Below are 57,671 nucleotides of genomic sequence, written 5' to 3'. Positions count from 1 at the left end.
TGACAGGGCGCTTTCTTCCCACAGGCGCGCATCGGCTTGCCGCAGCAGCAGCTGGTTGAGCATTTTGTAGTTAGTCAGCAGGATGTCCGGCGGATTGCCGCGGATGGCTTCGCGGACGTTGATGAGTCCGTCTGCTGTTACTGCCGACCGTTCAGAGTCTCCGGTTTCGCCCGTGTAGATGGCTGCGCGGATGCCCTGGAACTGAGGGTCGGTGGTGATCATCTGTGCCAAACGCTGCGCCTGGTCGGTAGCCAGGGCGTTCATGGGGTACAGGATGAGCGCGCTGATTCCTGCCCCGCCCGCGCGTTTGTGGCGCACCACGTGGTCGAGGATCGGGTAGAGGAAGGACTCCGTCTTACCCGAGCCCGTGCCGGTGGTCACGAGTGTGGGCTGAGGGCGTTCGTGGGGTTCGAGGCCCCGGGTGGACAGGCGGGCGAAGGCTTCTGCCTGGTGGCCGTAGGGCGTGTGTTTGCCGGGGGTGATGTCGAGCGGATTGTCAGTGTGCGCGCTCGGTTTGAACGGGGTTCGGGTGCGAATATACGGCCCCCGGAAAATACCCGATTGTTCGTGCGTGAGGAACTCTTCCAGGGCGTGCTGTGCTGCTGAATCCGCCAGCCCGAAGGTGGTCGTCAGATAGTCGCGCAGAGAATCCTGAATGGTCTGCGCTTGGAGAGTGGGCAGCAGCTGGCTCACAGTTCGTCCCCAAAGCGACGCTCGAATTCTGCATAAGCCGTGCGCATATCCTCTTCCCTGTCCAGAGTGATGAAGGGCGGCACGTACTCGTATGTGTAGCCCTGAGCATTCGTTGCCGTGAGATCTTCGGGGCTTGCAGTGTCGCCCAGTTTCTCCCACGCCTTGAGCACATCCCCGGGGACCAGCCGCCCATTGGCGTCGTACCAGCGTGCACCCTGGCCGCGCCCCTGGTCATAGCCGTACAGCACGGGGAACTGCGTGCGGTAAACAGTGCACAGCTCATCAGCCGTAATACCAAGGCTCAGAGCAACGAGCGCATCAATTTCGACCTGCGCCTGATAGCGGTCAGCGGCAAGACGGAGAGGTGATGCGGGAACCCACGTGGACGACACATCTGCAAGAGGAACAGACTCTGCAAAGCGCTTGGCACAGGTCCACTCGTCGTCGAAGGAGATGAGTGACGTTGCTTCATTCCACAGCACTGCGTATTCGTCCGTCAGGCAGTTGAGGCGCAGAACTCGCAACGCAACCGCGCTGGCAACCGCCGAAACAAAGCTCGGTACTGGAATACGGCTGACCTGAGGTAGTCGAATTGTCGACTTAGGTGATAGCCGAATGACAAAGTCGGCCAACAGCGAGCTCATGCTAGCCAGAGCAGAAAGAAAAACTTGCCAATCTTGCCTCGGGAGAGCAATCGAATGTACCCCGTCAACGTGTGCGGTGCCCGGCGGAACAACCGCCGGGATGAGTGTCCGCTCCCCCGTATTGGCAGCCATTGCCCTCCACGCAATGCGGTAGTAGTCGCGCGCAGAGACACGCTCACCCGCAACGTCCCAGTGGGTGTAGGACGAGTCGTACAAGCCATCGTGGACAGGCTTGTACGCCGTGGCAGGAATCGCATCAGGCGCTAGCTGCTGCAGATCGACGTCCGACCAGTCGAGGTTGTTGCTCATTGACTGGTTTGGCTGTTTATAGAACGGGTCAGCAACATGCAGATGCGGCCCCTGCAGGATAACGTCCTTCCAGGAGGCAGGCCCACCCCACTCAAGGACAAAACGACCATCACGCCGGTGCTTACCTTCATCCCAGCCAAAGCTGATTCGCGGCGAAAGATCTTTGACACGTACCGTCTGGGCGAGTTTATCCAATACTGACTCCGCTGACCGGTTAACGGAGTACACCATCGCTGGAGAATTAGTGCTCTGGTCATCGTCGCCGTGGAATTTCTCCCACTGCGCCAGAGTACTGCGGTCAACATGGACTATGCGGTTTGCGTGAGGGCGCACATCCCAGTAGCCGTCCGGGTTCTTTAAACCAGGTTCTTCGCCACTGCCATCGTGCACGAGCGAGCGTTCAACGGTGTCCGGGTGGTAGAGGCTTACTGCTTGTTCAAAGTGTGGGATCTGTTCCTGGCCGTAAATGTGAACGCCATACTGCACGTGATGGTCGATCTCAAACAGCATGAGCTCATTGACAAAGTGCCAGTGGCGGCGCAAGCGCTGATACGCGCCACCGCGAAGATTCACAGCCTTTTGGTCTGTCAGATGAGTTTCAGGATGAATCAGGCCGACAACGCCATCGTCGCTGACGTGTTTCCACGTCTGTTCCATAAAGCAACGATAGAGATCGGGCCGAGTACCAGCGATCAGCGGATAAGTTGTCACGTTCCGGACAAACTCTGCCATGCAGACCACGTCGGTTGAACCATCGGTCACGAACTCGTGAGCACCTGGTGCTTCCAGCGTCCGCGTTCTACGTTCGTTCTTGGCGGTTTGGGGTGGTTTGTGGGCAAGTGTCCACCACACATCGAACTCAGCCAACAGGGCTGCGATATCGACGTCGGGCCGCACCCACGGCGGGTTGCCCACCTGTAGATCAAAGCCACCTCGGCTGAACACAGTGGCGAAGTCGAGTTCCCAGTGGAAGAAGCCGTGCTGCTGGGCAATCTGCTCTGCTTTCTGCAGCCACGGAGTCTGCTCAACAAAAGAAGCGACGTCAGCGACGGCACCCGCGTAAACCCTGTCGTTGTATTCGGCATCGCCCAGAGCGTCCCAGTTGATGTCCTCATCGAGCATAGTCTGCCCGCCCCTGCGCGCAGCAGCTGCGCGCCCGCGGTGTTCAAAGGGCATGCCCAGCAGCTGTTCCAGTGCCTCGAGCCATTCATCGACCGCGGGCGGCTGGGCCGTGGTTTCTGTCAGCGGCCAGAACCACAGAGCACACCAAGCATCCATCACGCGGCGCAGCCGCTGATAGGAGCCATTCGCATCCTGCAGGGCCTCTTCGATTTGCGCGCGAGTAACAGTCGATCCGGGCAGCGTTTCTTCCCGACCCCACAGAGGTACCGTGCGCCGCATTTCTTCTTCGGCAATGAGCAGCCTGTGCAGCGCGAATTCCCACAGCGTGTCGACCCGCTCCGACAGCGCCTGCAACCGCTGCACGTGCGCTTTTGTCAGCTTCTTTCGGGTGGAGTTCCGCCACGCGCGCAGGGCTTTCGCCGCTTCCGGTGCAAGCTTCTTGCCTTCTGTGGAACCGGCGGCAGCGCCCCAGCCGGCACCGGGCAGCAGGAACTGGTAGACGGTTCCCGGCGTGCGGGTGTCATTCATCGGCACGCCGGTGGGTGACTGCTTCAGCCAATCCTTCGCATCGATCTGCGCCTTGGTGTACGTGGATCGGCGAGCGCCGATAAGCGAATTGCCACGGCGCAGGCGCAGCCCGAACCATGGGGCTGCCAGGCCTTTGACCATGGTGCCCAGCCACAGTGTGATTTCGGCCAGTTCGACTGCGGTCGAATTGAGGTCAACACCATAGACGTTGTGCAGAGCAATGTACGCCTTCGTCCTCTGCAGCTGCGCCGGATAGTCGCCGGGGTCGATTTTCTGGCCCAGTTCTTCCTGACGGCGCTTGAGGTAGGCCTGAGCCAGCTGATCAACGGCCTCAAGGGCGAAGGCTCCGGAGCCCAGGGCGGGTTCGCACACCGTGAGCTGCAGAATGTCCTCCGCACTCATGTCATCGGTGATGAGTTCTTCGAGTGCCTGTGACACGGTGAAGCGCGTCAGCACTTCCGGTGTGTAGTAGGAGGCTGACTGTTGGCGTTCCCGGCCTGACAGGCGGAACACAAAACTGCCCTGCGGGTGCAGGACCTTGCGCCGTTCACCCGTCACCGAATCTTCGTAGGTGACAAAGTGCTTCTGTTCAATCTCTTCGGCTTCACTGACGGGAACAACCCATGAACCCTTGTCCGCTTTGCCATCGGGCGCGACTTCGTAGAGGTCGGTTTCGGCAAAGAAGCCCGTATAGGACATGAGTCCTTCATATACCCTGCCCAGCTGGTTGATGCCGAGTTCCGCATAGCTGATGAAGCCGCGGTCGCGCTTTCCCGTTTCTTTCGTCATGAGCAGACGCGACAGCACATTCTGCAGCTGTTCGTTGCTCAGGCCCACCTGGTCGATGTACTTGGTGGCCTCGCGGCTGAAGAGGTCAGCTTCGAGGGAATGGAACACGAGGCCTTCGGAATCAGCCTCCGCGGGGTCTTCTGTGCGCAGTTCATTGTGTCCGTCCTGAATCAAGCGGAACAGAACCGACAGGGAATCGTACAGGTGTGTGCCGCTTCCGGAATTGGTGATGGGCACCAAGGTGAGGTCGCGCAGACGATCCAGACTGTAGCCGGCCTGGTATTCGGCAGTGCCGGCGGGCACCACCTCGAGTTCCGGGGAGGCTTCCGAATACAGCAGGAACAAGATGCGGTAAAGGAAGCGCAGGGCTTCTTTTGCCAGTTCCTGCGCTTCGGTCTGTGGCAGGGGTTCGAGTCCCTGATCCCGGCGCCTGCGCACAACGTCGTTGGCAATGATTTCAATGGATTCGCGGACGGCTTCGCGCAGATCGTCCGACACGGATTCCGTGAATTTCACGGACTCTTCCAGCACACCGCTGAACCAGATAGATTCATCGGCATTCGGCGCAAGAGCCGCGGCGGATGCCAGTGCGAAGAAGCGGTCAACCGCACCGTTCTTCTTGGTGTCATTGCGCTCAAACAGCAGGCTTAAGTCAATGGCCACATAGCGACCTTCTTGCCACCTCTGCTGTTCTGTCAGCAGGGCGTACTTACCGGCCAACACCAGAGAAAAAGCAGGGGCGTTGTCCTCAGCAAAACGCTGGGACAGGAACGCTCCGGCTGAATCGAAGCCTTCGGTTCTTTCGGAGTCCTCGACCGGCAGGTGCATGGGCTCAAGCAAGGTGGCGGCGTGCTTGTCGAGAAGCGCTTCAACGTCGTCCTGCGGAGTGGCAAACACAATGAGCGTGTGGAGCGATTCGACCGAACCGCCCCGAACCTTCAGGAAAGGAGCTTCTGAACCGTCCGCGTTCTGCGGGGTTTCAATGGTGAACTGTCCGGTGAAGTAGCCCAGCAGGTCAAGCAGATCCCGGTAGAAGTCAATGACAGCGTCCGGGCCCGCACCCTCCAGGCGCATGAGCTTGCCCAGAAGCTGCCCGCGTTCGCCCGACCAGCGCGACAGCGGTGTGGGGGTGACTTCTGCGTCGAACTGTTCGCGCAGTTCCTTCACGAACTTCTGAAAGGACTGTTTGGAAGCGCCGGACGTGAAGAAGTCATCGCTCATGAAGTCCTGGACGACGGTGATTTCTTCCATCAGGCGTTCCTTCCTGAACGGTCAGCGGCTGATTCTGGAACAACGAGTACCAGTGGGCGGATCAGCGTGCGGCTGGGTTTCATCTGACTGATGAGCGTTTCCTGGTCAACCACGCGGTGGGTGCGCTGTTTGAGCGTCTGCGTCTGGTTGAACTCAAGAGCGGCTTGGCGCCACTGGCCCGTCTGGCCCATCCATTCCCGAACACGCTGTTCAGCGTGCTGTGCCGCCGCGTCGGTAAGGTTCTTGACTTCGCTGTTCATCGTGTCGAAAGCCTGCGCAATGAGCGGCTGGTACTCCGCTAGGTCAATCACGCCTGCGTTCGATCGGGACTCAGCAATGCCGGTTTCGTGCAGGAAGTCCTCAACCCGTGCGACCTCCTGCTGAAGTGCAAAGCCCAAGTCCTTCGGGAACATGAGGTCGCGGTACATCAGCGATACCGTCAGTCCGCGTTCATTCAGCAGTGCCGCCTGCATGAGCACGTGCGGTTCCTCAACGGTGCCCGTGACCGCGTAGATTCCACCTCGTTTTTCAACACCCGAAAGAGCACGGTCAGCCGACCATTCCAGCAGCGGGTGCAGTGGGCCCAGGAAGTGGGCAGCCGGCCACAGGCTGGTGGAATTGGCGTCATTGCGGGCCTCGTCAACGGACTGCCGGCCCTTGTCTTTGCTTGTGGCAACCAGGAAGCGGTTCTTGATGTCGCGTTCAGTGCGGTACGACTGAGGCAGTGCTTCCAGGCGGCGCATGAGATCGTGCGGCGGCTGAAGTTCAGCCATCGACTGGTTGGGGTGTTCAACCCAGCCGACTCCCCCGCCAGCCCCATCAGAAGCCAGCGGTTCGAACTGCTTGTCGTTGTAGACAGAGGCCAGTGAATCCCGCAGAAAATCAACCGCGCGGTCATACACGTACAGGCCGTTAGAGCTGCGCGGGACTTCGGGTTGGGTGGTGTCGGCGTTTTCGACGCCGGCGTCGGGGTCATCGTCGAAGATGCTGAAGAAGTCATCGAAGTCAGCGTCTTCAACGTCCGGGATGACGGTGTCGATGTCTTCGCGGCGATGCAGTGCCTCGCGAATAGCGCGCTCTTCGGCTTCAGCCGTGTAGCGGCCCATGAGAGCCGCAGCATCGCCCAGAGCCTTGTGAGCTTGGTTTTCCTTTTCGATGAGCTTCTTAAGCACCCGAATGTCACCGGCAAAGCCCTCGGCGTCAGGGTCGAGCACGAGCGTGGTGATCTGCGGGGGCTGAGTTTGGCCGTAGCGGTCAATACGGCCGTTGCGCTGTTCAATGCGGATGAGCGACCACGGGATGTCGTAGTGCACCAAGTGGTGACACTGGGAATGGAGGTTCACACCTTCTGACGCGACATCGCCGGTGACCAGAACCCGCAGCGGCGAATTGGCCCTTTTGAAGGATTCGACAATGTCCTGCTGCTCTTCATCTGACAGGCCGCCGTGCAGAATTCCAACCTGGTCCTTGCGGAGTTTGAGATCGGTTTTGAGGCTTTCCTGCAGCAATTCCAGAGTGGCAACCCGCTCAGCGAACACGACTGCGCGAGTTTCACCTCGGGAGCTGATGCCGATTCCCTTCAGATAGGTCAGAAGCGCACCGTACTTACCGGTCTGCGGTTTTTTGGCTTGGCGGTTGGCGGCGACTTCGTCTTCGAGTTCCTGGGCCAGCTGCTGCAGGCGGCCCAGCGCGCGCCGTTCGCGTTCAACGGCTTCGGGGTCGGCGGCGGTGGTGCCGCGGCGGGGAGAATCAGCGGGAGCTTGGCCCGGCCCCGGCAGGCGGGCAAGGCGGTTGGTCACGGTTTCGAGCAAAGCCGTTGGGCTGGAAAGAAAAGCCTTCGCCAGGGTCCAGGGAAACAGTGCGTTGCGTTCACCCGAATACGGGCTGGAGCCTGTCGGGTGGAGCCAGACTTCGTCGAGTTCGCGGGCGAGTTCGTTTTCCTTGGGGCTTGCCGGAACGTGGATGGCGCGGGGTTCTTCCCGTTCGGCCCAGTCGGCGCCGACTTCGCGCCTGACATCGTCGGAATAGCGGTGGCGGCGGACAACCAGGCGGTCCAGCATCGTCTTGTCGATGTCACCGTCGGGCAGGACCGCGGTGGGTTCGAGCAGGCGGATGAGTTCGGCGAAGGATTCCTTCTTGCCGTTGTGCGGGGTTGCCGAAGCCAGGATGAGGGCGTCCGTTTGTGCGGACAGGACTGAGGCCAGACGGTTGTTGAGTGTCGACTGGTTGGTGACGTTGTGGGATTCGTCGATGACGACCGCATCCCACGTGTGGCGGCGCAGGTGCGCCATGTAGCGATCAGACTTCAGGGTGTCGATCGAAATGATGACGCGTTTGAAGTACGCGAACGGGTTGCGGGTGGCCGGCAGTTTACGGCGGATGGCCTGAATGCCCTGCGAGTCCAAGCGGATGAAGGGGATGGCGAACTTCGTCCACATTTCGTGCTGCATCTGCTCCAGCACGTGTTTGGGGGTGACGATCAGGATCCGCTCGCCGCGGCCGCGGCGGATAAGTTCGGACAGGATCAGACCGATTTCGATGGTCTTGCCCAGGCCCACCGCGTCTGCCAGAAGGATGCGGGGACGCAGGTTTGCAGGGTCAAGGATTTTGCGGACGGGGGTCTGCTGGTAGTCCTTGACATCGATGAGCATGCCGTCTGACAGGGTCGGTTCGGCAAGTTCCGCCGGCAGGGCCGTTTTGCGCAGGGCAGCTTCGAGCCACAGGCGGGAGTCCCGGAACTGGGGACTCGTGTCATGCATGAGGGGAGCTTCGCGCGGGTCAAGAACTTCGACGTGGTCAATCGAATCGAAAAACGTGGCGGTCATATCCCGGACAAGTTCCGAAACTCCGACAACGTCAATCCGGTTGGCCGGCTTTGTGGGGACCAGCTCCCGATGGTCGGCGCGTTCGTAGACGGTGCGGACGTCGGTGACGAGCCATTCTTCATCGCGAACTAAGACGATGCTGCCCGGGGCGATATTCGTCTGGGAGGTTTGTGCAGAGATCTGAGCGGAGGCTTGTGCAGAGGCTGGCAGACCGCCGTTTGAAGAATCAGCAACTTCAGGCTGTGCCGTCACCGTAGAAACCTCCTGTTTCCCCGCCACCAGTGCACTGGGTGCAAAGCCCCTGGCCACTACGGGCACCAAAAGTTCGCGCGGGCGCGCGCGGACGTTCAGCTATCGTAGTTCATTTCACAGAGGGCGGGTGAAAGCGCTCGATGACTGGAATCCGAGGCCCCAAGACTCTTTTATGAAAGTTTATGATTCTTATGATTACGCGTCAGGACGGGAGCGTGGCCCGCGGCGCGCTCATTTCCAAACCCCGAGCACAGTGATATCAGATCATTCCGACGGCACCAGAACACTGCGCGGCATTTCGCCGTATTTGGCTGGCGTTGCAATACCGAATGCCAGAATGTCGCTTACGTTCAAAATAGGTTCGACTGTGTTCTTCAACCAGCCACTGCGGATTCCTGAACGGTCGGCGACCTCGTCCAATGCCACGAGAACTTTGTAAATCGAGCTATCAGAGAACTGGCGGTACGATTTCTTTATTTGGCGCACCCTCTTGGGTTGCATGCCAGGCACGTCGAGAACAGAGTGATTCCACAGCCTCGCACCGTGTGCAATCCGATTGCGCAGATATACAAACGACCGTACTTGGCCTGGCAGAAATCGGCGTGAACCGCTTACCGAGGCAGCTATGGCGTCCAACACGCCTGATTCACCTGAAGCTGCGATCAACCGAGAGAGGCCCCCGAAAGACAGAGCTTCAACAGCAACCCAAATCGGCATGCGCTCGTAGGCTTGCGGAAGATAGCTTGTGCCTTGCTTAATTTCGTCGCGGTAATGGGCGACAAATGCTTCTTTGCTCTGGTCAAGGTTCTGCAGCGCATACTCTTCTGCTCGAGGTGCACCGGGATTTGGCGGCTGCGTAAATCCGACACCCCTGACAAAGGCTCCAGCATTGCCGACAAGGTCTCCGTACGCGTAGGCGAATCTTGTACGAAACAGCACCTCAAGCGGACGCAGCAAGTCCGCACAAGCTGTCATGAGTTGCTGCTCGGCTTCATACAGAGCACAAACAGTCGTGAAGGCGGTTCCATCAATAAAACGGTTGTCACCGTGTTGGGGTTCTCTCTGCCAGTACCGAAAGTAGCCAGAAAACCTGTAGTAGTTCACTCGCGACAGGAAGCTTGCTGCCGCTGCTCGATCATCGATCTTCATGCCGCGCCGACTGAGGAGCTCTACCTGGTCTGTGTAGCTAAGCCACTCCTTGGGCACCATTGCCTCCCAGAAAAAGGCCCCGACCATTTGTGCATTGCCCTGGGGGCTAGAGGCCTGGTCGGGGATCTATCGATCACTATTCTACACCGCGCGTTACCCAAGTAAAGACTGGGCCATCCCAGTAGCCCCAGGCAGGATCGACCCCGTACATCGTGGTGCTGAGCTTGGCGATTGTCCTGTTCTCGATCTTCCCCGAGATCGTCACGTAGCTGCCCGAAGTCCTCTATAAGGACTAAGCCACCCACGGTCTAGCTGAACAAAGAAAACAGCTGCCCATTGGTTCGTTCCAATGGGCAGCTGTTTTCTTTGAGTTGCATGCACCGAGTCAGGAAAACCGCTTATGACAGAACCTGGTGCCGGTTAAGAAAACCGGCGATTTCAGCAATGCTGCCTCGATTTTTCACGACTGTGATTTCAACAAACTCAGCTGCGATCTTCTGATCAGCCACGATCGAAACATCGTTCAATTGAAGGAACACAATTGCGCTCAGCCATGCGCATCGCTTGTTGCCGTCTACGAAAGGGTGCCCTTGAGCCAGTCCTCGCATCAGCGCGGCAGCTTTTTCAATCAGCGACTCGTAGTACTCCTGGCCGCCGAATCCGCCTTTTGGCGCTTCGACCGCTGACTCAAGGATGCCCCTGTCTCTTACCCCTGAGCGTTCTTCGGAGTCGTGGATGCGAATCACGTCCTCCACGCCAAGGTAAACGATGGTCATCTGTTAGCAAGGATGTCCAGCGTTTCGCGCCAGTCGACCCGAGCCTGATTCAAAAGCCTGTCGACATCCGACGCTCTCGCATCCACAGCGTAAGCCCCAGGTTTGCGGGGTCCCTCACCGCGAAGCGACTGCTCAGTGTACTCGCGCGTGATGGCAGATTCCGAAATAATGCGGCCTTTGGCGTGGCCGCCGTCGGGACCTTCATAAGCCTCAGCCCACGGCCTCTCACTGTGAGTCATTGCGGTGAGCTCTTTCGCAGACAGGCTGCCGTAGTGCCGCAGAACAGCGTCGGTAACTTCTTTCGCTCGCTTTGGCACTGCATCTGCATTCGCAGATGTTCCGTCAAAATGGAAAAACGCGTTGGGTTCAACAGGGCCGTACTGCCATGCCCTGAAGTCTTCCGGAAACAGTTTGCGACCGTCCCACACCAGCGACCACGCCTGTGCGTAATAGAGAAGCTTCAGAGCTTTTGTCTTTGCTACATCCGGCAACTGGGACTTGATGTAATTAAGGACATCGATCGAATTGGTCATCAGCAACTCACCACCTTCACAAGGTTGCCTACTTTTTCCACGGCCATGATCAGTCAGATGCACGAACCGATCGGCGGAGGATTGGGCTTCTATTTTACACTTCGTCAGATCGTGGGACGGTATGACTCAGGGATCAACAAGACACCATGACAATAAAGGGGCATCCCAGGAAAACCCGGAACGCCCCCTTCACTCCTCACGAGCCACCTACCGGGCTCACTCTCCCGCGGATTCGCTCCTCACGGCATCACGCAGGCGGTGCTTGAGGATTTTGCCCGACGGATTGCGCGGAATGTCCCTGTACAGCACTTTCCTGGGCAGTTTGAACTTTGCGAGAGTCTGCGCTGCGTGTTCACGAATCGACTCCAGCGTGGGCGGGTTCTCCGGATCAGCCGGCACGATCACCGCAACAACCGTCTCCCCGTACACCTCGTACAGATCACCCACAACAGCCACGTCCAGAACACCGGGGTGACCAGAGACAGCATTCTCCACCTCGGCGGAATATATGTTCTTCCCACCGGAGATGATCATGTCCTTCATCCGGTCGACCAGCGTCATGAACCCATCAGATTCACGTTTTGCCAGGTCACCGGTGTGCAGCCAACCGTCCCGGATGGTCTTCGCGGTCTCTTCGGGCTTGTTCCAGTAGCCCTTCATCATCGATTCGGACTTAAGGATCATTTCGCCGACCTCACCTTCGGCAACATCATTGCCCTCGGGGTCGACAATCCGGTACACACCATTCGGGTTGGCGCCGCGACCAGAAGCCCACGGGCGCTCCAAGATCTCCTCTTGCGCCTGACGAGAACCACACCGGTTCCGATCAGTGCGAGCGCCAGGGCGACAGCTGCACCGATTTCAACACCGGTACGAGGCAACGGCAACTGCGGCTCTTCAGGCGCGGGCGGCGTCGGCGTAGGTGTTGTTTCCGGAGTGGGTTCCGGCGTCGGCTCCGGCGTCGGTTCCGGAGTGGGCTCAGGTGTTGGTGGTGGGATCTGCGTGTTCGTGATGGTGAATCCATCCTTCGCATTGCCGGTCACCGTCGAAGTGAAGCCGTCCATGCTCAGCTCTTCAACCGAGTACTGAACCTCAATCTGTGTGCCGTCAACGGTCTTCGTCTTCGGCAGGCCCTTGAAGGCGTGCTTCCAGGCGTTGTCGGCATTCAGCTCAACCGGGTCACCCCCAGGTCTCGACTTACCATCGACAGTCTTCACCAGCTGCACCTTCGCTGGCACGGTCCACTCAGCATCCAGCTCGGAACCATCAGCAGCCTTCCACACCTTCTCGACAGGCACTTCAGTCGTGGCAGGCGGGTTCTCAGTGTTGGTGATGGTGAAGCCCTTCTCAGCATCACCAGACACCTCGGACGTAAAGCCCTCAACACTCAGCTCTTCAACCGAGTACGCAATCTTTGTGCGCTTACCGTCACTGATCTTGTACTGCGGAAGGTCCTTGAACGTGTGCTTCCACTCGTTCTCGGCATTCAGCTTGAGCTACAACCAGCAAAGGAGCACACCGAATGCATGTCATGACCCGATACTTAGACACCCGCAAGGCCGCGATCGCCGCCCTGCAAGATTACCCACTCATGGAACACGCCGCAGGAGACACCAGCCACGTGGCAGATCAGCTTCGGGAGGATCTCGTCCACCCAGCCTCGCCTAGGTTGGATGGCCTGCCGCGCTATGTGAATCCGCACGGTAACGAAAACAGGATTGCTGCGACCTTAGACAAGATCGACCTGCTCGCCGAACGCCAACGCCAAGCCCGCGAATACCTCGACTGGTTCCTCCCCGCCTGGGGTTTGCTGTCGGAGGATAACAGGTTTGTGCTCGAGGCTTTCTTCCTCGGCGACGGTCCACAAGAAGACGCCGTCAACCTGGTGTGCGACCACTTCTACGTCGAACGCTCCACCGCGCACCAGAAGAAGTCACGGGCGCTGGGGCGGTTGGCGACGGCATTGTATGGGCCGAGTGGACTGTGAACCCACCCGCCAAAAGGTGTCGGCAAACGCGGATGACTTGCCCCAAACCAGCCCGTAACGTAGTAAGCGGTTGACAACTAGGCCAAGACCCCCAGACGCTCGGTAGCCCGTCTGGGGGTCTTGCCGTATTCGTGGGAGGTGGGTGTGGTACCGAGGAAACCGAAACGCCCCTGCTCCCAACCCGGCTGCCCAGAACTCACCGACCACCGCTTCTGCCCGGCTCACGCTCGTGCAGAAGACGAGCGGTACCGGACGTATCAGCGTGACCCTGCGATCAACAAGCGCTACGACCACCGCCGGCGCAAAATCCGCAACGCCTACATCCAAGCCCACCCGTTGTGCGAACAGTGCCAGACTCAGGGGCGTGTGACGCCAGCCCAAGAGGTTGACCACATCGTCCCGCTCGAAGATGGTGGCACGCATGATGAGGCGAACCTGCAAGCCTTGTGTAAGCCGTGTCATTCGTCCAAGACTGCGCGTGGTAACGACAGGTGGAGATACCGACGGCATGTGTATAAGAAATAATATGAGTAAGTTTGAACTGGGAAAGTATCACTGTTTTTACGGCGATGGCATGGGAGCGGGAGTAGCTGACTCCATTCGCTCTTTATTCCAATAATCACTCTGTTCAACAGGCGCTTGCGTTGATGTTGGAGAGTCCTGCACTGGAGTAGCTTGCCGTGAATAAAAGGCAAGAAAAACTATCCCGATCACAAGGCAGATAATAAATATTGCGACCGATATAGGCAACCAACGCCTCTTTGTCAGGCTCATTTAATACCTTGGAAAAGATTTTTTACCGCGTCATCGAAAGGTGTAGAAATCAGTAACTTACTTCCTGAAGTTGTACGGCGAGATGTTACACCGAAAACATGTCCCAGATTCGCATCGATTCTTGTTCGTAGCCAGGGGCCTCCACTTGCTCCACCGGTCATGTCGCAGGGCATTATCATGTCGCTGGACCAGAAACGCCACTTCTTGGTATTCCCATCACAGTAGTAAGGAGTTGTGCCATCGTAGGGTTTTTCTGCAGGCCAACCCCATATTCTCACTCCAGTTTGATTGTGTCCATAGTTATAAGCAAGTCCATTGCCACCGGCTTCCAGGCCACTCGAACAAGCCCTTCCCAGCTTTCCACATACCAGCTCTCAATGGGGGCCATAACACAGTTATGTCTCACGTGACTTACTCGGCCAAGGTTCATGAAGAACAACATGCAAGCAGGCCCGAGGACGTGCACTGACGGACCTGAGTCGCTGTGCCCCCTTGAGCCCCCACCTCACAAGCGGAACTGGAAGACGCCTGATCGGCTGAATCTCCACCTCGTACGTGGGTGATGTGTCCTGGAGCCCAGGACGCATCGCCCACTTTGCTTTTGGGATACTCTCGACCCGCTTAACCCTCAAGCCTCACAAAGCCCCCTCTTTCGTAACAATCGCGGGGCACTATCCGGCAAACTACGTCACCTGGTTCATGAAAAAGGACCCTGCCATGGCGAAATTGGGTCTGAAACTTCCCGCGCCGATCAAAGTGCTCATCATCGGCTTCATCATGATGCTGGCCTTGCGATCATCACCGGAGCCTTCTGGCTTCTGTGCGAGCTGATCACCCTTATCTACGCAACCCTGCGGACTCGTCGCGGACCAACCACCCCGCCAACCGTCAGCTCAGCTGAGGTCACTGATCGACGGCAAACGCGACGGATAATCGTCGCTGAAGCTGGAGAACTCCAACCAGCCGATAAACCCGCCACTCACAAACAAGTTCGCCTGCCATGGCGTACCGTTGACGTCCATTACTAAGACAACGTGTTGCTCGGTTGAAGCACGGTAGTCATCACCATGATCAGCCTTGCCCTTGCGGTTCTGATATGCGAAATCAAGGCACGGGCAATTGTCCAACTCGCACCCGGACTCAACCATCAGGCAGTCAACCTGCTGGGTTAGTTTTGCCCGGTCAATGTCCGCCGCGGTGTCGACCCACCCATGCTCACACATGTGCCGGACGAAGCCGGTTTCCTCTTGCGTCAGCGCACGCACCGGCCCACCACCTTCGGTCTCTTGGAGACTAATCCGCCGTTGATAACAGCGAGCACCTCGGCCAGGTTTTCAACCTCATCAACCGACAAATAGTCGTACGTACCGCGGTCAACGACACACAATGATTTCAGTTTGTCGTCGAGATCAGTAAGCGCTGCGACCATGGCACAGATCATATTCGCTCAAGGTGCTGACTCGGCACACTCTGGCCACACAGAAACCAAGCCCGGCAAGGCAAACGACCCTGCAACCACCCGATGACGGATTCCGACGCAGTTTCGCCTTTTCCATGGCCGCCTTCTGGTCCGCCACACCAGCGAAGGGGCATCCCAGGAAGACCCGGAACGCTCCTTCACTCCTCACGAGCCACCTACCGGGATCACTCCCCCGCGGACTCGCTCCTCACGGCATCACGCAGGCGGTGCTTGAGGATCTTGCCCGACGGGTTGCGCGGAATGTCCCTGTACAGCACCTTCCTGGGCAGTTTGAACTTCGAGAGCGTCTGCGCTGCGTGCTCACGAATCGATTCCAGCGTGGGCGGGTTCTCCGGATCAGCCGGCACGATCACCGCAACAACCGTCTCCCCGTACACCTCGTACAGATCACCCACAACAGCCACGTCCAGAACACCGGGGTGACCAGAGACAGCATTCTCCACCTCGGCGGAATATATGTTCTTCCCACCGGAGATGATCATGTCCTTCATCCGGTCGACCAGCGTCATGAACCCATCAGATTCACGTTTTGCCAGGTCACCGGTGTGCAGCCAACCATCCCGGATGGTCTTCGCGGTCTCTTCCGGTTTGTTCCAGTAGCCCTTCATCATCGATTCGGACTGGAGGATCATTTCGCCGACCTCACCTTCGGCAACATCATTACCCTCGGGGTCGACAATCCGATACACGCCATTCGGGTTGGCGCCACGGCCAGAAGCCCACGGGCGCTCCAAGATCTCCTCGTGCGTAAGCACCGCCCCACCGGGACCACCCTCAGTCAGGCCCGTACCCTGGGTCAGCCGAGCATTCGGGAACGCATCAATAACCCTGGTGACCAGCGAACCCGGCATGGGAGCCGCCCCGTAGAAGATCCGCTGCATCGACGAAACATCAATGCTTTCCACATTCGGCACCCGCAGCATGAGCGCCAACATGGTCGGCACAGCAAACGTGAACGTGCACTTGTGCTTCTCAATTGCGTTAAGCGCATCCTGCGGATCGAACGTCGGGCGGATGACGATCGCGCCAGCGGCCAGAACCGTGGGGAACAGAACGTTCGTCAACGGCGCCGAGTGGTACATCGGCGCAATCATCAGCACCCGCTCACCCTCATGCAGACCCGTGCTCAAACCCAGCGACATACCGGCCCAAATGGCCGCGTGATGATCCAGGACCGCTCCCTTGGGATTACCCGTAGTTCCCGAGGTGTAAAGGATCAGCGCGTTATCGCTCTCCTCCACCGCTGTGCCCAGGTTGGTGTCATCGGCTGCCGCACTCAGGGCGAGCGCGTCTGTGAACCGGTCAGCACCCGGGGTCGAGGGGTCGATAGGGCCGAGGCTCAGGCCGATGGGGGCTTCGGGGGCGGGGGTCTCTTCTTCCCCGCCGCCGAGGTGGTTGAAGGCATCCGCTGATGGCTTGGCAAGTGCCGGGTGGGCAACAAAAGCTTTCGCACCGGAATCGCGCAAGAAGTACGCCAGTTCCGGCCCGGTGGACTGGGGGTTGGCCGGGGACAGAACAGCCCCGAGCTTGAACACCGCATAGGCGGCAACCACGAAGTACGGGCTGTTGATGCTGTTGAGAACCACGCGGTCACCCTTGCCCACACCGTGATCGGCCAGCACTCGGGCGAACTGATTGGCCGCCGCGTTCAGCTGCGGATAGGACATGGTGAGCTCGTCGCTGATGAGCGCTGTGGCTTCAGGCCGGCGCTGTGCTGTGCGTTCAAGAATGGTGGACAAGTGGGCCATGGGTGATCCTTTCGCTTCTTTGAGATGGTCATCCCGACCTACGGGGGCTCTCCTTTAAACCCCTGTTGTTCTCCAAGTGTATTGGTTATTATCCATTTGGAGAAGAGTTAGGACCGGGGCTTCGGAAACAGCCGAAACCACTGGCCCGAAAACGGCCTCACAACAGGCCCCAACACGAGAGGACACACATGGCTGACGTGACACACGGCGATATGTCCTCAAAAGCACGCATCCGCACAGCCGCGCTCAAACTGTTCGCAGCACATGGCCACCACGCCGTGTCACTGCGCCAGATCGCCGAAGCCACCCCGATTGCCCACGGCTCAGTCGTTCACCATTTCGGCAGCAAAGCCGGGCTCATCCGAGCAATCGAAGACGACATCCTCGCCCGCCTGAGGGAAGCCCTCGACGACCTCCCACCAGACATCAGCACCGCCGAGGAACTGCGCCGCATCCGCGACGCCAACGTCGGCCGTCTGCTGGAAGCCAACCCCGAGATCGTCGACTACACCCGGCGCATCCTGCTGGCCCCGGGAGCGGATGCCGAGGGCGCCTCGGGCCTGGCCCACCGGATAACCGAACTCACCCGCGACGTGATCCGGGGTGCCCGCAGTGCCGGCTTTTCCACCTCGACTGGGCCCGAAGCAGTCCAAGTAGCCGAACTCCTGGTGCGCTACCTAGGCCGGCTCTTCCTGGCGCCCATGCTCGACCACATATGGGACGGCCTCGAAGACTCAGACGGATTGCCCCCGCGCAGCACCACTGACCTTGCCGTCCGCGTCACCTACACAAGCGACACAACCGAACCCCACACAAAGGAGACACCATGATCCTCGATGACTACCGCGGAACCTGGGAAGACGAAGACACCAGCGAACTGCGGAAGCTGACCCGCGAATTCATCGCCAACGAAATCACACCCCACCAGGAACGCTTTGCGCAGCAGCACCGCGTTGACCGCGACGTGTGGCGCAAAGCCGGACAGGCCGGCCTGCTGTGCATCTCCGTGCCCGAAGAATACGGCGGCGGAGGCGGCGACTTCCGCCACGAAGCGGTTGTACTCCACGAACAGGGACTCGCCTTCGACGACGCGTGGGGCTACTCCGTGCACTCGTCCATCTGCGCGCACTACATCCTCGAATACGGCACCGAAGAACAGAAAAAAGCCTGGCTGCCGAAACTGGCCTCCGGCGAATACGTCGCCGCAATCGCCATGACCGAACCCGGCACCGGATCCGACCTCCAGTCCATCCGCACAAAGGCCGTGCGCGACGGCGACGAATGGGTCATCAACGGTTCCAAGACCTTCATCACCAACGGCACCCACTGCGACATCGTGATCATCGTGGCCCGCACCTCGGATGAACCCGGCGCAAAGGGAATCTCGCTTATCGTTGCCGAGGTCGGCGGCGAAGACGTTGTTGGGGAATCCGGAACGTGGGCGCCCGGGTTTGAGCGCGGCCGTGTGCTCGACAAAATGGGCATGCGCGGACAGGACACACGCGAACTGTTCTTCACCGACATGCGGGTGCCGGTCGGCAACGTACTTGGCGGCGAAGCCGGCGAAGGCAAGGGCTTCTACCAGCTGATGAACCAGCTGCCGCAGGAACGCCTGGCCATTGCCGTCGGCGGTGCCGGAGTTGCCGAAGCCGCAGTGCGCGCGGGTATTTCTTATGCCAAGGACCGTGAAGCGTTCGGAGTGCCGATCGTGAAATTCCAGAACACCAAATTCGTTCTGGCCGAAGCATCCACCGAAGCACTGGCCGTACGCACGTTCGTTGACCACGCCATTGCCGAACACACCGCTGGCAAGCTTTCCACCGAAAAGGCCTCAGCCGCTAAATACTGGGCAACCGACATGCAGAACACCATCGTCGACAAAATCCTGCAGGTCTTCGGCGGCTACGGCTTCATGAACGAATACCCCATCGCGAGGGCCTACGCATCGTCGCGCGTACAGAAGATCTACGGCGGCACAAACGAAATCATGAAGGAACTCATCGGCCGAGGGCTGTGAGTTTCCAACGTCGGGGTGGCCGGCGGGTGGTGAGTGCGGCCGGGTGGTGAGGCCCGGCCGGGTGGCGAGGCTCGGCCCGCCACCCGACCCGGCGCCTCGTGAGTTTGGCGCGCGAACCGGCCCGGCGCCTCGTGAGTTCGGAACTGAAAATCAGCCCACCGGCTGCGGCGCTGTGCCGCCGCCCCAAGAGCGGTCCGACAGTGCCTCGCGCCCGTGCGGTTCCCTCCACACCGAAGTGTCCGGACCCAACGGCACAATGCCGGTCGGGTTTACCGACTTCTGCACGATGTAGTAGTGATCTTTGATCTGCTGGAAGTCAATCGTGTCACCAAAACCGGGCATCTGATACAGGTCGCGAGCATACGCCCACAGCGCCGGGAAGTCGCGCAGCTGCTGACGGTTGCACTTGAAGTGCGAGTAGTACACAACGTCAAACCGCGCGAGCGTCGTAAACAGACGAACATCCGCCTCGGTAATCGCGTCACCCATCAGGAAACGCTGGCCTGTCAGGCGCTCCTCAAGCCGGTCCAAAGCCGTGAACAGGCGCTCGAAGGCGTCGTCATAAGCCTCCTGCGATCCCGCGAAACCACAGCGGTACACACCGTTGTTGACCTCGGTGAACACCCAGTGCATCAGCTGGTCCATCTCATCCCGCAGCGCTTCAGGGTACAGATCCGGCGCACCTTCACGGTGGAACGCGGTCCATTCCGTCGAGAAATCCAAGGTGATCTGATTGAAGTCGTTCGTGACCACCTGGCCGCTTTCCACCTCGACAATTGCGGGAACAGTGATCCCCCGCGGATAGTCGGGGAAGCGCGCAAAGTAGGCCTGCTGCAGCCGCTCGATGCCGAGCACCGGGTCGACGCCGCCCTCGTCCAGGTCGAAAGTCCAGGAACGCTCATCGTGCGTCGGTCCAGCCAACGCCAGCGAAATCGCGTCTTCCAAACCCAGCAGCCTGCGCACAATCAGCGTGCGATTCGCCCACGGACACGCCTTCGCCGCCGCCAGACGGTACCGTCCGGCCTCGACGGGCCACAGAATCTGGCCGTCGTGCTTTTTCGGCGTATTGGCCGGGTCGGCCACAATGCGGTCGTCGATGTAGCGCATGTCGCGCTCGAACGCCTTGCCCTTGGACACGTAAACGCCCGGCTTCGAGTGTTCTGGGTGCAGTTTTTCACGGTCAGTCATGTTTCGATTGTCACATTTGGAGCTTGAAGTTTCAATCAGTAGCGGGGGGTTTTGGTTGCCACTTGCGGCCTTTGCCTACTCAACCAGGCTTAGCCATGCGGCCACATCAAAGCGGCGAAGGCCGGCAACGGACGACATGTGCCGCACCGCGTTCTCGATCTTGCTTCGCCACACCGCAATCGCCTCGTCTGCCCGGCCTTTGCGCACCGCCGCCAGAATCGCGGCATTGTCCGAGCGGATCTTCGCCGCCGCAGGCGCGTAATCCACTCGCAGAATCGCAATCAACAACCGCAGCCTCTGCCCCAGCGAATCGAAAACATCCGCCGTGTGCTCTAAACCCGACGCCTCCGCAAGCCCCTGCTGAAACTGCAAATCCAGCCGATCCACCGACCGCGGCCCCAAGGAATCATCCGCCTCGAGCCGCGACAGGGCGCGGTCCGCAATGTGCAGGGATCCCCGAGCCTGCTCCGCACGAGGTGCCGCCCGACTCTCGCTCAGCTCGCTTGAGGTGCGCCGGCTGGGGGTGAGCTGGCCGGCTGCAGCTTGGCGCGAAACCCTACCCGCCGAGGCGCCCCGCAACACCACGACACCCACCGCATACCGCGCGGCATACAGGTCAAGCACACTTTCACCGGACACAACCGGCAGCCGGAACACATTGCCCGCTCGCTCAAGCACACCGCTGGTCTGCAGCTCGCTCAACCCGCGCACAATCTCCCTCTGCGCCACCCCCATCCGAGCAGCCAAATGCCTCACCGACACCTGATCACCGGCATGCAGATCGCGTTCGCGGATGTCAGCTTCGAGCTCCGCGACGAAGGTTCGCCGCCATACCGTGTCACCGACCTCGCGCCACGGATGCAGGAAGGGGCGTCGAGTATCGGCCTGGTTGTTGTCCAGCTTTTGGATGTCCGGGTGTTGGCCGCCCGAGCTGTTCGCCCCGTCCACCGAAGCTGAATTACTTGAGCTGTCTGCCGTGTTTGCTGCATCAAGAGAATCAGCAACACCAGAAAGTGAGTCAAAAGTAGATGGAATTTGGAGCGCCTCAACGGGCCTCCTCCAGAAGAACGTGTTGACGTCCGCGGAAACCGCATCGGCCAAGAATTCCAGAACATCGAAAGGAACGCCGTCCGCAGCGGGGACACTTTCACGGCCGGGTGAACCTGCCAGCCCCACCCCACTGCCCACGTGGGTGAGGAGTCCAGCGACCGCTCCGGCGAAAGCGTCGAAGTCATGGAACTCGCGCACGCGGACTGGGCTGTCCGGCGTGACGTTGTGGATGCTGAACACATCCCTATCCGCCCACTGCCGCAAAGCGCCCAAAAACGCCCAGCCGCGACGACGCTTGCTCGTTGAACCCCACTGAGGACGCAAGGCAACCCCGGAAGCGCCAGCCGCATCAACAGAAGACGCAGAATCCATGGCCCCCGGACTCGCTTTGGGGAAACCGACCTCGCGGGCATCGGGGGTGGCACCCTCCCCCGCCCTGAATATAAGCGTCAGGCGGCTGTCTTCCACCCGGATTTCGTCAATGAGCACCCAGGCTGGCAACTGGCTCGCGCGCGGGCCAGCCTCGCCACCAGCCGCATCGCCTTCCAACCACCGGCAGGCGCGTGAAACGAGGGTCTGGGAAACGCCCAGCTCTTCGGCCAACCCGCGAGTCCCGTAGGGCTGCCCCACAACATCTCGCCCAGCCAAAGCCAAAGCTCGTGCCACCGCTCGGTTCGCGCGCGACTGCTTTTCCGGCCGACCCATCCGCGCCCGCTGGGCGGCTTGCCCGCGCTCCACACCTGCCACGACACCTCCCAGTCGAAGCCTGACCCACAAAGACTGCCCCACTCGGGCACCACCGAGTTTTGACTCAGATTATCGCCCGTTGTGCGCTGATGTCAGCCATTCGGCTCCACAATGTCGAAAACGGCTCATGCACCGTGGCGTGAGCACACACCGGGCGGCCAGAGCCAGAAGGCCACAGCCACCCGGCGGCCTGAGCATCTCAGTGAAGAGGAGCGATCGTGTCGCACACAGAAGCAGATTTCATCACCGACGCCGAACTGTCCGCAGTCAGCGCAGACGCCATCGAGACCGTCCGCAAGTGGCTGCGCAAGGCGAACCAGCCCAGTGAGGCGGGTTCCACCTCGGCAGCTGGGGCAACCGGAACAAACTCGGCAGCCAAAGAAGCAGCCAACAAGGCCACCCGCCAGGCTGACAAGGGCGCACGCCTCCTGGCAGCGGTGCTGAAGGACCCGAATGGGCTGCCGTTCACGCAGGGCTTCGTCGACCGAGTGATCCGCACGGAAGACCCTCGGGCCGCCGCAAAAGCACTGGCCGAAATCGCCGAACTCACCCCCAAATCACTGCCCTTGGCTGAGCGCATGCAGATCAAGGCCGGCGCCGCCATGGCCGAAAAGCTGCCGCACGTGGTCATCCCCGTCGCGAAGGCTCGGCTGCGGCAGATGGTCGGGCACATGGTGATCGATGCCCGGCCCGAGCCTTTTGGCAAAGCTGTCAAGGCAATGCACGAGGCCGGACACCGCCTCAACATCAACCTGCTGGGCGAAGCAGTGCTCGGCGAACAAGAGGCCGACCGTCACCTGCAGGACACCCGCAGGCTTCTGGCCAGGGACGATGTCGACTACGTATCGATCAAAGTGTCCTCCGTGGCCTCGCAGATCAGCATGTGGGACTACCCCGGCACGGTCGACTACGTGGTGGACCGCCTGCGCCCGCTGTACGAAGACGCCGTCGAACTCGAAGCCGCCGGCCGCGGCCAGAAGTTCATCAACCTCGACATGGAGGAATACCAGGACCTCCACCTGACAATCGACGTCTTCGAACGCCTGCTGAGCGAACCGGCGTTCAAGCAGCTGGAAGCCGGCATCGTTCTGCAGGCCTACCTGCCGGATGCACTCGCAGCCACCCAGCGGCTGGCCGAATTCGGGGCGCAGCGCGTGGCCGACGGCGGCGCGGGCATCAAAGTCCGCCTGGTCAAGGGTGCGAACCTGTCCATGGAACGCGTGCACGCCGAAACCGCCGAATGGCCGCTGACCGTCAACCCCTCCAAACAGGCCACCGACGCCAACTACAAGCGCGTGCTCCACTGGCTGCTGACCCCAGAGAACATGCAGGGGCTGCGCCTGGGTGTCGCCGGACACAACCTGTTCGACATCGCCTTCGCCCATCACTTGTCCAAGCGGCGCGGCGTTGAAGACCGCGTCGAATTCGAAATGCTGCACGGCATGGCCGAAGAACAGTCCGAGCAGGTTGCCGCAGACGTCGGCGACGTCCTCCTGTACGTTCCGGCCGTCGCACCCGAACAGTTCGACGTCGCAATCTCCTACCTGGTGCGCCGCCTAGAAGAAAACGCCGCAAACGAAAACTTCATGTCCGGCATTTTCGACCTGACCGACAGCGGGCCCATCTTCCAGCGCGAACGCAGCCGCTTCCTGGCCTCGCTGAGCGACCTCGAAACCGTACTCGCCCGCGAAGGCGACACACCTCCCGGCCCCAACCGCACGCAGAACCGACTGCACGAGGCGCCGCTCACCACCCAGTCCGACACCTCGGGTGAGAACGCGGGCGCCGGTGAAGGTGAGGGAAGCGCGGCAGATGCGGGCGCATCGGGCGTGGGTCCTGCGGAGACCACCCCCGCAGCGGCCCCCGTCCGCGGCTTCGCAAACGAGCCGAACACCGACCCCGCCCTGCCGGCCAACCAGGAATGGTCCAGGCAGGTGATCGCAGCGGCAGAGCGCATCGACATCAGCCCGCGAACCGCGGATGGCTTCGACGTCGACGCAACAGTGCAGACCGCCAAACAGGCAGCAGCCGACTGGGCAGCACTCGGCGCACGCGGCCGCCTGCCCTACTTCCAGCGGGCAGCCGAACTGTTCGCACAACGACGCGGCGAATTCCTCGCAGTCGCAGCGGCCGAAGCAGGCAAAACACTCGCCCAGTCCGACCCCGAACTGTCCGAAGCCATCGACTTCATCCGCTACTACGCCGACCAAGCCCTCGAGATCGAAGAAATCGAAACCCGCGACGGCGTGCAGTTCACGCCTGATCAAGTAACTGTCATTACACCTCCGTGGAACTTCCCCGTAGCAATTCCAACGGGATCGACCGTGGCAGCACTCGCCGCAGGTTCAGCAGTCATCCACAAACCTTCGGGCATGACGCCCGAGTGTTCGCGGATGATCGTCGAAACGCTGTGGCAAGCGGGCATCCCGCGCAACGTCCTACAGCTGGTGCCGCCGATTGAAAGCGAAACCGGCAAGGCGCTGATCAGCCATCCGGACGTTGACAGGGTCATCCTGACAGGAGCCTCTGACACAGCTGCGCTTTTCCGTTCGTTCCGCCCATCCCTGGCGATCAACGCAGAAACCAGCGGCAAGAACGCAATGATCATCACCCCGTCCGCCGACCGCGACCTCGCCGTGGCCGACCTTGTGAACTCAGCATTCGGACACGCGGGACAGAAGTGCTCGGCCGCTTCGCTGGGTATTCTGGTGGGCTCGATGTACGACTCACAGCGCTTCCTGAGCCAGCTGGTCGACGCGACGGAATCTCTCATTGTGGACTCCCCGCTCAACCTGTCGGCCACCATCGGACCGCTGACGGGAGCCCCCAGCGACAAGCTCCAGCGCGGGCTGACCCGCCTGGAAGTCGGCGAAGAATGGCTCATCAAACCGAAACTGCTCGCTGCGGCACCCGGCATCCCAACCGGAGACATTTCCCCTGGTGAGAAGCAGGTGGGAGCCGGTGGCACCTCGTCAGATTCGGACCAGCGGGCACCGGGTATGCCCGGTCCGCTATGGCGTCCGGGTATCCGGACTGGCGTGCAGCCGGGGTCGTTCTTCCACATGACGGAGTGCTTCGGACCGGTGCTCGGGCTCATGCACGCGCGCGATCTTGACGAAGCCATCCGCCTGCAGAACGCCGTCGAGTACGGTCTGACCGCCGGTATTCACTCGCTCGATCCGCGCGAAGTCGACGAATGGCTCGGCCGCGTCCAAGCCGGCAACCTGTACGTCAACCGCGGAATCACGGGCGCGATTGTGCGCCGCCAGAGCTTCGGTGGCTGGAAGAAGTCGTCGGTCGGGCTGGGCTCCAAGGCCGGCGGCCCCAACTACGTTCACATGATGGGCACCTGGGCGGACAGGCCTGGTTCGGCTGCTCTGGCTGACGAGGTGGAGGCACCCGGGTCCTCGACATCTTCGGGTGCTGCGGGTGGTTCAGTTTCGGGCACTGCGGCAACGCGTGATGAACGCGATTGGCTTGAACGCGCCCGCCGCTCTGATGACGAAGCCATTCGCCGCGAGTTCGGCGTTGCCCGCGACTCGGACGGTTTCGAATCGGAGGCGAACATCTTCCGCTACCTGCCCACGGCGGTGACCGTGCGCGTGACTGCTGAGGCAAAGCCTGTGGAAATCACACGCGTGGCCGAAGCTGCTCAGCGTCTGGGCACGCCGCTGACCTGGAGTGTTGCCTCTGATGCTGAAGGGTCTGTCCGCGCGGCAGCGGTTGCGGCAGCTGGTTCTGGGGTGGACGCTGGTGGAAGCGCGAACGGCACGGGTGGCGGCGTCGCCCTTGAATCGGCCGCTGAGTTCGGCAAGCGCCTGTCCGATGGCCAGCTTTTGGTCAACGGAGCAGCCCGCGTGCGCAGCATCGGTGCGGCGGAAGCCGAAGTGCTCGAAGCCATTGTCGACCGGCCGGAAGTGGCCGTGCTCGATGAGCCGGTGACCGCCTCGGGCCGCATCGAAGGCCGCTACTACCTGCACGAGCAGGCAATCTCGATGACGCTGCACCGCTTCGGCGACCCAGACCCGGGCTTCCACCGCCTAGCTGAACGCCTGGGCCGGACGGCGTAAGCGGACCGAATCTGCTCGGGCGTGCAAAAACTCGGCCGAAATCGCAGTTTTCGGCCGAGTTTTTGCACGTATAAGCAGAATCCGGAGTTTTTGCACGTGGCAGCAGAGTTACTCCCCTACCTTGGTCTCCTCCGTCACAGCGACGTTCGAGTTCAGCCACCACGTGTAGTGGTCGAGAACATCGTGGGCGATCCGCTCACGCGAGTAGTCCAGGATGTCGTAGGTTCCGCCACCGGGAACCTTGACCTCGAGCTGGCTCGAGACATCGTCGGCTTCGCGCATGCGGGTGCCGTAGGTTGCGGCCTTGATCTGGCGAATCTGCGCCGTGTAGTCGAAGTTCTCCAGCATTTCGTGCGTGCCCTGAACAGTGAGCGACACGGAGTGCTTGATGTTCTTCGACACGTCGTCTTCGCGGACGATCTGCGCGTCAACTCCCTGCTCACGCAGTTCCGCTGCGACTTCTTCCAGCGCGGGGATGACAACCTCGGACATGCGCTCCTGCGTGGATCGCAGCGACACATTGCCGAACTGGCGCCGCAGACGATTCCGCCAGCTGCCAGCACCAGCGCCACCCGCCGCACCAGCACCGGCACCGCCGCCAACGACACCGCCAGCACCGACAACCTGCGAGCGCAGCGAATCCATCATGGCGTTCGTCTGCTTGCGTTCGCCTTCGAGTGCGCGCAGCAGACCAATGGCAACCAAGATCATGACGAATGCGAACGGCAAGCCCATAACAACCGTGGCGTACTGCAGCGCGGTGATGCCGCCGACCACCAGCATGGCGATCGTCAGAACACCGGTTGCCACGGCCCACAGGATGCGCACCCACGGTTTGGCGTCGGTTTCGGCATCCGGGAGGCGGCTGGTGAGGTTTGCCATGACCAGTGCACCGGAGTCAGCCGATGTCACGTAGAACAGCAGACCGACGAACGTTGCCAGTCCCACCAGGAAGAACGCTCCGGGGAACTGCTGCAGCAGCATGTAGAAACCGGACTCCGGTGTGTCGACTGCAGCTTCGGCAAACGCGGTGTCGCCCGAACGGATGCGCGCAATCGCCGTGTTTCCGAACATCGTCACCCACATGAGGATGTAGATGAACGGGATGGTGAGCGTGCCGATGACGAACTGTCCCAGCGTGCGGCCCTTGGAGATGCGGGCCAGGAACATGCCGACGAAGCTTGCCCAGGCAACCCACCAGGCCCAGAAGAACAGGGTCCACAGGTTCATCCATTCGGCCGGGTGGTCGTATGCCATCGTGTCGAGTGTCAGGCCGGGGAACATGCTGATGAAGTCGCCGACGTTCATGGTTGCGGCACGCAGCAGGAATGCGGTGTCGCCGAACACCAGAACCCAGCCGGCCAGCACGAGTGCGAGCACCACGTTGAGCTGGCTGAGGATGCGGATGCCCTTATCAACACCGGATGTCGCCGACACGATTGCCACGAGAACCGCGACGACCACGAGGCCGACCTGAGCAGGGGTGCCCTGGTCGATGCCGAACATGATGTCCAGGCCCACGTTGAGCATGACCACGCCAATACCGAGCGAGGTTGCAACACCGAAGATCGTGCCGAGCACCGTCGCGATGTCGACGGCGTTGCCCACGCCGCCCTTGATGCGCTTGCCGAACAGCGGGTAGAGCGCCGAACGGACTGCCAGCGGGAGGCCCTTGCGGTGGGCGAAGTAGCCCAGGGCGATGCCCATGAGCGTGTACATGCCCCAGCCGGTGATGCCGTAGTGGAACAGCGTCCACACGGTGCCTTCGCGTGCCGCGTCAAGCGATCCGGCTTCCGTCACGGGAGGCGCCAGGTACTGCGAGGCGGGTTCGGCAACCGCGAAGAACATCACGTCAGTGCCGATGCCGGCTGCGAACAGCATGGATGCCCACGCGAACGTCGAGTATTCGGGACGGTCAGTGTCCTTGCCCAAGCGGATCTTTGAGTACCGCAGGGCGAGCACCACCACGAACACCAAAATCGCGGTGGCCAGCAGGATGTAGAACCAGCCGAACCAGTTGCCGATCCATCCCACGAGCACGCCGAGTGTCGCCTCGGCCGACTCCGTGAAGAACAGCGCCCACCCGGCGACCAGCGCGATGAACACGCCGGTCACGCCGAGCACAACCGGCTTGACCTTGGGGCTGGTCACCTGGGGCCGAAGCTCAGGTTCGACTTCTGCAACAGCTGACGAGGTGCCGCCCGCCGCAGTCTGGGACTGCGGCTTGGGGTTTGATGGGGTGCTGCTCACTTGTCATCACCCGCAGCCATTGCCTCAAGCGCACTGGGGATGTCCGTGCGGGCGTTCCACGCGCTGTTGCGCGGGTCGCCTTCGGGGTACAGCGGCATACCGGACTTGGCCTTGTAGACCGGCGGGTATTCGGGCTCGAGCATGGTGTTGCCGGCAATGAGGTCGGCAGCGCGCTCAGCAACCATCATGACGGGTGCGTAGATGTTGCCGTTGGTGATGGTCGGGAAGACTGAAGCGTCGACAACGCGCAGTCCCTCGGTGCCGTGGACCTTCATGGACGACGGGTCGACAACCGACATGTCGTCGACACCCATCTTCGCCGAGCACGACGGGTGCAGAGCGGTTTCTGCGTCGCGGCGGATCCAGTCGAGGATCTCCTCGTCGGTTTCAACGTCCTTACCGGGCGACAGTTCGCCGCCGTCGAACGGTGCGAACGCCGGCTGGGACAGGATGTGGCGTGCAGCGCGCACAACCTCAACCCATTCGCGACGGTCGTTTTCGGTCGACAGGTAGTTGAACAGGATCGACGGGTGCTGCTTGGGGTCGTTCGACTTGATCTTCACGTGGCCGCGAACGTCGGAGTTCATCGGGCCGATGTGCACCTGGTAGCCGTGTTCGTGGTCGCCGCCGGTGCCGTCGTAACGAACGGCGATCGGCAGGAAGTGGAACATGAGGTTCGGGTACACGACGTCGTCGTTGGTGCGGATGAAGCCGCCGCCCTCGAAGTGGTTCGAAGCACCCACACCGGCGTTGGCGAACAGCCACTGCGCACCGATCCACGGGGCCTTCCACATCTTCAGCCACGGCTGGATGGAAACCGGCTGCACCGATTCGTGCTGCAGGTAGACCTCGAGGTGGTCCTGCAGGTTCTCACCAACACCCGGCAGGTCGACGCGCGGCTTGATGCCGACCGAACGCAGGTGGTCGGGGTCGCCCACACCGGACAGCTGCAGCACCTGAGGTGAGTTGAAGGCACCTCCACAGAGGATCACCTCGCCGGCGGAGACGCTGTGCGGCTTCTTTCCGCCTCGTACGAAGTCGACCCCGGTCACACGGGTGCCGTTCCAGCGCAGCTGGGTGACAAAAGCGAGAGTCGCAATGTCGAGGTTCTTGCGGTTCTTGACCGGCCACAGGTAGGAACGCGAAGCGCTCATGCGCGAACCCTTGTAGGTGTTCGCATCGAAGGGGGCGAAGCCCTCCTGGCGGTAGCCGTTGACGTCGTCCGTCGGAGCGTAGCCGGCCTGGCGGGTGGCCTCGAAGAACGCCTGGAACAGCGGGCTGTTGGCCTTCTTGCGCTCAAGGGTCAGCGGACCGGCGCCGCCGCGCCACTCATCGGCACCGGCAAGGGTCGTCTCCATGCGCTTGAAGTACGGCAGGACGTGGGCGTAGTCCCAGTCCTCCATGCCTTCGAAGGTGGCCCACTTGTCGTAGTCACCGGCGTTTCCGCGCTGGAAGATCATGCCGTTGATCGAGCTCGAACCGCCCAGCACCTTACCGCGGGTGTGCGCCACGCGACGGCCGCCCATGTGCGGTTCCGGGTCAGTCTGGTAGCGCCAGTCGTACATCGGGTTGCCCGACGGGAACATGAGTGCGGCAGGCATGTGGATCAGCGGGTCGAACTTGAAGTCCGCACGGCCGGCCTCCAGCACGAGCACGCTGGTGCTGGGGTCAGCCGACAGGCGGTTGGCGAGCGCCGAACCGGCGGAACCGCCGCCGACGATCACATAGTCATAGTGCTTCTTCACGGGAACACTCCTTGGAATTGAGAACAGAAGATTGAGGGGTGGGTCAGGCTCTGCGAGTCAGGCTTTGCGGCCGGAGAACCAGTCGGCCGGTGCCGGCTTGGTGTTGTGCCAGACGTGCTTGACCTCCTGGTATTCGGCCAGGCCGTCTTCGCCGAGTTCACGGCCGATGCCGGACTGCTTCATGCCGCCCCATTCGGCCTGCGGGACGTACGGGTGGAAGTCGTTGATCCAGACGGTGCCGTGGCGCAGGCGGCCGGCGACACGTTCGGCGCGGCCGGCGTTTTCGGTCCACACGGCACCGGCAAGGCCGTAGATGGTGTCATTGCCCAGTGCCACTGCGGCGTCCTCGGCAGCTTCCGCGGTATCGCCGGAGAAGGTTTCGACGGTCAGCACGGGGCCGAAGGACTCGTCGTGGACGCAGCGCATCGACTGGTCGCAGCGGTCGAGGATGGTCGGCAGGTAGTAGGAGCCCTGCGCCAGTTCGCCTTCGCCGCGCTTGCCGCCGGTGCGCAGAACAGCACCGTCTTCGATGGCCTCTTCGACGTAGCGGTGCACCTTGTTCAGGTGGTCTTCGCTGATGAGCGGGCCGGTTTCGGCGTTTTCGTCAAACGGGCCGCCCAGGCGGATCAGTTCGGCGCGGCGAACGAGTTCGTCGACGACCTCATCGTGAATCGACTCTTCGACGATCAGACGAGCACCAGCCGAGCACACCTGGCCGGAGTCCAGGAAGATCGCGGTGAGCGCGTTGTCGATTGCCGCTTCGAGATCAGCGTCGGCAAAGATGATGTTGGGGTTCTTACCGCCCAGTTCCAGGGCGACCTTCTTCACGGTCGGAGCGGCCGCGGCCATGATCACGCGGCCGGTTTCGAGACCACCAGTGAACGACACGAGGTCCACCTGCGGGTTTTCCGTCATTTCGGCACCCACGGTGCCACCCGGACCGGTGACGAGGTTTGCGACACCAGCCGGAAGCCCCGCCTCGTCAAGGGCATCCATGAGCCACATGGCGGTCTGGGGAGTCAGCTCGGCCGGCTTGAGCACGAAGGTGTTTCCGGCGGCGATGGCCGGAGCGATCTTCCAGGCCGTCTGCAGCAGCGGGAAGTTCCACGGGGTGATGAGCGAGCACACGCCCACCGGTTCGGTGACGACGCGGCTGGAGATGGTCGGGTCGCCCGGGTCAACCACGCGGCCCGCGTGCTTGTCAGCCAGGCCTGCGAAGTGGCGGAAGACGTTGATGATGTCGTCCATGTCCTGCTGGGACTCGACGAAGCGCTTGCCCGTGTCCTCGGATTCCATGCGGGCGACCTTGTCTTTGTCGCGCTCGAGGATGTCGGCCAGACGGTTGACAATGGCGCCGCGTTCGGCTGCCGGGGTAGTTGACCAGGTGCCTTCGTCGAAAGTTTTGCGGGCGGTTTCGATGGCGCGGCGGGCGTCAGCACGGTCGCCTTCGCTGACAGTGATCACGTGCGATCCATCGGCCGGGCAGAGGATGTCTCGGGTTTCCTGTGATTCCGCTTCTTGCCACTGTCCGTTGATGTAAATGCTCGGCACGGCACTTCCTTCGCTTTTGGCTTGTAGGTTTGCTGCGTTTGCTGGCTGGTTTTCGCTTGCGGGGGTTTCGCACGGCGGACGTTTCGCTTGTGGGTGCTTCTCGCGGCGAGAGCTTCACTTACGAAAGCTGCACGTCCCAGCCTCACGCCTCTTTGCAACGATAACGCACGTTATATCGAAAATAAAACGCGCGTTATACTTTTGTTGAGCTACGAGATCGGAGCACGCCAGGCGCCAGCGAGGGTAAGCCGAAGTGCTGCCGAGATTCAGGAGTACGATTGCGAACCATGAAGCCGACAAGCCAGGCCAGCAGCCAGGCGGGTCAATCTCCGAGTGCACCCGCGGATGGGTCAGCAGGCAATCAGCCTGTTGAACAAGCGGGTAGGCCTGCGGCGAGTTCGGTGCGTAAGCAGGCGACCAAGCCAGCGGGTAGGCCTGCGGCGAGTACGGTGCGTAAGCAAACGACCAAGCCAGTCCGCGAACGACTGTTGGATTCCGCCGACGCACTGCTGTTCATCCACGGTGTCATTTCCACTCCGGTCGACCGGATTCTCAAAGACGCGCAGGCATCCCCGCCGAGTCTCTACTCACACTTCGGGAGCAAAGAAGGGCTGATCGCGGCTGCTCTGCGCCGTCGCCTGCATATTTGGACAGGCGTGTGGGATGCCGAAATCGCTGCGGCTGACTGTCCGAAGGACCGGGCACTGGCCCTCTGGGACGCGCTTACGACGTACCAGGGCGAACACATGACCGAACGCTGGTGCGCCTTCAGCGGGACCGCTGCCGCCATCGAACACCCCAGCGCTCAGTTGCAGGCCGTTCTCGACGAAGAAACCCAGCTGCTGCGCACACGACTCCTGGCCGCGGCCCGCGAAATCACAGGTGAGCCGGCAGGAAGTGAGGGCGCTGAAGAGGTGAGCGGCGCCTCGTCCGCCCAGGCGGGTGGCGCCCCGGGAAGTGGGGATGGCCAGGTGAGCGGCGCCTCGGCGGGTGGTGGTGCGGCGGGCTCAGGCAGCCGAGCGGAGGCGTTGGCGTCGGCACTCATGGTCGCGTACACGGGCACGATGTCCTTGATGTTGCGCGAGGACTACCCCACCGCCATCGCCGAGGGCCGCGCGAGCGCCGAAGCGCTCATCGACGCGTTCACCGCGGCGTAAAGCACAAACGGCAACACGCACCGGCTTCTGCTTCTGCTCCTGCGTGCAAAAACTCCGGAATCTGCTTAGGTGGTCAGAAACTCGGCCAAAAACCCTGTTTTGGCCCGAGTTTTTGCACGCAGGAGCAGATTCTCCAGAGCTTTGACTTCGGTGCTCCGTGCAGGGGACAACTCAGGTGCTGTCCACAGGGTCCAGAAACCCGTGGCACCTGCTGCTCGAGCGCTCCTACCTTCCGAATATGGGGCATGGAGAAAACACGACGTCCGGTTTATGGAAACCGGCCACAGGTATTGCCACCACGGGAAGCCTTCTGAACAACGGTGTAACCAGGTGGACAATCGATGCCAACAGCCGACAGCTGGTTCACGGTGTACGAGCGTTCGGTGACATTCGAAGCATCGGCAGGGCGCCACGTTGGGCAGATGACTTGTGGTTTAAACAGCGAGAACTGCTTTCTGCCGTGCAGAGCAAATACCCCGAAGCGACCGGAGTAGGGCCTACTGCGGGAGCGCTCTACGGCATGGTTTTGCCTTACAGACTCCAGCGTGAAGAACTGGTGTTCGTAAGTACCGGCCGCAGAGGCAGACAGATTCGCATGAAGAACGTCAGGTCCAACCGCAAACCCATAGATAAAAGAGTCCTTTGGTTCGACCTTCCAGTCGCCTCCGGACTGGAAGTTATGGTTCAAATCGCTGCGGAGTTGAACTTCCGTGAGGCGTTGCAGCTTCTTGATGGACTCTTGGGCACGTGGAACGGCGGCCCGAAAGTCGACCACGCCAAACTCAAGAACTTCATCCGGGAGCTGCCGCAGTCCCGCACCTACAGAACTCTGCGCAAAGCCCTGCCACTGGCCAGACCAGGGGTGCAGTCACCTCGGGAAACGAGCCTGCGCCTCGAGATCATTCGCGCAGGACTGCCCGAACCGGCGGTCAACCCGCGGATCTATCTGCCGAGCATCGGCGAGTACAGGAAACCCGACCTGGCTTGGGAGGAATACAAGGTGTGCTGCGAATACGAAGGCATCCACCACATGACCGATGCGGACCAGTGGTCCAGCGATATCCGCAGATACCGCGCTTTCGAGGCCGCAGGCTGGACAGTCATCCGGGTGACCAAATCGATGCCGCCGGCCGAATACCTCGCGGTGATTCGAGACGCCCTGCGGGCACGCGGCTGGAAACCCTGACTACACCTTGAAGCGTTCGGGGCCCTTCAGTGCTCGCAGTGCGTAGACGATTGCGGCCAGGTCGATGACTTCCTGCAGCAGCGCACCCACAACGGCTGGAATGAAACCGAAGAAGGCGAAGCCCATCAGCACGAGCGACAAAATGATGCCGATCCAAATGGCGCTCTTCGCCACCGCCAAAGTCCAACGCCCAATGTCGACAGCCTTGCCAACACGGGAAATATCGTCACGGGTGATCACGACATCAGCAGCTTCGGAGGCCTCTGTATCGCCGCGAGCCCCCATCGCAATGCCAACCCCGGCAGCCGCGAGAACCGGCGCATCGTTGACTCCGTCACCGACCATGATGACCGGTTTCGGCTCGATCTCGTGCAGCAGACGAACCTTGTCCTCCGGCAACAGCGATGCGTGCACATCGTCAATCCCGACCTCAGCAGCAATCGCCTGCGCAGTGTACGGGTTGTCGCCGGTGAGCATCGTGACTTTCTCAAAGCCGTGCCGCCTCAGCTCCGAAACCAACTGTCCGGCGTTGTCCCTCGCCTGATCATCAAGGATCAGCGCACCGGCATACTCATTGCCGGCCGACACATAAGCGGCAGTCTGACCGGCCTCGAACTCAACCTCAAACGCCTCCGGCGCCATGCCGCGAACAAAACCAAGCGTGCCAACGCGAACGACAACGCCAGCCGCACCGCCAGCAGCAGCGCCGCCAGCAGCACCAAAGCTGACCTCGGCCTCGACACCTTCAGTCGCGACCTCACGACCATTCCGCGCCTCGGGAAGCGAAAGCCCCTCAGCAGCCTCAATCACACCGAGTGCCAAAACGTGAGATGAAAACTGTTCGGCAGCAGCCGCAACAGCCAGCAGTTCGTCCTCAGAGACACCAACGGCGCGCACCTTGGCAACCGTCGGCCGGCCGTAAGTCAGTGTGCCCGTCTTGTCGAAGGCAGCGGTCGAAGCCGAACCCAACGCCTCAAGGACGGCACCGCCCTTGACGATGATTCCCGCATTCGACGCCCGGCTCATACCACCAAGGAACGCAACGGGAGCAGCAATCAGCAGCGGGCACGGCGTGGCCAGAACCAGCACCTCGGCAAACCGGACAGGGTCACCGCTGAGCCACCACGCAAGCCCTGCGATCAGCAGCGACACCGCCGTAAACGGCATGGCGTAGCGGTCGGCCACACGAACAATCGGCGCCTGCTGATCCTCAGTCTGGCGCACCAAAGCAATGATCTTCTGGTACTGCGAATCCGCCGCCGAACGCGTTGCGCGCATCCGCACGGCCTGCGTGCCGTTGACCGAACCAGACAGAATCGTGTCGCCGACATCCTTCGCGACAGCCGCCGACTCACCCGTCAAAGACGATTCATCGAACGAACCCGCGTCAATCGCCTCGCCGTCAACAGGAACAACTTCGGCAGGCCGCACAAGCAGAACATCGCCGGGCTCCACACGGTCGATTTCAATGTTTTCTGCCTGGTCAACAGGGGCATCAACAGCCGGCAGTCGGTGTGCCCGCTGCGGGGCGCGGTCCAACAAGCTGCGCAGATCACGGCGGGCACGCGCGGCCGCGTAGTCTTCCAGCGCCTCGCCGCCGGTGAGCATGAGCGCAATAATCGACGCCGCCAAATACTCCCCGACCGCAAGCGAGGCGGTCATCGCCACGACGGCCAGAATGTCGAGCCCGAGCTCCCGCCGCAAAAGCTGCTTGACCATGTCGATGACGGTCAGCAGGATGACGAACCCGACGAACACCGTCGCCACCAGCTGCGCAGCGGTGGTCAGGCCGGAAAAGTGCAGCGCGAGAACAACGATGAGCTCCACCAGCACCGCGGCCAGCAGCTTGTACTCACGGAAAATGCGCATCACGGTTCCCATACTCCGATACTGCCCAATCCGCGGATTTCCGCCAGCAAGCTATGCCTTGCCTAACAGGGACGGAAGCGCTTCGTCTGCCTGCGTTTACATTCTGCTCTGGAGTGCAAAAACTCGGCCGAAATCAGCGATTCCGACCGAGTTTTTGCACGTGGCAGCAGAAACCGGAGTTTTTGCACATCGCAGCAGTGTCAGGACGCAAAGCCAACGCCAAAGCCGGGCCCAACTCAGAGCCCTAACCCCAACCCCGCGGCTAAACCCCTACATCAGATGAACTCAACGCCCTGGGCCAGGGGCAGTTCGCCCGAGTAGTTGATGGTGTTCGTCGCCTGGCGCATGTAGGCCTGCCAGGAATCGGTGCCGGATTCGCGGCCCCAACCGGTTTCCTTATTGCCGCCGAATGCGCCGCCGATTTCAGCACCGGACGTACCGATGTTGACGTTCGCGATGCCGGTGTCGGAGTAGGCGAGGAAACGCTCGGCTTCTGCAAGTTCCGAGGTGAACACGGCACTCGACAGGCCCTGCGGAACCGCGTTGTTGAGTTCCACGGCGGCGTCGAAGTCGTCGTACTCCATGACGTAGAGGATGGGTGCGAAGGTTTCATCTTCCACGATCTGCGTCTGCGAGGGCATGCGGACGACGGCCGGTTCGACGTAGTAGGCGTCGTCAGCTTCGTCGGTGAGCACGCGCTTGCCGCCGCAGACAATCGTTCCGCCCTGTTCTTCTGCCGCGCGAAGTGCGTTCTGCATGGCGTCGAAGGAAGCCTTGTTGATGAGCGGACCAACCAGCGTGCCGTCGTCGGTGGGCGAGCCGATGGCCAGCGTGCCGTAGGCCTTGGCCACACGGTCAACGAGGTCATCGGCGATCGAGGAGTGCACAATCAGGCGGCGCAGCGTGGTGCAGCGCTGACCGGCCGTGCCCGCGGCTGCGAAGACAACCCCGCGCAGAGCCAGGTCGAGGTCTGCGCTGGGTGCGACGATTGCCGCGTTGTTGCCGCCGAGTTCAAGCAGCACCCGGCCAAAGCGTTCAGCCACAACGGGGCCGACCTTGCGACCCATGGCAACCGAACCGGTGGCCGAAACCAGGTCGACGCGCTTGTCGGCAACCATGGCCGCACCGAGGTCGCGGTCGCCCAGCAGCACCTGGCTGAGGTTTTCCGGCGCACCGCAGTCCTTCGCGGCACGGCGCAGCAGAGCCTCCGCACCAATGGCCGACAGCGACGAGGTTTCCGACGGCTTCCACACCACCGTGTCACCGGCAATGAGGGCGAGTGCGGTGTTCCACGCGAACACGGCCACGGGGAAGTTGAACGCCGTGATGATGCCGACAACGCCCAGCGGGTGCCACGTTTCCATCAGGCGGTGGCCGGGACGCTCCGACGGCAGGGTCTTGCCGAACAGCTGACGCGACTGGCCGAGCGCCAGTTCGCAGATGTCGATCATCTCCTGCACTTCACCGGCAGCTTCAGACGGAATCTTGCCGGCTTCGATCGTGACGAGTTCGCCCAGGTCAGACTTGTGTTCCTCCAGCAGCTGGCCCCAGCGCTGCACGACCTTGCCGCGCACCGGTGCAGGGACATCGCGCCACTGCTTGAAGGCTTCGCGGGCAGCGTCGAGCTTGCGCCCCATCGCGGCTTCGTCATCGGCCGGCACCTGGCCGAGTTCGGCACCGTTGATGGGCGAACGCAGGGTGAGGCTTCCCGCACCACCTGACGAGGCGGAGGTCAGCTGGTCAAAATCGGCACCGCACGCGGCGAGCGCCTTCTTGGTGGTCTCGAGGATCTGCTGCTGTGTCGGCAGTGACATGTGCGTGTCCTTTCTGAGTTGGTTCTTCAGTCTTGTGAGTTCGGAAGATTGGTGAGTTTGGGGGGCTTGCGGTTGGAGTACTGGCGCTGCGGGGTTTCGTCCCACGGGCGCCGTACCAGCCCAGCTGCGCCGCACCAGCCCGACGGGAGTGCCGGTACCACGGTCTAAAGCCGCCGCCCCCGCTTACACGACGTTCATTTCTTTGCGGACTTCGCCAGATGCGAATCTGTCCAGGCTCAGGCCCGAAATGTCGATCAGCGGGGTGCGGTCCAGGTAGAGGTCCGCCATGATTTCGCCAACCGCCGGGCCCTGGAGGAAGCCGTGGCCGGAAAAGCCGGTGGCGTACAGGAAGCCGTCGACCTGCGAAGACTTGCCGATGAGCGCATTGTGGTCCGGGGTGACTTCGTAGAGTCCCGCCCAACCGCGACGCAGCTGAACATCGTCGAGCATGGGGGTGCGCCGCTCCATGAGTTCGGCGAGCAGTTCAAGCCACGCGGGGTCCTGCTGGGTGCTGAAGCCCCACGTGTCTTCAACCTCCGGAGCACCCAACAGCAGACCAGCACCTTCAGAATGGAAGTAGTAGCTGGTCGAAAAGTCGATGGTGAACGGCAGCCGGCGCGGGTCGAAGTTCACCGGTTCGCTCACCACAATGTGACGGCGCAGCGGTTCAACCGGCAGGTCAATGCCCACGTCGGCACCGATTTTCTTCGACCACGCTCCGGCCGCGCACACCACGGTGTCAGCGGCAATCGGCCCAGCCGATGTTTCAACACCAGTAATCCGGCGGGAGCCGGGCTCCGCCTCGTCCCCCTCTGCGATGACGCGGGTGACTTCGACCCCGCGGAGGATCGTGACCCCCAGCCGGCGGGCGTTCTTGGCGTAGCCGGCCACAGCGGCCTCGGGCGTGCAGTGGGCGTCGAAGGGGTTGAAAGCGCCGGCAACAAGGTCGTCGGTGCGGATGACGGGGTTGAGTTCGCCGCATTCAGCCGGCGAAATCATGCGAGACGACTGACCCAAGGACGCCTGAAGTTCCACGTTGGCGGCCATCTTTTCGGCATCGGCCTCGTTGTCCAACAGAAACAGGTAGCCGGACTGGACCATGTCGATGTTCTGGCCCATCTGCTCTTCAAAACGGCGGAAGATCTCCAAGCTGCGCGCACCGAGCATGATGTTCGCTTCGTCCGAGAACTGGCAGCGCAGACCACCGGCAGCACGGCTTGTGGAACCGCCGGCCAGTTCGCCGCGCTCAATGAGCACAATGTCTTCAACACCGGCCTTTGCCAGTTCGTACGCAGTGGCTGTGCCCATGATGCCGCCGCCGATGATGACCACGGACGCGGACGTGGGAACAGTCTGGGGAACATTCACATTCACGAAAGCTCCTCTCGTCGGGCTGCCGATCAACGCTGATGGCAGCGGGCTGTTCAACGCTGAACAGTGCCCGAGGGATACGGCGATGAGGTCGACGCTGACCAGTTCGCCGGTGGTCCCAACGGGCCACACCACCATCGTGAACCCACTGAGCCGTAAGGACAAGCGATATATTTTTAAGCTTCCGTTTAGCTTTGCTGATGAATCGTGTAGCTTGCTCATATGCAGTGGACGTTGACGCAGCTGCGCACCTTCGTCGCAGTCGCCGAGCAGGGAACAATGGCCGCGGCCGCCACCCGCCTGGGATACACGGCCGGTGCGGTCAGCCAACACATGTCGGCACTCAGCCGAGCAGTCGGATCACCCGTCGTTTCACCTCGCGGGCGGTCCGTTGTCCTCACGGAAGCCGGGCGGGCGCTGCTGCCCCGCGCCCGAGCGGTCGTCGCCGCCGAACGCCAAGCCGCCCGAGCCATGCGCGGAGCCTCCGCCGACACGACTGTGACCGTGGGAGTTTTCGGTTCGGCTTCGGTCGCGGCCATGCAGCCAGCAACGCAGCAGCTGGAGGGCAAGGGCATTGACGTGCAAACCATCGAAGTCGACGTCGAAGAAATGCAGGAGGCGGTGGCTTCCGGGCTGATCGATGTTGGGATCGGCATCGACTACCTTGATGCGCGCCTGCCCCCGCGCCGCGGTGTGCACATGAAACCCGTCCGCCGCGAACGGCTGTCCGTGGCCGTCGGCCCCGGCGGCATGGCGGCCCTGACCGCCGAAGGGCGCGAGGTAAAGAGCCTTTCCGCTGGGCTCGAGGACGGCCCCAGCATCGACGAAACTCACGAGGTGGATGCAGCTGCTCACGAAGCCGCACCTGTGGACTCGGGCGGAGTTGGCGACGGGGCTGGCGGGTCTGGCGGCGGGGTTGGCGGCGAGGCTGGCGAGGTCGGTGCCGCCGGCAGCACTCGAGGCGCCGGCGGCTCTCCTGTCGGACTTGGGGTGGCGCCAGGCCGCGGTGATGTTTTCCGCGATCAGGAAATCCTGCGGCGCGCACTGGGCCGCGTACCGTGGATTCTGCCGCCGGCTGATTCAACGTGGGGTCGGGCGTTCCGGCTGGCCTGCCGGGAACTCGGCGTTATGCCTCGCGAGAAGCACCTTGTCACTGACTCCGCGGTGGCTCTGGCCATGGCTTCATCAGGGTTGGGCGTCACCTTGGCTACGCCCTACCTGATGCGGATGGCCCCCGCGAACGTCCACATTCTGCCCAGAACAATCTGCGGCAGCCGCGACATTGTCATCCTCACGTCCACCGATGCGCCCTTGACACCGGCGGCGCGCACTGTCGTCGACGTGCTCACCGACGTGTTCAATGCCTGAGGCTGGGTTGCCGCGGCAGTCATCCGGGCATGGCGGCGACCAGCCGTCTAGGTGGCACAGATTCACGCTTTAATGCGGACTCAGGCGCTAATGCGCTGTATTAAAGCGTGAATCTGCATTTGCGCGTGAGAACGGATGGCGCTCAGCCCCGAATGCAGACCAGCACCCCTCCGCCAGCCGCACGCTCACAAGGCCCGACCCGGCACCTCGGCGGTCGCCGACCAACCCAAACCTCACGCTTTAATGCAACCTCACGCGCTAATGCGCCGCATTAAAGCGTGAATCTGCATTTCCGCGTGAGAACGGGCCCGTGAAGGCAGGAGACCGAGGCGGGCCGCGTGAGAACGGACCGGTGACGCCCAAAAAGCAGCCGCCACCTCATCCCTGTTATCCCCCTTATTTCCCGGCTAACCTTGGAGCATCATGGATGCCGAACAGATCGACCGGTTGCGCCGTCTGAACCCCGCGTGGAAGTTGCTGCGCGCTCAGAACGCGCCCTTGATTTTGTCGTTTTTGGGTCGGTATTTCATCGAGGAAAACCACGGCGCGACGGCCGCCAGCACACTTGCGGGTGCGCTGGATGACGAGCTCTACGGGCTGAATGACCAGGCCGTCAGCCTTGGCGAACCTGCGCCGTACCCCAAGGACCCTACGGATTATTTAGAGGATTGGGCGGCGGACGATTCTGGTTGGCTGCGCAGGTTCTACCCGGTAGATTCTGACGAGCTTCACTACGACGCCACGCCTGCGCTGGAGAAGGCGTATTCGTGGGTGCTCGGCCTGCAGGTGCGCCCGTTTGTGGCCACCGAGTCGCGGCTGCAGACGATTGTAGAACTGCTGCGGCAGATCTCGATGGGTTCGGAAGAAGATCCTGAGGAACGTATTGCGGAACTCAAGCGACGCCGCGATTCAATTGATCGCGAGATTCGCCAGATTGAACAGGACCCGCAGTTTGGCATGCTCGATGGCACCAGGCTGAGGGATCGGTATCAGCAGTTTACGTCCACCGCCAGGGAACTGTTGGCGGATTTTCGGCAGGTGGAGGAAAACTTCCGGTCGTTGGATCGGAGTGCTCGAGAGAAGATCGCCACGTGGCAGGGCAGCCGCGGCGAACTGTTGGATGAACTTGTGTCGACCAGGGCCAATATCGATGGTTCGGATCAGGGACGCAGCTTCCAGGCATTTTATGACCTGCTGTTGTCGGAGGCCAGACAGGAAGAACTGTCGCAGCTGCTTGGCCGCGTGTCGGAACTTGCTCAGATACAGACAGACAGCCGGTTACGCACTATCCACCACGACTGGGCGGATGCCGCTGAACGCACTCAGCAGACGGTGCGCCAGATATCTGAACAGTTCCGCAGGTTCCTGGATGACCAAATCTGGGTGGAAAACCGCAGAGTTCTGGAACTGGTAAAAGACATCGAGCGCCATGCCGTCGATGTTCGTGCGCAAGCGCCGAAGAAGGACTCTCCCGTCGGCATCGAAGTCGACGTCCCGGGCGTTGATGTGGCGCTGCCGTTGGAACGCCCTCTGTATGACGTGCGTCCAACCACCGAGGTCGACAGCCTTCTGCAGCCCAGCGAGGCCGAAGACCTCGACACCACCGCGCTTACATCACAGGTCTTTGTTGACCAGACGAAACTCTTGAGCCAGCTTGCCGCGATCATCCCACAGGGCGAATCGGCGCTGCTGGACGACATTGTGCAGATGTACCCGATAGAACAGGGCGTGAGCGAACTCATCGGCTATCTGTCCCTGCCGGCTGAGGATGTTCAGGTGGATATCAACGACGATGTCGAATCGACCATCGAAGCCCAGGATGACGAACTCACGTACCAGGTGCGGCTTGCTCAGATTAAGGTAACCAGATCTTGAGGACACTACAGCCATGAGAACTCCCGAGGAAACAGCGGCGGCGCGCAGCATCATCGCCCTGATGCGCGGTGTGGTGTACCAGGAAACTGCAGAAGACGTCTGGCGTGACCTTCTTAAGAACCCCGCCCCGGTGCGCGATCATTTCAACACCATCGGCCTGGATGTTGTGGTGGATGAAAACGAGGGCTACGCCTATCTGCGCATGCAGGAAGAACGGGAGGGCGAAGAACCACTCCCCCGTTTGATCACACGCCGCAAACTTCCCTACAACGATTCCCTGCTGCTGGTGTTGCTGCGCAGACGCTTGGTGGAATTCGAATCCCACGGCGATCAGGGCCGCCTGGCGGTGGATCGGGATGACATCGTTGATTCGCTCCGGGTCTTTCTAGCTGACTCTTCTGACGAAGCCCGGATCATCAACAACATCGACCAGAGCATAGGCAGGATCGAGAAGCTCGGTTTTCTGCGCAAATTGCGCGGTGAAAACGATGTGTGGGAAGTCCGCCGAATTCTGAAAGCCTATGTCGATGCGCAGACGCTGTCTGATTTTGCGCAGAAGCTGGACGAATATAAGTCCGTACTGAACCAGGGTGGGCAATGAGCGAAGGTCTGTTCTCCACAGTTGAAGTTGAGGCGACGGGCAAACCGGGCTACAGACTTGAACGGATTGAACTGTACAACTGGGGTACGTTCGACAACCACGTCAGCTACTTGTGCCCAAATGGCGAAATGGCGCTGCTGACAGGTGATATCGGCAGTGGAAAGTCGACGATTGTCGATGCTGTGAGCACCTTGCTGTTGCCTTCGCACACGATTGAATACAACAAGGCCGCAGGTGCCGGTAGGCGTGAGCGTAGTTTGCGCAGCTACGTTGAGGGCCACTACAAATCTGAGCGCGACGAACAAACCGGCACATCCCGCCCAGTGGCTCTGCGCGGCCACAATGCCTATTCGGTGATTCTGGGGACCTTCACCAACGAGGGATACGGCGAAACTGTGACCCTGGCCCAGGTGTTCCAGCAGCGCGATTCAACGGGCCAGCCGTGGCGACGGTTCTTCTCTGCACCCAAGCGGCTGACCATCCTGGATGACTTTTCAGGCTTCGGCACCGATATCAACAACCTGCTGCGCAAGCTGCGGAAGAAGGACGTCGCTGTTGACGACACCTTCCCGAACTACGCCCGCCGCATGCGCAGGCTTCTGGGCATCCGGTCAGAACAGGCCATGGACTTGTTCCAGCAGACGGTGTCAATGAAGGCCGTGGGGGATCTCAACGAGTTTGTGCGCACTCACATGCTCGAACCCACCGATGCTGGTGGTCGGATCAGGCAGATCATCGACCACTTCGATGATCTTGAAAATGCCTACCAGGCCGTGCAGCGAGCCCAGGAACAGTTGGAGCTGCTGACCCCTCTGGTAGAAAACGCGGATAAGTACGAGGCCGTGATTGCCAAGAAGGACAATCTGGCCAAGCAGCGTGATGCTGTGGCTATGTTCTTTTCCGACATACGCGCGACGCTGCGAACTGCCAGTATCGAGCAGCTGGAAACTGATCTCACTACCGTCAACCAGCAGTTGGTGGCAAAGCGTGAAACCCGTGACAAGCTGTCTGCGGAACGTGACGATCTCATCGCGGCGCGGGCCTCGGCCGGCGGTGAGCGCCTGGAGACCCTGAGGCACAAGGCTGCATCTGCCCGTGAACAGCAAGAGCAGCGCGAAGCTCGAAACCAGCGTCTGCAGGTGAAACTGCAGGATGCAGGCTTGGCTGAGGTTAAAACGCGGGCTGATTTCAACCAGATGCCCGGCAAGGCTCAAGAACAACTGGCGGTGCTGGAGCCAAAGGCCACCGAACTTGATAAGAATCGTTCGGCCATCGAAGCCGAAAAGCTGCTGCTCACCCGGCAGGAACGCGAAACCAAACGCGAACTGGACAGTCTGGCCGCCCGCCGGAACAACCTGCCCAGCAACCTGCTGGATATCCGTGAACAGCTCAGTGCGGCCACTGGAATTGCTGAAGACGAGCTCCCCTTCGCGGGTGAGCTTCTGGATGTTGCCGAGGAGTTCGAAGAATGGCGAGGCGCCGCTGAACGTGTGCTTAGAAACTTCGCCTTGTCGATGTTGGTTCCGCAGGCACACTATGCCGCGGTTGCCGAATGGGTGAACAGAACCCGGCTGCAGACCACGGGTCGCGGTGGCCGCACCACGGGTGTGCGTTTGGTGTATGAACGTGTGCCGGATCGGCACGTGCCGCTGCAGCGCAAACCTTCGGCTGGGCTGCGACTTGCAGACACGATCGAAATCGAGGATTCACCCTTCCGCGCCTACTTGAAGAGCGAGGTAGAGTCCCGCGCTGACCACCTGTGTGCGGAAACCGTTGAGGAATTTCGTGGAGCGCAGCGCGCGGTCACGCGTGAGGGCCAAGTGCGTTCGCGTGACCGCCACGAAAAAGACGACCGGCGTCGTGTGGACGATCCACGCGGTTGGGTCTTGGGCCGGGTCAGTGAGCGCAAAAAAGAAGCTCTGATTCGTGAAATCCAAGAACAGTACCAGCGTCAGTCACAGCTGACTAAGGACCGGGAACAGCTTGTGGCCAGGCAGACAGAAGTCCAGGCTCAGTCCGAAGCCCTGCGTGCGGTTCTCGACTTTGACTCATGGGATGAAGTCGATTGGGAATCAGCTCGCGCCCGTGTACAAGCTGCTGAAGCTGAGATTGAGCGCCTGGAGAGCGGCTCCTCAGAGTTGGCGGAGATCACCCGCAGCTTTGAGTCCGTAGAACAGCAGATTAAGGATAACGAGGCCGCGCTAGATGATGTTGCCGAGCAGGCAACGACCCTCAAAGTGCGCTTAGACCAGGAGCGTTCAGCGCTGGAACGTGACCGTGAAATCCTCGCAGCAGGCACTTTCGAGAAAGCCCAAGAGTCCTTCGAGGACCTCCAGGCCCGGGTGCCTAAGCGCATCGCGTCCGTTGAACAGGCAGACGAGCTCCAAGCCTCGACAGTCAGTGCGATTGCGAAGGAGATCGAATCGGCGCAGGAGAAGATCAACGGCCACACCACAACGTTGCTGACGCAGATGGGCAATGTGCGCGAACAGTTCCCTGCAGAAACCACGGAAATGGATGCCAGCGTGGACGCGCGCAATGCCTATCGCGAATTCCACTCACGAGTGAAAAATGACGATCTCCCGAGGTTCAAAACGGAGTTTAAGGAACAGCTGAACACCAACGCGATTCGCGAAATTGCAGGTTTTTCCAGTTGGCTCCGCCGGCAGGCGGATGAAATCGACGTGCGGATCGGCAAGATCAACGAAGCCCTGTCAGCCGTGGACTTCAATGAGGGCCGCTACATTCGTCTGGAGAAGTCCGCCACCATTAACCAGGATGTGCGCAAGTTCCGCAGTGATCTGCGTGATGTTACCGCCGAAGTCAGTGACAACGACGATTCGTCCCTGTACTCCGAGCAGCGCTTCCAGGATGTGCGGGCGATCATCGAGCGATTCAAGGGCCGCGAGGGGCACACAGACGCCGACAAGACATGGACGGCTCGTGTTACCGACGTGCGCAATTGGTTTACGTTCTCAGCTTCGGAGCGTGATCGTGAAACTGATGAGGAGTGGGAGCACTTCCGCGATTCTGACGGCAAGTCCGGCGGGCAGAAGGAAAAGCTGGCGTACACGATCCTCGCCGCTTCGCTTGCCTACCAATTTGACCTGAAGTGGGGTGCGGCGAAATCGAAGGACTTCCGCTTTGCCGTGATTGATGAGGCTTTTGGCCGCGGTTCCGATTCCTCGACCCGCTACGCCTTGGACCTGTTCCGCAAACTGGGCCTGCAGCTGCTGATTGTCACGCCGTTGCAGAAGGTCCACATCATCGCCCCGTACGTCAAGAGCATCGGCTTCGTCGACAACGTGGGCGGCAATAATTCTCGCCTGCTGACCATGACCATCGAGCAGTACTACAACAACATGGCCGACTCCGGCGGCTCGAAACCCGGAGGTTCGAAGCCCGGGGGATCGGTGTGAGTCGAGTCCGCGCTTGGAAATCCCCGCAAGACATCCGCACTGCGGTGCAGCGCCGCTGGAAAGACGGGTCGCTGCTGCGCGCCTACGCCCAGGGTGAGGAATTCCCGGTGATCACGGTGCCCCTGGGCGGGCCGACTTCCGCTGAGCTCGCTTCCCGCTGGGATGAATGGCGTGCCTGGTCTTCTGACCTTTCCCACGATTCGCGAGGTGGGGCTCACTACGACCTCGAACTCAAGTCTGTTGGGGGTCGGGGTGCGGTAGGTGCGAACTCGGTCCCTCACCGGGCCGTGATCAGTCGGTTCGATCAGGCTTGGAAGCTTCTTTCGGTCGGCCGGGATGTTGCCGCCTTTGATGAGTTGTTGTCGGTGACGAAAAAGCGGCAGTTGGAGGCTCCCTGGCACTGGGTTTTGCGCCGACCACTGGAGGCGCTGCGGTTGGCAGCGGAGTGGCCGCAGGTGTTGGCGGCCTACGAGTGGTTGGATGCAGCGCGGGGTTCAGGCCGCTATTTGCGGCAGGTGGATGCGGCCGGGGTCGATACGAAGTTCGTGGAGTCCAACCGGCGACCGTTGGCGGAAATGCTCGGGGTGGCTGCTGCGAAGGGCAAGTTCGAGCAGGCATTGGGTTTGGCGACAAAGCCTGCGTATGTGCGCATGAGGGTAGACCCTGCGCGTTCGCCCGTGCCCGGTGTGGATGAGTTCACGCTTCGGGCGGATCAGATGTCAGCGTTTGGTTTCGTACCGGACATCGTCCTGATTGTGGAGAACGAAATTACGTTCCTCACGGTTCCTGTGCCCGCCGATGGGGCCGTGGTGTGGGGCAAGGGTTTTGAGAGTCAGCACAGCCAAACACTCGCGTTTTTTGCGGGATCGGATGTGTTGTATTGGGGCGATGTGGATACACACGGGTTCAGTATTCTGCACGGGGTTCGGGCACAACTGCCGCAAGCTGAATCAGTGTTGATGGATGAAGACACCCTGGAAGCGCACCGTAAATTGTGGGGTTCTGAGCCTGCGCCGACGAATGCGTATTTGGAGAATTTGACCCCAACGGAGCGAGCGCTGTACGACGATTTGGTGTCGGATCGACTGGGCCGCAATGTGCGCTTGGAACAGGAACGCATCAACTGGGCGTGGGCGTTGCAACGACTCGACTACCGCTGGGCACAGTAGGGGCTGGAGCGGGGTTCTGGAGGTCAGACTCACGCTTTAATGCAGACCAGCACCCCTCATCAAGCTCGCTCACAAGGCCCGACCCGGCACCTCGGAAACCCCCGGCCAACCCAGACTCACGCTTTAATGCAGATTTGCGCGGTAATGCGCTGCATTAAAGCGTGACTCTGCATTTCCGCGTGAGAACGGGCCCGTGAAGGGATGAGGTGGAAGTTGGGCTGGCCGGTCCGCCGGTGACGGAAATGCGGGTGGGGTGCAAGAGCGCTCCCCACCCGCAAACAACGAAACCCGCTGAAAATGCGTACGTGCTTAATTGCTCACATCGCTGTTCCTACCAGGCCCGAGCGTCTTCGCTGCCTTTGTAGTCTGGCCACGGCAGTTCAATTGGCGCTTCGAAGTCGGCAGGAAGCAGACGCTCCATGCCCGCATCCTTCACACGCTCATTGAACTCCTGTTTTGCTTCGTTGAGGATTTCCGGTTTCGTCAACAAGTCGATTGTCGTGCCAGCGATGGTGCGGCCTGCAACATCAATAGTCGGGGCGATCGTTTCTCGCATCCCGCCCAGGGCATTCATAACCCAGCCCGGATAGGCACCTCGTCCGGGAGCAGGCTGCAGCGCCGGTCGGGCGACGTAAAACCGCACCGTTGGCGCATAGTGGGTCATCTCGACATAGTCGTCGCTCGTCCAGTTCTTCTGCCAAGCCGGCATTTCCTCCCGAAGCAGCTTTTCGGCCTCTTCCGGAGCTATCAGTTCCTCTGTTTCTTTGAGGAACGGCTTGTCCATCGGTTCGATACCGAGGTTCTTCTGAATCTCCTGAGCAAGTTCGATCGCCTTGGAACCGTATACCGGAGCACCGACCTCCTCAAGGTTTGAGTACAGGGCGGAAGCCATGACGTGGTTCGTGATGCCCGGGCGACTACGCGCAACCCACCTGGTTTCGACTTCGCAGTGAGCCATCGCTGCGGCGTGTTCGGCATTGCGGTCGAGAACAGCCAGAACGTGTTCGGCTGTTTCAATATCAGGCGTACGCCACGAATACTGAATCCGCGCGCTGCGAGCCGGCAGGTTGTCAGCAGTGGCCTGACCATCGGAAAGGATCGCGTCGGAAAGGCTCCAGCCTCCGACGCTCGGAAGCATAGCGTCGTGCATGATGCGGGATGCGGAATACATCTGCATCATCGCCACGTTTGCTCCGGGCGCGCGGGCAGCGGAGTGCGATGCCGGAATTGGCGAGTTCGGGTTGGTGGACAGCTGCCAGGTTTCTGGCTCGTCGCACACGAACGTGTAGACCTTGCTGTAGTAAGCCCCGCACTGGGTGTCCCACCGCGCTGTGTTGCACAACGGCAACATGTAAAACGGGTGGAACGAGATGATCGCATCTGCGTCGTCGTAATAACCCTTCAGGCCGTGAACAACTTTGGAGCCGTGCATTTTCTCCGCCGGTTCACCCGTGTACTTCAGGCGACCGGGAATGTCGTGCTGTTCCATCGCGTGCTTGGTCGCCAGGAGACCGGCAAGGGTGGAGATGCCAAGCGCAGAGTGCGGGTCTGTGTGTCCAGGAGCAAACTTCGACAAGCCCTCCTGCGGTTGTTCTACCGTGACTGCTGCTTGGCTGTTGCCTGGAACTGCGTCGTATTCGGCATAGCTCAGGATGGTCGGTCCGTCGCCGTTAGCCCATTCGGCCGAGAAAGCAGTGGGCATGCCAGCAGAGTTCTCTTCAACTGTGAAGCCCTCTTCACGCAGGCGCTGCACGTACCACTCAGCTGATCGGTATTCCCGCCATGCCGGCTCCGCGTATTCCCAAATCTCGGTGTGCCAGTCAAGGAGCTTCTCGAGGTTGTCTTTCACCCATTCACGAGCCGTTTCTTTAGCGGCTCCGTTCAGATCATTTTGCACAGTCATATAGGTCTGCCTTCCAACAGTTCAAACGCTGAAGAAGAGTCAGCGAAATAAATCCATAGGCACATGCACCAGCACAAGACCGGTGGCGGCGAGTGCCTGCTTCATAGTCGATTCGAGGTCTTTCTCATCAGTCAGACCGAAGCTCGTGCCGCCGAATGCCTCAATCAGCATCTTCCAGTCAGGCTGGCCCAGAACCACTCCCGTGGGAGCGATACCGCGGTCGGCTTCGTTTTGCTTGATTTCTTCGTACCCACCGTTATCGACACAGACAACGACGACGTTGGCCTGCTGGTCTGCAGCGGTTTGGAACTCCTGCAGTGCAAACATCAGCGCCCCATCGCCCAGAACACAAACCACAGGGCGTTCGGGATCTGCAATCTTCGCCCCGATTGCGGCTGGCAGTCCGTAGCCGAGAGTTGCGTATGCCGGAGTGTAGAGAAAACGCTTAGGACCGCTGTGCTTTACCGCTGTTGTCATCCCGTAGTACGTGATCTGCGAAGAGTCCCCCGCAACAACCGCGTCTTCTGGGATAACCGCGGCCAAACGCTGCGCCAAGGCCATTTCTGCAGGCGCTAGGTCAACAGCTTCACGGTTTATCTGGTCACGAACCACACGTACGTCGAGCCATGGTTTCGCCGGAGATTCTGTGTCCAAGCGCTTGAGAAGTTCAGGAAGGACAGCTTCCACTCGACCCAACAGTGCGATATCAGCTGTGAGGTTTTTATCAAGCTGCGACTCTTCAACATCGATCCTGATGACCGCACCAGCCGGGTTTAATCCGGCTTCCCACAGTTCTGACACGCCCACTTTGGAACCCGCAACAAGCAAAACGTCAGAGCTTTCAACTGCTTTGCGAGCTGACGCAAAGCGAAGGTCAGAGCCGAGTGAAAGTGGGTGGGTCTCAGACAATGCACCTTTGCCGTTGATAGTCGTTGCGACAGGCGCTGACAGACGCTCAGCCAACACCGTGAGGTCTTCCTGCGCACCAGTTGCCCCACCACCGGCAAGGATGACCGGCTTACTGGCGACCGCCAACATCGTGGCGGCCCTATCAAGATCATCTACGGCTGGCAGAGCGACAGCGGGAAAAGTGCGTGCGGCAATAGCTTCAGCTTCAGAAGCGGAAATTTCCTCTTCCAGCAGGTCAAGCGGTATTTCGAGGTAATGAGGTCGGGGACGGCCCGCAGCGAAAGCCGCAAAAGCTGTGTGAACAGCTTCGAGGGCCTCATTGAGCGACTCAGCACGGGTCGAAGGCCCCGCGATCGCCGCAGCTGCGGCGAGCTGGTCTTTCGTTTCGTGCAAAGTGCCGTTATCCGCGAAACCTTCACCTCGGCTTACACCAGGCGCAAGAACCAGCAGAGGTCGTGATTCTGCAAACGATGTGCCGACAGCGGACAGAACGTTCAGCAGTCCAGGTCCCGAAGTTGTGATGACGACACCTGGCTTGCCGGTCCGCTGTGACCAGCCGTCGGCTCCATAACCGGCCCCCTGTTCGTGTCGCGTGGTTACGCAGTGGATTCCCAGTTTGTCCAGGTGACGATAGAACTCAAGGTTGTGGGTACCGGGTATCCCGAAAATGGTGTCAATTTCGTAGGCCCGAATGAGCCGCATGACTGCATAGCCCACATTGCAGCGGTGCTCTGTCACTTGGGTCATTGGTTGTTCTGCTCCTTTGACGAAAAAACCGGCTTCCCATCGACCCATGTTTGCAGGACCTGGATCGACGCAATATCGGCGCTTTCGGCTTCCAGTGGGTTGGCGTTCAAAACGGCGAAGTCAGCACGCTTGCCTTCTTCAAGAGAACCAAGCTCAGCCTCTCGTCCCAGCGAAATAGCACCTTCGAGGGTGTGCGCGCGCAGAGCTTCTTCGGGGGAAACACGCAGCGAGTCCGGACCGAGCTTGGCCCCTCGGCGAGTCAGACGCGTCACCGCTGTCTGGATAGCTTCCAGAGGAATTGGCTCCGCCACGGGCGCGTCTGAGGACAGTGTCATAGGTACGCCTGCATCACGGAACTCGCCCAGTGGGTTGAAGCGTTCACCAGGGGTACCGATCGCCTGTTCAACTCCCTCGCCCCAGTTGTAATAGTGCTGGGTCTGGTTGACAGGACGGATACCAAGTTCAGCCATTCGTGCGATATCGTCCTCGCTCGGTAGACCGCAATGTTCGATTCGGTGCCTTGCATCGGAGTCTGGACGCTGGCTAAGGGCCTTTTCGACCGCATCGACAACCATCTTGATCGCAACCGGCGACTGCGCGTGCGTTGCCGTTTGCAGTCCGGCCATGTGGGCCCGGATGATAAGAGACTCGTAGTCTGCCGGGTCGTGGTACAGCTGACCAGTTCGGCAAGGATCGCCGACGTACCCCTCCGGGAAGTACGCGGTCCAACCGCCAAGCGTTCCGTCGGCATACAGCTTCACCCCTGCAGCTGAGAGGAAGGCATTCCCGAAGGGACCCGTGAAGCCCAGCTCGATCACTTCGTCCAGCAGGTGCGACAAGAAGTACATCGAAACTCGCATCTTAAGCTCATCAGACTCGGTAAGAGCTTGATACGTTGCGAACTCTCGTTTCGAAACCTGCGCGTCTCCGACCGTGGTCACGCCGTTTTCCAGAAAGACTCGCTGCGCGTGCAACAGCTGGCGGGCATGCTCCGCTGGCTCATCGCCAAGGTGGAAGTTTGGACCGTGGTGGCCGACCTTAACGCCATGCAGGCCGGTAAGTACGTTGCAGGCCGCGTCTGACAGCTCGCCCGTCAACTCACCATTTTCATCACGGAAGAACTCCCCGCCCTCAGGGTTTGGAGTGTCTTTTGTAATGCCGTACTTCTCGAGCGTGTAGGTATTGACGACCCCACCGTGGCCGGAGGCGTTCATAATGTAAACCTCACGGTCTTCAGCGATCTGGTCCAGCTCATGACGCGTAGGATGCCGCTTTTCTTCAAGGTTCCGCTGCTCGTAGCCATAGCCGCGAAGCGCGGCGCCCTCCGGTAAACGCTCAGCCCCCTGGCGCATCCGTTCAACGATGTCCGGGATGTTCTTGACCTTGTTTGGTGAAATGTCGACCCAGCTGAGCAGCTGCCCGAACATCAGCGGGTGAGCGTGAGGATCAATGAAGCCAGGGACGATTGTCGCCTTGCCAAAGTCGACAAGCTCCGGCTCTACGCCGAGATCTGACGCTCTGTCCTGCACGTGGTCAAGCGTGCCAACGGCTTCAACCAATCCGCGGAAGACGAGCATGGCCTGAGCCGTTGGGGCTGTGTCATCAACAGTGATGATCGATTCAGCCGTGACAATTATCGGCCGGGAGTCTCGAGCGTCGTACGTCGCCAAGGGGCGCATATTGATTCCTTTCTTAGATCAATCAGGCAGTGGCGCTAGACGACACCGGAGCGGAGGTTTCTTCATCAATGTCGTCCTGGTACTGCGGGGCCAACATCGTGGATACCCATGCGATGACGGAAAGCACGCCGAACAGCCCGATGACCGACCAGATATTCCCAGTTGCCGCATAAAGACTGGAAGCAGCGAGCGGCGAAAGACCACCGAAAATTGCAGCGCCGACGCCGTAGCCAAGGGAAATTGAGGTGTACCGGCCTTCGGGCTTGAACATGTGAGTCATGAGCGCGGACAGCGGCGCCCACGTAGCACTCATAGCGATGCGAACAGCTGAAACGAGAATGTAAATCCACAGCGTGCTGTGTGCCTCGAGAGCCATGACGAGCGGAATCATCACAACAAATGAACTCGCGACACCGATGTACATCGTGATCTTTGGACTTAGCTTGTCACCGAGGAGTGCCAACGGCAGGGTAACGATCGCCTCGAGGAATGACGCCACCGTCATGGCACCGAGAATGACAGTTGCAGCAAGACCGACTTCCGGCCCCGTGGCGTAGCTCTGCACGTAGGTGGTTGCAATGTAGTAGCCGCCCGATGCGATAGCAACCGTGCCGACAGCCATCAAGAGGACAGGCCAGTTCTCGACCACGGCAATCTTCAACGGGGTTGACCGGAAACGTGGGCGGGAAGCGTCATCGAAGACAGGGGTTTCCTCGACACGGAAGCGGACCCAGAAACCGACGCCGATGAGGACGATGCTCGCCAAAAACGGAACTCGCCAGCCCCAGCTGAGGAATGCGTCTTCACCCATGGAAGCCAGAGCCCAGAAAGCTCCAGTCGCCAGAAGTGCGCCAAGCGGGTTACCAAGCTGTGTGAACCCTCCGTAGAAGGTCTTAAACTTCGGCGGCGCACTTTCAACCGCGATGAGGCTCGCACCGCCCCACTCACCACCAACCGCGAGGCCTTGCAGAACGCGCAGAACGATTAGGAGTATTGGCGCTGCAATTCCGATGCTTGCATACCCCGGAACGAGACCAACTGCGACTGTGGCAACGCCCATAATGATGAGCGTGATGGTCAGCGCCGGCTTGCGGCCAAATTTATCGCCGATATGTCCGAAGATAATTCCACCCAGAGGGCGGAAGAAGAATGCGACTGCATAGGTCGCGAACGATGCGACAACACCGATGGCATGGTCCGCGTCAGGGAAGAATACCTGGGGGAACACAATGGCTGCCGCCGTCGCGTAGATGTAGAAGTCGTACCACTCAATGGTTGTTCCAACTGCAGCCGCGAAGCCCGACCTAAGCGCACGCTTGTGTGTAAACGTGTTTTCTGGGGGCCGGGTTTGATTTGCCGATGATGCTTCAGACATGACGGCGGCTCCTTTGCTCGCATTGATACGACTTGGGATGACTATAAGCGCCTCAAACAGGAAGCGCACCCGTATTTGTCCACTAACATGGGCGCTCAGACAGAACATTTGCCACACCACTTGCACACATGCGTACATAAACTTGTGGCCATACCTTCAAATATGGACATATGCGCATACGATCCAGGTTTTGGCTCGTTCAGCTCAGTGCCGACCACACGGACATCCCTCAAGGAGAAACCCAACAAGGAGCGAGCTCATGGAAAGACCCGCAGGAGCACCACGCAAAGACATCGACTCAACACTGACCCGCCTCCTTCAAGCCGACGGACGCGCGCGGGTCCATGACCTCGCCGACAAACTCGGCGTATCGCGCGATGTGGTTGCACGGCGCATGAAGGCCCTGCGAACTGAAGACGGCTGGAGAATCGTGGCCGCACTCGACCCCTCATTTGCCGGGCATCGGGTATTCGTTCACGCAGCCGTCGAGATAGATGGCCCAACTACACCCACAGCCCAAGCGATCGCCGACATGGATGAAACGGTGCTTGTCTCATTGGTGAGCGGTTCCAAGCCAGTCATTTTTGAATCTCGGCACCCAGACTACGAGGGAGTGCACGAGACCCTCGACAGAGTTCGCTCCCTCCCTGGCGTCCGCCAGGTCAGCACCTCGACATACTCGAAGATCATCAAAGGATTCTTCATGGCAGAGGAAACGAGCTACATCGAACCAGACCAGATCGACGTGGCCCTGATTCGACTGCTTCAAGATGATGGACGCCGAAGCTTTCGAAGTCTTGCGAGCGAAGTCCATTTGTCTCCGACAGCCGTGCAGAGTCGGGTGGAGAAACTCATAGAAGCCGGAGTCATTCGAATATCCGCCATCAGACCTGGCCGGTTGTCTAAGCACGGCATAGCCGTCGGTGTTGGAATCTCTGCAGCGGGACCAAGCGCTCCAATCGCCGAACAGCTGGCCAACCTACCCAACATCGACTTTGCAGCTGTAAGCAAAGGTGTTTTCGATCTGATCATCACGCTGGCTGGCCCGGATACCGACCAGATCCTCCAGGCACTCGACACCCTACGCTCACTGCCCAATATCGGACGAATTGAGACCTGGACCCACTTCAACGTAGTCAAAGAAGACTATGCCCGAGCCATAGGGGCAACGCCTGCAGGCGAGCGACTCATCAGCTGACCTACCCCGAGGCACACTCCGACCACCACGTCCCAGCAGTGCAGACTCACGCTTTAATGCAGATTTGCGCGGTAATGCGCTGCATTAAAGCGTGACTCTGCATTCCCGCGTGAGAACGGAATGCTGGAGGGACGAGGTGGAGGTTGGGTTGGGCCTGCAGGGCTGGGCAGGTCGGCTGGGCCGCCTGCCGGACGGGCCGAGCCCCGTTCACGCACCACCGAAAGCACATCCAACAACGGAATCCGAATCTAAACACGCCTAGACAACTATTTTCGTCGTCTGATACGCTAAAACAACGATTTACGACGGAAAGGGCGATCATGGCTGCTGAAGACGCAGTTTCGGATGCCGAGCTCGACAGCAAGTCGAAGGCAATCATCGAGGCCTTGCAGCAGGACGGTCGACGCAGCTACGCCGAGATCGGCCGCGAAGTTGGGCTTTCCGAAGCGGCAGTACGACAGCGCGCAGCGAAGCTCACCGCTGCGGGAGTCATGCAAATCGTCGCCGTGACCTCACCCATGCAGCTTGGCTTCAACCGCCAAGCCATGATCGGCGTGCGAGTCAACAGCGACATCACCGGCACAGCCGAAGCACTCAGCAAACTCCCCCAGGTCAACTACACCGTCGTCACCGCCGGCGTTTACGACATCCTCATCGAAGTCGTCTGCGCCGATGACGACGAACTGATGGAAACCCTCCAACAGCTGCGCTCATTCGAAACCGTCGAATCAACCGACACGATGATGTACCTCAAACTCTGGGACCAGAAGTACAACTGGGGCACCCGCTAGCGCAACTGCCCACCAGTGCCAAACGGCACCTCGCCCCACCCAAACAACACCCACAAAACCCGAAGCAGACACCTCGTCAGCGAACCCGCTGACCGAGGCAAGAAAGCAAGGATTCCAATGTCGAACATCGATCTTCAAGCAGGCCTGCGCGATCACCTGTGGATGCACATGGCCAGCCACGACCACCTGTTCACCGGCGGCCGCACTCCCGTCATCACCCACGGCGAAGGCCACCATGTGTGGGACGACAAGGGGCACAAGCTCATTGACGGCCTGGCCGGCCTGTTCACCGTCCAGGTTGGCTATGGGCGTGAAGAACTCGCCCAGGCTGCCTACGACCAGACGAAGAAGCTCGGCTTCTTCCCCCTGTGGTCCTACGCGCACGAACCGGCCATCGAACTGGCCACCCGACTGGCCGCCTACGCACCGGGTGACCTCAACAGGGTGTTCTTCACCTCGGGTGGTGGCGACTCTGTTGAGTCCGCGCTGAAGCTCGCCAAGAACTACTTCCGCCTGACCGGCAAACCGGGCAAGCACAAGATCATTTCGCGTGCCACGGCCTACCACGGCACCCCGCACGGTGCCCTGAGCGTCACCTCGCTGCCGGACCTGCGCAACCAGTTCGCACCGCTCGTGCCCGGTGCGCACAAGGTGCCGAACACCAACTTCTACCGCGCAGACGACCGCTTTTCTGGTGACGAAAAGGCATTCGGCCGTTGGGCTGCCGACCGCATTGAAGAGGTCATCGAATTCGAAGGCGCAGACTCCGTCGCCGCGGTGTTCCTCGAACCGGTGCAGAACTCCGGCGGTTGCTTCCCGCCACCACCGGGCTACTTCGAGCGCGTGCGCGAAATCTGCGACGAACACGACGTTCTGCTGGTCTCAGACGAAACGATCTGTGCGTTTGGCCGCATCGGCTCAATGTTCGCCTGCAACGACTTCGACTACGTGCCGGACATCATCACCACTGCCAAGGGCATCACCTCCGGCTATGCCCCGCTCGGTGCGATGATCGCCTCGGACCGCCTGTTCGAACCCTTCGGCAAGGGTGGGGAGACCTTCTATCACGGCTACACCTTCGGCGGTCACCCCGTTTCCTGTGCTGTTGCGCTGGCCAACCTTGACGTCATGGAAAAGGACGGCCTGAACGACCGCGTGGCAACGAACTCGCTGGCTTTCCGCAACACCCTGGAGAAGCTCACGGACCTGCCGATTGTCGGCGACGTCCGAGGTGAGGGCTACTTCTTCGGCATCGAACTGGTCAAGGACAAGGCCACCAAGGAAACGTTCACAGAAGAAGAGTGCGAGCGCGTACTCAACGGCTTCGTGTCACCGGCGCTGTACGAACGCGGCCTCTACTGCCGAGCTGACGACCGCGGCGAACCCGTCATCCAGCTGGCTCCCCCGCTGACCTGCGGGCCGGAGGACTTCGAAGAAATGGAGCAGATCATCCGCTCCGTCCTCGTCGACGCCACCGAGAAGCTGTAAGAGGCACGGGGCCGAGGTGCCTCAAACGGCACCTCGGCAACCGGCACCTCGGCAACCGGCACCTCGGCAGCCTTTGGCCGACCCCAGCCATCCCAGACTCACGCTTTAATGCAGATTTGCGCGCTAATGCGCTGCATTAAAGCGTGAGTCTGCATTACCGCGTGAGAACGCGCCGGGGAAAGGACGAGGTGGAGGCCGGGCCAGGCTGCGCCCGCGCGAGCAAACGAACGAGGCGGAGGGCGGGCCGGCCTGCTCCCGCCCCACCCCAGCAGCC

Annotated in this window: 39 protein-coding genes (1 of these 39 cut by a window edge); 16 read left to right on the top strand and 23 right to left on the bottom strand. The window is 60.7% G+C overall.

Annotated features, from left to right (window positions below):
• The 8 genes from HMPREF3092_RS08140 to HMPREF3092_RS08105 form a co-directional block, all read right to left on the bottom strand.
• Positions 1-693 carry the 5' portion of a DEAD/DEAH box helicase gene (locus HMPREF3092_RS08140; RefSeq protein ID WP_070424527.1) on the bottom strand. 5,751 nt of this gene lie to the left of the window's left edge, so 693 of the gene's 6,444 nt are visible here — the first part of the coding sequence; its start codon is at positions 691-693; its stop codon lies beyond the left edge, outside the window.
• The gene (locus tag HMPREF3092_RS08135; RefSeq protein ID WP_070424526.1) at positions 690-5,336 is read right to left on the bottom strand and encodes a restriction endonuclease subunit M; all 4,647 of its coding nucleotides are present in this window, start codon (positions 5,334-5,336) and stop codon (positions 690-692) included. Before HMPREF3092_RS08135 ends, HMPREF3092_RS08140 begins: the two co-directional genes overlap by 4 nt.
• Positions 5,336-8,413: a helicase-related protein gene (locus HMPREF3092_RS08130; protein WP_256174413.1), complete on the bottom strand. Its 3,078-nt coding sequence runs from the start codon at positions 8,411-8,413 to the stop codon at positions 5,336-5,338. The genes HMPREF3092_RS08135 and HMPREF3092_RS08130 overlap by 1 nt, the downstream gene beginning before the upstream one ends.
• A 264-nt stretch (positions 8,414-8,677) precedes the next feature.
• Entirely contained in the window at positions 8,678-9,562 is an 885-nt protein-coding gene (locus HMPREF3092_RS08125) for an Abi family protein (protein WP_218079022.1), read from the bottom strand.
• Positions 9,563-9,960: 398 nt separating this feature from the next.
• A complete protein-coding gene (locus tag HMPREF3092_RS08120; protein WP_061943189.1) occupies positions 9,961-10,338 on the bottom strand; it encodes a type II toxin-antitoxin system death-on-curing family toxin in 378 nt (125 codons plus the stop codon).
• Positions 10,335-10,871 (bottom strand): Panacea domain-containing protein, encoded by a 537-nt coding sequence (locus tag HMPREF3092_RS08115; protein WP_070424525.1) that lies wholly within the window; start codon positions 10,869-10,871, stop codon positions 10,335-10,337. Before HMPREF3092_RS08115 ends, HMPREF3092_RS08120 begins: the two co-directional genes overlap by 4 nt.
• A gap of 216 nt (positions 10,872-11,087) precedes the next feature.
• Positions 11,088-11,657, bottom strand: a complete 570-nt coding sequence (locus tag HMPREF3092_RS08110) for a class I adenylate-forming enzyme family protein (RefSeq protein WP_256174412.1) — start codon at positions 11,655-11,657, stop codon at positions 11,088-11,090.
• Complete coding sequence (locus HMPREF3092_RS08105; RefSeq protein WP_083274332.1) at positions 11,552-12,361, bottom strand: Cna B-type domain-containing protein; 810 nt, start codon at positions 12,359-12,361, stop codon at positions 11,552-11,554. Before HMPREF3092_RS08105 ends, HMPREF3092_RS08110 begins: the two co-directional genes overlap by 106 nt.
• Positions 12,362-12,393: 32 nt before the next feature.
• Here HMPREF3092_RS08105 and HMPREF3092_RS08100 point away from each other — a divergent pair, with 32 nt between their 5' ends.
• From HMPREF3092_RS08100 to HMPREF3092_RS08095, 3 genes are all read left to right on the top strand, one after another.
• A complete protein-coding gene (locus HMPREF3092_RS08100) occupies positions 12,394-12,858 on the top strand; it encodes a hypothetical protein (protein ID WP_070424522.1) in 465 nt (154 codons plus the stop codon).
• Positions 12,859-13,002: 144 nt separating this feature from the next.
• Positions 13,003-13,383, top strand: coding sequence for an HNH endonuclease (locus HMPREF3092_RS11020; RefSeq protein ID WP_082704938.1), 381 nt, complete (start codon positions 13,003-13,005; stop codon positions 13,381-13,383).
• An 804-nt stretch (positions 13,384-14,187) separates the two neighbouring features.
• Complete coding sequence (locus HMPREF3092_RS08095; protein WP_070424521.1) at positions 14,188-14,463, top strand: hypothetical protein; 276 nt, start codon at positions 14,188-14,190, stop codon at positions 14,461-14,463.
• A gap of 62 nt (positions 14,464-14,525) precedes the next feature.
• On the opposite strand, the gene HMPREF3092_RS08090 is transcribed toward HMPREF3092_RS08095, so the two are convergent.
• From HMPREF3092_RS08090 to HMPREF3092_RS08080, 3 genes are all read right to left on the bottom strand, one after another.
• Positions 14,526-14,897, bottom strand: a complete 372-nt coding sequence (locus HMPREF3092_RS08090; protein WP_070424520.1) for a hypothetical protein — start codon at positions 14,895-14,897, stop codon at positions 14,526-14,528.
• Positions 14,885-15,061, bottom strand: coding sequence for a hypothetical protein (locus HMPREF3092_RS11355; RefSeq protein ID WP_176745713.1), 177 nt, complete (start codon positions 15,059-15,061; stop codon positions 14,885-14,887). Before HMPREF3092_RS11355 ends, HMPREF3092_RS08090 begins: the two co-directional genes overlap by 13 nt.
• Positions 15,062-15,276: 215 nt before the next feature.
• Positions 15,277-16,860: a class I adenylate-forming enzyme family protein gene (locus tag HMPREF3092_RS08080; protein WP_070424518.1), complete on the bottom strand. Its 1,584-nt coding sequence runs from the start codon at positions 16,858-16,860 to the stop codon at positions 15,277-15,279.
• Between the two features lie 188 nt (positions 16,861-17,048).
• Between HMPREF3092_RS08080 and HMPREF3092_RS08075 the strand changes: the two genes are divergently transcribed.
• Both HMPREF3092_RS08075 and HMPREF3092_RS08070 read left to right on the top strand, forming a co-directional pair.
• A complete protein-coding gene (locus tag HMPREF3092_RS08075; RefSeq protein ID WP_070424517.1) occupies positions 17,049-17,690 on the top strand; it encodes a TetR/AcrR family transcriptional regulator in 642 nt (213 codons plus the stop codon).
• A complete protein-coding gene (locus tag HMPREF3092_RS08070; protein WP_070424516.1) occupies positions 17,687-18,877 on the top strand; it encodes an acyl-CoA dehydrogenase family protein in 1,191 nt (396 codons plus the stop codon). The genes HMPREF3092_RS08075 and HMPREF3092_RS08070 overlap by 4 nt, the downstream gene beginning before the upstream one ends.
• 150 nt (positions 18,878-19,027) lie before the next feature.
• Here HMPREF3092_RS08070 and HMPREF3092_RS08065 read toward each other — a convergent pair whose 3' ends face one another.
• Positions 19,028-20,065, bottom strand: coding sequence for a glutathione S-transferase family protein (locus tag HMPREF3092_RS08065; RefSeq protein WP_070424515.1), 1,038 nt, complete (start codon positions 20,063-20,065; stop codon positions 19,028-19,030).
• A 75-nt stretch (positions 20,066-20,140) separates the two neighbouring features.
• Entirely contained in the window at positions 20,141-21,862 is a 1,722-nt protein-coding gene (locus HMPREF3092_RS08060; RefSeq protein WP_070424514.1) for a GntR family transcriptional regulator, read from the bottom strand.
• Positions 21,863-22,080: 218 nt separating this feature from the next.
• Between HMPREF3092_RS08060 and HMPREF3092_RS08055 the strand changes: the two genes are divergently transcribed.
• On the top strand, positions 22,081-25,932 hold the full coding sequence (locus tag HMPREF3092_RS08055) for a proline dehydrogenase family protein (protein ID WP_070424513.1): 3,852 nt from the start codon (positions 22,081-22,083) through the stop codon (positions 25,930-25,932).
• 108 nt (positions 25,933-26,040) lie between these two features.
• On the opposite strand, the gene betT is transcribed toward HMPREF3092_RS08055, so the two are convergent.
• From betT to HMPREF3092_RS08040, 3 genes are read right to left on the bottom strand one after another with little or no spacing between them, the layout of a single operon-like run.
• A complete protein-coding gene (gene betT / locus HMPREF3092_RS08050) occupies positions 26,041-28,182 on the bottom strand; it encodes a choline BCCT transporter BetT (RefSeq protein WP_070424512.1) in 2,142 nt (713 codons plus the stop codon).
• Positions 28,179-29,927, bottom strand: coding sequence for a choline dehydrogenase (gene betA / locus HMPREF3092_RS08045; RefSeq protein ID WP_062019957.1), 1,749 nt, complete (start codon positions 29,925-29,927; stop codon positions 28,179-28,181). Before betA ends, betT begins: the two co-directional genes overlap by 4 nt.
• Positions 29,928-29,984: 57 nt before the next feature.
• On the bottom strand, positions 29,985-31,478 hold the full coding sequence (locus HMPREF3092_RS08040; protein WP_070424511.1) for an aldehyde dehydrogenase family protein: 1,494 nt from the start codon (positions 31,476-31,478) through the stop codon (positions 29,985-29,987).
• Between the two features lie 449 nt (positions 31,479-31,927).
• On the opposite strand from HMPREF3092_RS08040, the gene HMPREF3092_RS08035 reads away from it, so the two are divergent.
• Positions 31,928-32,635 (top strand): TetR/AcrR family transcriptional regulator, encoded by a 708-nt coding sequence (locus tag HMPREF3092_RS08035; protein ID WP_176745712.1) that lies wholly within the window; start codon positions 31,928-31,930, stop codon positions 32,633-32,635.
• Between the two features lie 679 nt (positions 32,636-33,314).
• On the top strand, positions 33,315-33,821 hold the full coding sequence (locus tag HMPREF3092_RS08030) for an endonuclease domain-containing protein (protein WP_070424509.1): 507 nt from the start codon (positions 33,315-33,317) through the stop codon (positions 33,819-33,821).
• Here HMPREF3092_RS08030 and HMPREF3092_RS08025 read toward each other — a convergent pair whose 3' ends face one another.
• From HMPREF3092_RS08025 to HMPREF3092_RS08015, 3 genes are all read right to left on the bottom strand, one after another.
• Positions 33,822-35,690, bottom strand: a complete 1,869-nt coding sequence (locus HMPREF3092_RS08025) for a heavy metal translocating P-type ATPase (protein WP_256174411.1) — start codon at positions 35,688-35,690, stop codon at positions 33,822-33,824.
• Positions 35,691-35,965: 275 nt separating this feature from the next.
• Positions 35,966-37,504 carry an L-piperidine-6-carboxylate dehydrogenase gene (locus HMPREF3092_RS08020; RefSeq protein ID WP_019174149.1) on the bottom strand — a complete coding sequence of 513 codons (1,539 nt, stop codon included), beginning with the start codon at positions 37,502-37,504 and terminating at the stop codon, positions 35,966-35,968.
• Between the two features lie 183 nt (positions 37,505-37,687).
• Positions 37,688-38,878, bottom strand: a complete 1,191-nt coding sequence (locus tag HMPREF3092_RS08015; RefSeq protein WP_083274325.1) for an NAD(P)/FAD-dependent oxidoreductase — start codon at positions 38,876-38,878, stop codon at positions 37,688-37,690.
• 219 nt (positions 38,879-39,097) lie between these two features.
• Between HMPREF3092_RS08015 and HMPREF3092_RS08010 the strand changes: the two genes are divergently transcribed.
• From HMPREF3092_RS08010 to HMPREF3092_RS07990, 5 genes are all read left to right on the top strand, one after another.
• Positions 39,098-40,243, top strand: coding sequence for a LysR family transcriptional regulator (locus HMPREF3092_RS08010; RefSeq protein ID WP_070424507.1), 1,146 nt, complete (start codon positions 39,098-39,100; stop codon positions 40,241-40,243).
• 423 nt (positions 40,244-40,666) lie between these two features.
• A complete protein-coding gene (locus HMPREF3092_RS08005) occupies positions 40,667-42,118 on the top strand; it encodes a DUF3375 domain-containing protein (RefSeq protein WP_070424506.1) in 1,452 nt (483 codons plus the stop codon).
• 13 nt (positions 42,119-42,131) lie between these two features.
• Positions 42,132-42,719 (top strand): DUF4194 domain-containing protein, encoded by a 588-nt coding sequence (locus HMPREF3092_RS08000; RefSeq protein WP_062019893.1) that lies wholly within the window; start codon positions 42,132-42,134, stop codon positions 42,717-42,719.
• The gene (locus tag HMPREF3092_RS07995; protein WP_070424505.1) at positions 42,716-46,138 is read left to right on the top strand and encodes an ATP-binding protein; all 3,423 of its coding nucleotides are present in this window, start codon (positions 42,716-42,718) and stop codon (positions 46,136-46,138) included. Before HMPREF3092_RS08000 ends, HMPREF3092_RS07995 begins: the two co-directional genes overlap by 4 nt.
• Positions 46,135-47,307, top strand: a complete 1,173-nt coding sequence (locus HMPREF3092_RS07990; RefSeq protein ID WP_070424504.1) for a Wadjet anti-phage system protein JetD domain-containing protein — start codon at positions 46,135-46,137, stop codon at positions 47,305-47,307. Before HMPREF3092_RS07995 ends, HMPREF3092_RS07990 begins: the two co-directional genes overlap by 4 nt.
• Before the next feature lie 331 nt (positions 47,308-47,638).
• On the opposite strand, the gene HMPREF3092_RS07985 is transcribed toward HMPREF3092_RS07990, so the two are convergent.
• From HMPREF3092_RS07985 to HMPREF3092_RS07970, 4 genes are read right to left on the bottom strand one after another with little or no spacing between them, the layout of a single operon-like run.
• Positions 47,639-49,210, bottom strand: a complete 1,572-nt coding sequence (locus HMPREF3092_RS07985; RefSeq protein WP_070424503.1) for a zinc-binding metallopeptidase family protein — start codon at positions 49,208-49,210, stop codon at positions 47,639-47,641.
• A gap of 39 nt (positions 49,211-49,249) precedes the next feature.
• Positions 49,250-50,866, bottom strand: a complete 1,617-nt coding sequence (locus HMPREF3092_RS07980) for a thiamine pyrophosphate-binding protein (protein ID WP_070424502.1) — start codon at positions 50,864-50,866, stop codon at positions 49,250-49,252.
• Complete coding sequence (locus tag HMPREF3092_RS07975) at positions 50,863-52,545, bottom strand: amidohydrolase (protein ID WP_070424501.1); 1,683 nt, start codon at positions 52,543-52,545, stop codon at positions 50,863-50,865. The genes HMPREF3092_RS07980 and HMPREF3092_RS07975 overlap by 4 nt, the downstream gene beginning before the upstream one ends.
• Before the next feature lie 22 nt (positions 52,546-52,567).
• The gene (locus tag HMPREF3092_RS07970) at positions 52,568-53,920 is read right to left on the bottom strand and encodes an MFS transporter (RefSeq protein ID WP_070424500.1); all 1,353 of its coding nucleotides are present in this window, start codon (positions 53,918-53,920) and stop codon (positions 52,568-52,570) included.
• A gap of 259 nt (positions 53,921-54,179) precedes the next feature.
• On the opposite strand from HMPREF3092_RS07970, the gene HMPREF3092_RS07965 reads away from it, so the two are divergent.
• The 3 genes from HMPREF3092_RS07965 (at position 54,180) to HMPREF3092_RS07955 (ending at position 57,397) form a co-directional block, all read left to right on the top strand.
• Positions 54,180-55,118, top strand: a complete 939-nt coding sequence (locus HMPREF3092_RS07965; protein ID WP_070424499.1) for an Lrp/AsnC family transcriptional regulator — start codon at positions 54,180-54,182, stop codon at positions 55,116-55,118.
• 320 nt (positions 55,119-55,438) lie between these two features.
• Positions 55,439-55,909, top strand: coding sequence for an Lrp/AsnC family transcriptional regulator (locus HMPREF3092_RS07960; protein ID WP_070424498.1), 471 nt, complete (start codon positions 55,439-55,441; stop codon positions 55,907-55,909).
• A 117-nt stretch (positions 55,910-56,026) separates the two neighbouring features.
• The gene (locus tag HMPREF3092_RS07955) at positions 56,027-57,397 is read left to right on the top strand and encodes an aspartate aminotransferase family protein (protein WP_070424497.1); all 1,371 of its coding nucleotides are present in this window, start codon (positions 56,027-56,029) and stop codon (positions 57,395-57,397) included.
• The last annotated feature ends 274 nt before the right edge of the window (positions 57,398-57,671 follow it).

The organism is Brevibacterium sp. HMSC24B04 (genome assembly GCF_001806835.1).
Lineage (GTDB): Bacteria > Actinomycetota > Actinomycetes > Actinomycetales > Brevibacteriaceae > Brevibacterium > Brevibacterium ravenspurgense.
This window is presented reverse-complemented; position numbering and strand designations above follow the sequence as displayed.

Coding starts and splice junctions, on each gene's coding strand:
- HMPREF3092_RS08120 (WP_061943189.1), bottom strand. CDS start 10,338: ATGACCATCGTTTACCTTGGCGTGGAGGACGTGATTCGCATCCACGAC.
- HMPREF3092_RS08075 (WP_070424517.1), top strand. CDS start 17,049: ATGGCTGACGTGACACACGGCGATATGTCCTCAAAAGCACGCATCCGC.
- HMPREF3092_RS08020 (WP_019174149.1), bottom strand. CDS start 37,504: ATGTCACTGCCGACACAGCAGCAGATCCTCGAGACCACCAAGAAGGCG.
- HMPREF3092_RS11355 (WP_176745713.1), bottom strand. CDS start 15,061: ATGGTCGCAGCGCTTACTGATCTCGACGACAAACTGAAATCATTGTGT.
- HMPREF3092_RS08010 (WP_070424507.1), top strand. CDS start 39,098: ATGCAGTGGACGTTGACGCAGCTGCGCACCTTCGTCGCAGTCGCCGAG.
- HMPREF3092_RS07960 (WP_070424498.1), top strand. CDS start 55,439: ATGGCTGCTGAAGACGCAGTTTCGGATGCCGAGCTCGACAGCAAGTCG.
- HMPREF3092_RS08025 (WP_256174411.1), bottom strand. CDS start 35,690: ATGCGCATTTTCCGTGAGTACAAGCTGCTGGCCGCGGTGCTGGTGGAG.
- HMPREF3092_RS08005 (WP_070424506.1), top strand. CDS start 40,667: ATGGATGCCGAACAGATCGACCGGTTGCGCCGTCTGAACCCCGCGTGG.
- HMPREF3092_RS08115 (WP_070424525.1), bottom strand. CDS start 10,871: ATGACCAATTCGATCGATGTCCTTAATTACATCAAGTCCCAGTTGCCG.
- HMPREF3092_RS07975 (WP_070424501.1), bottom strand. CDS start 52,545: ATGCGCCCCTTGGCGACGTACGACGCTCGAGACTCCCGGCCGATAATT.
- HMPREF3092_RS07980 (WP_070424502.1), bottom strand. CDS start 50,866: ATGACCCAAGTGACAGAGCACCGCTGCAATGTGGGCTATGCAGTCATG.
- HMPREF3092_RS07955 (WP_070424497.1), top strand. CDS start 56,027: ATGTCGAACATCGATCTTCAAGCAGGCCTGCGCGATCACCTGTGGATG.
- HMPREF3092_RS08065 (WP_070424515.1), bottom strand. CDS start 20,065: ATGACTGACCGTGAAAAACTGCACCCAGAACACTCGAAGCCGGGCGTT.
- HMPREF3092_RS07995 (WP_070424505.1), top strand. CDS start 42,716: ATGAGCGAAGGTCTGTTCTCCACAGTTGAAGTTGAGGCGACGGGCAAA.
- HMPREF3092_RS08070 (WP_070424516.1), top strand. CDS start 17,687: ATGATCCTCGATGACTACCGCGGAACCTGGGAAGACGAAGACACCAGC.
- HMPREF3092_RS08135 (WP_070424526.1), bottom strand. CDS start 5,336: ATGGAAGAAATCACCGTCGTCCAGGACTTCATGAGCGATGACTTCTTC.
- HMPREF3092_RS07970 (WP_070424500.1), bottom strand. CDS start 53,920: ATGTCTGAAGCATCATCGGCAAATCAAACCCGGCCCCCAGAAAACACG.
- HMPREF3092_RS08000 (WP_062019893.1), top strand. CDS start 42,132: ATGAGAACTCCCGAGGAAACAGCGGCGGCGCGCAGCATCATCGCCCTG.
- HMPREF3092_RS07985 (WP_070424503.1), bottom strand. CDS start 49,210: ATGACTGTGCAAAATGATCTGAACGGAGCCGCTAAAGAAACGGCTCGT.
- HMPREF3092_RS08080 (WP_070424518.1), bottom strand. CDS start 16,860: ATGGCCCACTTGTCCACCATTCTTGAACGCACAGCACAGCGCCGGCCT.
- HMPREF3092_RS08125 (WP_218079022.1), bottom strand. CDS start 9,562: ATGAAGATCGATGATCGAGCAGCGGCAGCAAGCTTCCTGTCGCGAGTG.
- HMPREF3092_RS08100 (WP_070424522.1), top strand. CDS start 12,394: ATGCATGTCATGACCCGATACTTAGACACCCGCAAGGCCGCGATCGCC.
- HMPREF3092_RS07965 (WP_070424499.1), top strand. CDS start 54,180: ATGGAAAGACCCGCAGGAGCACCACGCAAAGACATCGACTCAACACTG.
- HMPREF3092_RS08030 (WP_070424509.1), top strand. CDS start 33,315: ATGGTTCAAATCGCTGCGGAGTTGAACTTCCGTGAGGCGTTGCAGCTT.